The sequence below is a fragment of the Streptomyces sp. NPDC015532 genome, assembly GCF_043078065.1.
Taxonomy (GTDB): Bacteria; Actinomycetota; Actinomycetes; order Streptomycetales; family Streptomycetaceae; genus Streptomyces.
In genome coordinates this window covers 1426258-1483928 of record NZ_JBIBSY010000001.1, presented here as the reverse complement: position 1 = coordinate 1483928, position 57671 = coordinate 1426258, and the positions used below count along the sequence as shown (strand labels likewise).

50 protein-coding genes and 1 riboswitch (1 of these 51 running past the window's edge) are annotated in these 57671 nt (G+C 72.9%); of the genes, 28 read left to right on the top strand and 22 right to left on the bottom strand.

What is annotated here, in order from left to right:
* From ACF07B_RS06345 to ACF07B_RS06325, 5 genes are all read right to left on the bottom strand, one after another.
* On the bottom strand, positions 1–841 hold the 5' portion of the coding sequence (locus ACF07B_RS06345) for a sterol desaturase family protein (protein ID WP_392177906.1). It extends 62 nt beyond the left edge of the window; only the first 841 of its 903 coding nucleotides appear in the window; the start codon lies at positions 839–841; the stop codon falls past the left edge of the window.
* 224 nt (positions 842–1065) lie between these two features.
* A complete protein-coding gene (locus ACF07B_RS06340; protein WP_392177979.1) occupies positions 1066–2271 on the bottom strand; it encodes an amidohydrolase family protein in 1206 nt (401 codons plus the stop codon).
* A gap of 89 nt (positions 2272–2360) precedes the next feature.
* Positions 2361–3644 carry an amidohydrolase family protein gene (locus ACF07B_RS06335; RefSeq protein WP_369484073.1) on the bottom strand — a complete coding sequence of 428 codons (1284 nt, stop codon included), beginning with the start codon at positions 3642–3644 and terminating at the stop codon, positions 2361–2363.
* A gap of 9 nt (positions 3645–3653) precedes the next feature.
* A complete protein-coding gene (locus ACF07B_RS06330; protein ID WP_392177905.1) occupies positions 3654–4538 on the bottom strand; it encodes an SDR family NAD(P)-dependent oxidoreductase in 885 nt (294 codons plus the stop codon).
* 169 nt (positions 4539–4707) lie between these two features.
* A complete protein-coding gene (locus tag ACF07B_RS06325) occupies positions 4708–5508 on the bottom strand; it encodes an acetoacetate decarboxylase family protein (RefSeq protein WP_392177904.1) in 801 nt (266 codons plus the stop codon).
* Between the two features lie 296 nt (positions 5509–5804).
* Here ACF07B_RS06325 and ACF07B_RS06320 point away from each other — a divergent pair, with 296 nt between their 5' ends.
* The 6 genes from ACF07B_RS06320 (at position 5805) to ACF07B_RS06295 (ending at position 13438) form a co-directional block, all read left to right on the top strand.
* On the top strand, positions 5805–8384 hold the full coding sequence (locus ACF07B_RS06320) for an MXAN_6230/SCO0854 family RING domain-containing protein (RefSeq protein WP_392177903.1): 2580 nt from the start codon (positions 5805–5807) through the stop codon (positions 8382–8384).
* A 134-nt stretch (positions 8385–8518) separates the two neighbouring features.
* Positions 8519–9517: a DEDDh family exonuclease gene (locus tag ACF07B_RS06315; RefSeq protein ID WP_369484077.1), complete on the top strand. Its 999-nt coding sequence runs from the start codon at positions 8519–8521 to the stop codon at positions 9515–9517.
* A gap of 78 nt (positions 9518–9595) precedes the next feature.
* Entirely contained in the window at positions 9596–9829 is a 234-nt protein-coding gene (locus tag ACF07B_RS06310; protein ID WP_078943477.1) for a hypothetical protein, read from the top strand.
* Between the two features lie 90 nt (positions 9830–9919).
* Complete coding sequence (locus ACF07B_RS06305) at positions 9920–10711, top strand: SURF1 family protein (protein WP_369484079.1); 792 nt, start codon at positions 9920–9922, stop codon at positions 10709–10711.
* A 142-nt stretch (positions 10712–10853) separates the two neighbouring features.
* Positions 10854–12668, top strand: coding sequence for a glycoside hydrolase family 15 protein (locus ACF07B_RS06300; protein ID WP_392177902.1), 1815 nt, complete (start codon positions 10854–10856; stop codon positions 12666–12668).
* A 14-nt stretch (positions 12669–12682) separates the two neighbouring features.
* The gene (locus tag ACF07B_RS06295) at positions 12683–13438 is read left to right on the top strand and encodes an SDR family oxidoreductase (protein WP_369484081.1); all 756 of its coding nucleotides are present in this window, start codon (positions 12683–12685) and stop codon (positions 13436–13438) included.
* A 461-nt stretch (positions 13439–13899) separates the two neighbouring features.
* Here ACF07B_RS06295 and amaP read toward each other — a convergent pair whose 3' ends face one another.
* From amaP to ACF07B_RS06270, 5 genes are all read right to left on the bottom strand, one after another.
* Complete coding sequence (amaP, locus tag ACF07B_RS06290; protein WP_384234259.1) at positions 13900–14487, bottom strand: alkaline shock response membrane anchor protein AmaP; 588 nt, start codon at positions 14485–14487, stop codon at positions 13900–13902.
* Positions 14484–15179 carry a DUF6286 domain-containing protein gene (locus ACF07B_RS06285; RefSeq protein WP_392177901.1) on the bottom strand — a complete coding sequence of 232 codons (696 nt, stop codon included), beginning with the start codon at positions 15177–15179 and terminating at the stop codon, positions 14484–14486. Before ACF07B_RS06285 ends, amaP begins: the two co-directional genes overlap by 4 nt.
* The gene (locus ACF07B_RS06280) at positions 15176–15598 is read right to left on the bottom strand and encodes an Asp23/Gls24 family envelope stress response protein (RefSeq protein WP_392177900.1); all 423 of its coding nucleotides are present in this window, start codon (positions 15596–15598) and stop codon (positions 15176–15178) included. The genes ACF07B_RS06285 and ACF07B_RS06280 overlap by 4 nt, the downstream gene beginning before the upstream one ends.
* Before the next feature lie 3 nt (positions 15599–15601).
* Positions 15602–15787, bottom strand: coding sequence for a hypothetical protein (locus ACF07B_RS06275; RefSeq protein ID WP_266757222.1), 186 nt, complete (start codon positions 15785–15787; stop codon positions 15602–15604).
* Positions 15788–15875: 88 nt separating this feature from the next.
* On the bottom strand, positions 15876–16361 hold the full coding sequence (locus ACF07B_RS06270; protein WP_369484086.1) for an Asp23/Gls24 family envelope stress response protein: 486 nt from the start codon (positions 16359–16361) through the stop codon (positions 15876–15878).
* A gap of 87 nt (positions 16362–16448) precedes the next feature.
* Here ACF07B_RS06270 and ACF07B_RS06265 point away from each other — a divergent pair, with 87 nt between their 5' ends.
* The gene (locus tag ACF07B_RS06265; RefSeq protein WP_392177899.1) at positions 16449–17354 is read left to right on the top strand and encodes a nucleopolyhedrovirus P10 family protein; all 906 of its coding nucleotides are present in this window, start codon (positions 16449–16451) and stop codon (positions 17352–17354) included.
* Positions 17355–17763: 409 nt separating this feature from the next.
* Here the strand turns inward: ACF07B_RS06265 and ACF07B_RS06260 are convergent, their stop codons facing one another.
* The 3 genes from ACF07B_RS06260 to ACF07B_RS06250 form a co-directional block, all read right to left on the bottom strand.
* Positions 17764–18567 carry an enoyl-CoA hydratase/isomerase family protein gene (locus ACF07B_RS06260; protein WP_384234266.1) on the bottom strand — a complete coding sequence of 268 codons (804 nt, stop codon included), beginning with the start codon at positions 18565–18567 and terminating at the stop codon, positions 17764–17766.
* 145 nt (positions 18568–18712) lie between these two features.
* A complete protein-coding gene (locus ACF07B_RS06255) occupies positions 18713–18934 on the bottom strand; it encodes a helix-turn-helix domain-containing protein (RefSeq protein WP_006123601.1) in 222 nt (73 codons plus the stop codon).
* Positions 18935–19307: 373 nt separating this feature from the next.
* Entirely contained in the window at positions 19308–20906 is a 1599-nt protein-coding gene (locus tag ACF07B_RS06250; RefSeq protein WP_369484089.1) for an ABC-F family ATP-binding cassette domain-containing protein, read from the bottom strand.
* Positions 20907–21267: 361 nt separating this feature from the next.
* Between ACF07B_RS06250 and ACF07B_RS06245 the strand changes: the two genes are divergently transcribed.
* Both ACF07B_RS06245 and ACF07B_RS06240 read left to right on the top strand, forming a co-directional pair.
* Positions 21268–22158 (top strand): neutral zinc metallopeptidase, encoded by an 891-nt coding sequence (locus tag ACF07B_RS06245; RefSeq protein WP_392177898.1) that lies wholly within the window; start codon positions 21268–21270, stop codon positions 22156–22158.
* A gap of 130 nt (positions 22159–22288) precedes the next feature.
* Entirely contained in the window at positions 22289–22702 is a 414-nt protein-coding gene (locus ACF07B_RS06240) for a VOC family protein (protein ID WP_369484092.1), read from the top strand.
* A gap of 87 nt (positions 22703–22789) precedes the next feature.
* Here ACF07B_RS06240 and ACF07B_RS06235 read toward each other — a convergent pair whose 3' ends face one another.
* The 3 genes from ACF07B_RS06235 to ACF07B_RS06225 form a co-directional block, all read right to left on the bottom strand.
* Positions 22790–24199, bottom strand: coding sequence for a hypothetical protein (locus ACF07B_RS06235; RefSeq protein ID WP_384240998.1), 1410 nt, complete (start codon positions 24197–24199; stop codon positions 22790–22792).
* 247 nt (positions 24200–24446) lie between these two features.
* Complete coding sequence (locus ACF07B_RS06230) at positions 24447–25574, bottom strand: alpha/beta hydrolase family protein (RefSeq protein ID WP_392177897.1); 1128 nt, start codon at positions 25572–25574, stop codon at positions 24447–24449.
* Positions 25575–25680: 106 nt separating this feature from the next.
* Entirely contained in the window at positions 25681–26412 is a 732-nt protein-coding gene (locus ACF07B_RS06225; protein ID WP_392177896.1) for a class II aldolase/adducin family protein, read from the bottom strand.
* A gap of 493 nt (positions 26413–26905) precedes the next feature.
* Here ACF07B_RS06225 and ACF07B_RS06220 point away from each other — a divergent pair, with 493 nt between their 5' ends.
* The 9 genes from ACF07B_RS06220 (at position 26906) to cobI (ending at position 39851) form a co-directional block, all read left to right on the top strand.
* Complete coding sequence (locus ACF07B_RS06220; RefSeq protein WP_392177895.1) at positions 26906–28147, top strand: anion permease; 1242 nt, start codon at positions 26906–26908, stop codon at positions 28145–28147.
* Positions 28148–28167: 20 nt separating this feature from the next.
* On the top strand, positions 28168–28386 hold the full coding sequence (locus ACF07B_RS06215) for a hypothetical protein (RefSeq protein WP_326788553.1): 219 nt from the start codon (positions 28168–28170) through the stop codon (positions 28384–28386).
* 158 nt (positions 28387–28544) lie between these two features.
* A riboswitch (cobalamin riboswitch) is annotated at positions 28545–28688 on the top strand.
* 105 nt (positions 28689–28793) lie between these two features.
* Positions 28794–29765, top strand: a complete 972-nt coding sequence (locus ACF07B_RS06210; protein WP_392177894.1) for a cobalamin biosynthesis protein — start codon at positions 28794–28796, stop codon at positions 29763–29765.
* Positions 29762–31375, top strand: a complete 1614-nt coding sequence (locus ACF07B_RS06205) for a cobyric acid synthase (RefSeq protein ID WP_392177893.1) — start codon at positions 29762–29764, stop codon at positions 31373–31375. Before ACF07B_RS06210 ends, ACF07B_RS06205 begins: the two co-directional genes overlap by 4 nt.
* Entirely contained in the window at positions 31372–35025 is a 3654-nt protein-coding gene (cobN, locus tag ACF07B_RS06200; protein WP_392177892.1) for a cobaltochelatase subunit CobN, read from the top strand. Before ACF07B_RS06205 ends, cobN begins: the two co-directional genes overlap by 4 nt.
* Positions 35022–37061 carry a putative cobaltochelatase gene (locus tag ACF07B_RS06195; RefSeq protein WP_392177891.1) on the top strand — a complete coding sequence of 680 codons (2040 nt, stop codon included), beginning with the start codon at positions 35022–35024 and terminating at the stop codon, positions 37059–37061. The genes cobN and ACF07B_RS06195 overlap by 4 nt, the downstream gene beginning before the upstream one ends.
* Entirely contained in the window at positions 37061–37660 is a 600-nt protein-coding gene (gene cobO / locus ACF07B_RS06190; RefSeq protein ID WP_326788548.1) for a cob(I)yrinic acid a,c-diamide adenosyltransferase, read from the top strand. The genes ACF07B_RS06195 and cobO overlap by 1 nt, the downstream gene beginning before the upstream one ends.
* Complete coding sequence (locus ACF07B_RS06185) at positions 37657–39105, top strand: cobyrinate a,c-diamide synthase (protein ID WP_392177890.1); 1449 nt, start codon at positions 37657–37659, stop codon at positions 39103–39105. The genes cobO and ACF07B_RS06185 overlap by 4 nt, the downstream gene beginning before the upstream one ends.
* Positions 39102–39851, top strand: coding sequence for a precorrin-2 C(20)-methyltransferase (gene cobI, locus ACF07B_RS06180; protein ID WP_369484001.1), 750 nt, complete (start codon positions 39102–39104; stop codon positions 39849–39851). Before ACF07B_RS06185 ends, cobI begins: the two co-directional genes overlap by 4 nt.
* 50 nt (positions 39852–39901) lie before the next feature.
* On the opposite strand, the gene ACF07B_RS06175 is transcribed toward cobI, so the two are convergent.
* Positions 39902–40630, bottom strand: a complete 729-nt coding sequence (locus ACF07B_RS06175) for a ZIP family metal transporter (RefSeq protein WP_369484002.1) — start codon at positions 40628–40630, stop codon at positions 39902–39904.
* Positions 40631–40740: 110 nt separating this feature from the next.
* On the opposite strand from ACF07B_RS06175, the gene cobM reads away from it, so the two are divergent.
* The 5 genes from cobM to cobC all read left to right on the top strand — a co-directional run bounded on the left by cobM (position 40741) and on the right by cobC (position 46968).
* Positions 40741–41586, top strand: a complete 846-nt coding sequence (gene cobM / locus ACF07B_RS06170) for a precorrin-4 C(11)-methyltransferase (protein WP_362405381.1) — start codon at positions 40741–40743, stop codon at positions 41584–41586.
* A gap of 80 nt (positions 41587–41666) precedes the next feature.
* Positions 41667–42935 carry a precorrin-6y C5,15-methyltransferase (decarboxylating) subunit CbiE gene (gene cbiE / locus ACF07B_RS06165; protein WP_392177978.1) on the top strand — a complete coding sequence of 423 codons (1269 nt, stop codon included), beginning with the start codon at positions 41667–41669 and terminating at the stop codon, positions 42933–42935.
* Positions 42932–44638, top strand: a complete 1707-nt coding sequence (cobJ, locus tag ACF07B_RS06160) for a precorrin-3B C(17)-methyltransferase (protein WP_392177889.1) — start codon at positions 42932–42934, stop codon at positions 44636–44638. The genes cbiE and cobJ overlap by 4 nt, the downstream gene beginning before the upstream one ends.
* A gap of 220 nt (positions 44639–44858) precedes the next feature.
* Complete coding sequence (locus tag ACF07B_RS06155; RefSeq protein ID WP_392177888.1) at positions 44859–45794, top strand: sirohydrochlorin chelatase; 936 nt, start codon at positions 44859–44861, stop codon at positions 45792–45794.
* Positions 45784–46968, top strand: coding sequence for an Rv2231c family pyridoxal phosphate-dependent protein CobC (gene cobC / locus ACF07B_RS06150; RefSeq protein WP_392177887.1), 1185 nt, complete (start codon positions 45784–45786; stop codon positions 46966–46968). The genes ACF07B_RS06155 and cobC overlap by 11 nt, the downstream gene beginning before the upstream one ends.
* 325 nt (positions 46969–47293) lie before the next feature.
* On the opposite strand, the gene ACF07B_RS06145 is transcribed toward cobC, so the two are convergent.
* The 5 genes from ACF07B_RS06145 to ACF07B_RS06125 all read right to left on the bottom strand — a co-directional run bounded on the left by ACF07B_RS06145 (position 47294) and on the right by ACF07B_RS06125 (position 52444).
* Entirely contained in the window at positions 47294–48232 is a 939-nt protein-coding gene (locus tag ACF07B_RS06145) for an SCO1860 family LAETG-anchored protein (protein ID WP_392177886.1), read from the bottom strand.
* Between the two features lie 277 nt (positions 48233–48509).
* Positions 48510–49601 (bottom strand): amidohydrolase family protein, encoded by a 1092-nt coding sequence (locus ACF07B_RS06140; protein ID WP_392177885.1) that lies wholly within the window; start codon positions 49599–49601, stop codon positions 48510–48512.
* Between the two features lie 376 nt (positions 49602–49977).
* Entirely contained in the window at positions 49978–50766 is a 789-nt protein-coding gene (locus tag ACF07B_RS06135) for an amino acid ABC transporter ATP-binding protein (protein WP_392177884.1), read from the bottom strand.
* On the bottom strand, positions 50763–51596 hold the full coding sequence (locus ACF07B_RS06130; RefSeq protein WP_392177883.1) for an amino acid ABC transporter permease: 834 nt from the start codon (positions 51594–51596) through the stop codon (positions 50763–50765). Before ACF07B_RS06130 ends, ACF07B_RS06135 begins: the two co-directional genes overlap by 4 nt.
* Positions 51593–52444 carry a transporter substrate-binding domain-containing protein gene (locus ACF07B_RS06125; protein WP_392177882.1) on the bottom strand — a complete coding sequence of 284 codons (852 nt, stop codon included), beginning with the start codon at positions 52442–52444 and terminating at the stop codon, positions 51593–51595. Before ACF07B_RS06125 ends, ACF07B_RS06130 begins: the two co-directional genes overlap by 4 nt.
* A gap of 177 nt (positions 52445–52621) precedes the next feature.
* On the opposite strand from ACF07B_RS06125, the gene ACF07B_RS06120 reads away from it, so the two are divergent.
* From ACF07B_RS06120 to thpD, 5 genes are all read left to right on the top strand, one after another.
* The gene (locus tag ACF07B_RS06120; RefSeq protein WP_392177977.1) at positions 52622–53722 is read left to right on the top strand and encodes a pyridoxal-phosphate-dependent aminotransferase family protein; all 1101 of its coding nucleotides are present in this window, start codon (positions 52622–52624) and stop codon (positions 53720–53722) included.
* 562 nt (positions 53723–54284) lie between these two features.
* Positions 54285–54824, top strand: coding sequence for a diaminobutyrate acetyltransferase (gene ectA / locus ACF07B_RS06115; protein WP_362405409.1), 540 nt, complete (start codon positions 54285–54287; stop codon positions 54822–54824).
* A 46-nt stretch (positions 54825–54870) separates the two neighbouring features.
* Positions 54871–56142, top strand: a complete 1272-nt coding sequence (ectB, locus tag ACF07B_RS06110) for a diaminobutyrate--2-oxoglutarate transaminase (protein ID WP_369484012.1) — start codon at positions 54871–54873, stop codon at positions 56140–56142.
* A gap of 86 nt (positions 56143–56228) precedes the next feature.
* Positions 56229–56633: an ectoine synthase gene (locus ACF07B_RS06105; RefSeq protein ID WP_362405415.1), complete on the top strand. Its 405-nt coding sequence runs from the start codon at positions 56229–56231 to the stop codon at positions 56631–56633.
* A gap of 7 nt (positions 56634–56640) precedes the next feature.
* Positions 56641–57528, top strand: a complete 888-nt coding sequence (thpD, locus tag ACF07B_RS06100) for an ectoine hydroxylase (RefSeq protein WP_369484013.1) — start codon at positions 56641–56643, stop codon at positions 57526–57528.
* Positions 57529–57671: the final 143 nt, after the last annotated feature.

Here is a 57671-nt window from a genome sequence, read left to right as displayed (position 1 = left end):
CGCCGGCCGGCGGCGCGGGCTGCCAGCCGGGGCCGCCGAGGAGCCGTCCGGCGCGCTCGCGCCAGTTCGCCGCCGCCCGCACGTCACGGGCGATGGCCGTGTACTCGTGGGTGGCCACGCGCAGCGGGTTGTACGTGGAGATGTTCTTGGTGAGCCCGTAGACGGGCCGTTCGGTCTCCGCGACGAACGATCCGAACAGCCGGTCCCAGACGATCAGGATGCCGCCGAAGTTGCGGTCCAGGTAGCCGCCCTGGGAGGCGTGGTGGACCCGGTGGTGGGAGGGCGTGTTGAGGGCGAACTCGAACCAGCGGGGCATCTTGTCGATGCGCTCGGTGTGGATCCAGAACTGGTAGACGAGACTCACCGACGAGCAGAACGCGAGCGCGGCCGGGTGCACCCCGAGGACGACCATCGGGAGGTAGAAGGGCCACGACGTCCAGCCCGTCCAGGGCTGGCGCAGCGCGGTGGTGAGGTTGAACTTCCTGCTGGAGTGGTGCACGACGTGGCAGGCCCACAGGAGGCGGATCACGTGGTGGCCGCGGTGGGACCAGTAGTAGAAGAAGTCCTGGGCGAGCAGCGTCAGCGGGATCGTCCACCACAGGACGGGCACCCGCAGCGGCGTCAGCGTGTAGACCGCGCTGTAGACGGCGACGATCGGGAACTTCCACAGGAAGTCGAAGAGGAGACTGCCGAGTCCCATGCCGAGGCTCGTCGCGGCGTCCTTCGTCTCGTACCCCGCGGCGTCGTCGTCCGGATGGATGCGAACGCTGACCATCTCGATCACGGCGAGGAGGACGAAGGCCGGTATCGACCAGAACACGACATCGGGCAGGTTCGGCATGGGTGAACCGTAGATGCGCTGGTCGGCCGCGTACAGAGGCTGTTACCAACAAGTATTACCGACGGTACGCGCTTACTTCTCGGCCATCTCCGCCAAAGAACCGTTCCGTGACGGCCGCGGTGAAGCGCCGCGCTCGGGACGGCGGCGCGCGGCGAGCCGGCCGCGCTCGGGACGGCGGCCCGAGGCCGGTCCGGCCGCGGGCCCTGCCGCCGCGGGCCCCGTGGTCACCACACCCGCACCGAGCCTCCTCTCGCGAACACCGGGCTCGTCGCGTCGGCGGGCGGGGTGTCCAGGGGTTCGGCGATCTCGGCCACCGTGGGACCGGCCTTGGCGGCGATCGCGTCGAGGTACGCCAGGTCGAAGCCGTAGACACGGGCCGCGTTGCCGCCGACCATGGCGGCGATCTCGGCGCGCGGCAGGCCCGCGTAGGCGATGCGCAGGCCTTCGCGGGTGTAGGGATGGGTGCCTTCGTCGTGCGGGTAGTCGCTGCCCCACATGATCTTGTCGAGGCCGATGCGGTCGCGCAGCGGCACCTCGTGGGGGCGCATGAAGCTGGCGCCGACGAAGCAGTTCTCGCGCCAGACCTCGGAGGGGCGCTCGCCCATCGTCGCGGCCAGCCCCGCGCCGAACTTCGACTCGGCCGTCGACGCCCTGCCCGCCGCCGCGACCAGCCGCCCGTGGTAGTAGTCCAGCATGTCGAGCACCCCGGGGATCCAGCCCGACCCCTGCTCGGTCAGCACCAGTCTCAGGCCGGGGTGCCGGCGGAACGCGCCGCCGAACACCAGGTGCCACAGCGCCCGGTGCGAGAACCAGGTCGTCTCCACCATGAAGACCGCGCGGGCAGCCGGTTCGTCCCCGAGCGGCGGCGAGGCGGAGCCCGCGTGGTGGTTCACCGGGACACCCAGCTCGGCGCAGGCCGCCCAGATCGGGTCGTACGCCCCCGAGTACAGCTCCGGCAGACCCGAACCCGGGGGTGTACCGGGCAGCAGCAGCCCGCCCCGCAGGCCCGCGCCCGCCGACCGGTGGATCTCCTCGACCGCCGCGTCGACGTCGTTCAGGAGGATCTGGAAGACGCCCGCGCGCCGGCCGGGCGCCGCCGCGCAGAAGTCGGCGAGCCAGCGGTTGTGGGCCCGCAGCCCCGCCCAGCGCCGCTCGAACTCCGCCGCCGTCGGGGCCGGTGCCATGAGGGAGGCCGACGGGAAGAACGGCGGGATGGTGTTCGGGAAGACCACCTCCGCGACGATGCCGTCCTCCTCCAGCTCCGCGAGGCGCCGCCCGGAGTTCCAGTTCCGGTCGGCGGTGTCGGCGAGCAGGTCCTCGTAGGGGTTGACGTAGTCGGCCGCCCAGGCGTCGAAGTCGTCGTGGTACCGGCGCTCCAGGTACGGCCTGTAGTCGAGGAGATCGGCGCCGGCGTGGCAGTCGGCGGAGATGACGGTGTAGCGGTCCTCGGCACCGCCACCGGCACCGTCGCCGTCGGCGGCCGTCGGCCGGTCCCCGGCGGCCACTCGCTCCTCGGCGCTCACGGACTGACCCCCAGTACGGGGAAGTCGTGGTCCGTCAGCCAGTGGCGGCCCACCTCGCGCGAGCGCGCCCAGGACGCCTCGACCGCCGACTGGTCCTCCCCCTGGCCCAGTTCGGCCGGCGTCGGGCCGATCCGCCGGGCGATCGGGGCCAGTTCGGCGAGGTCGAAGCCGAACACCTCGGCCGCCGAGAGGCCGAGCATCCGGCGGGTCTCCGCGACCGGGATGTCGTGGAAGGTCTTCGCCAGCCACGCCCGGGTGTCGGGCCAGGTGCCCTCGGGGTGCGGGAAGTCGCTGCCCCAGAGGATGTTGTCGACGCCGATCTCGTAACGCTGGGCGAGTTCGCGGCGTTTGGTGTTGGTCGCGCAGACGAAGATCTGCCGGTCCAGGTACGCGTGCGGGGGCCGCTTCAGCTCCGCGAAGGGCGACAGCTTCTTGCCGCCGTGCGCGCCGAGGTACAGGCGGTCCATGAACCACAGCAGGTTGGGCAGCCACCAGCAGCCCGACTCGGCGACACCGAACCGGAGCCCGGGGTGCCGCTCGAAGACCCCCGACCAGAGCAGGAACCACAGGGGGCGCGCGGGCCACCAGGTCACCTCGGAGACGTAGATCCCCAGGTGGTCGCCGTACTCGTGGCGCGGCGCCGCGCCGGAGTGGGTGAGCACGGGCATCGAGCACTCGGCGGCCGCCGCCCACACGGGGTCGTAACGGCGGTCGTGGTAGGGCTCCTTGTCGACCCACATGGAGGGGATCATCAGCGCGCCGAGGCCCGACTCCTTGGCGCGGTACACCTCGGCGACGACTCTGCCCGTCTCTCCGGTGACCGGCAGCAGAGCGACCCCGCAGTGCCGTTCGGGGTGTTCGGAGACGAAGTCGGCGAGCCAGCGGTTGTGGGCCTGCGCGCCGGCCATGCCGAGTTCCGGGTCCTGGTCCCCGGAGAGACCGAGGCCCACGCCGAAGGGGGCCGCGGTGCGGCTGTCCACGGCGTCCGCGTCGGGGAAGACGACCTCGGCCGCCACCCCGTCGCCGTCCAGTTCCTTCAGGCGCTGCGCGGTGTCCCAACCGCCGCGCAGGCCTTCCTCGTTGTCCTGGAACCACTTGTCGGCGAACGCCTCGTTGCGGATGCCGAGACGGTTCATCTCCTCGCGGCGCCGGCCCTGGCCCGCGAGGAACTCGTCGAAGTCCCGGTGGAACCGGGAATCCAGATAGGGCCGGTACTCCTCGGTGGGAAGTCCGGCATGGCAGTCGGAGGAGATGATCAGATACGGGTCCTGTTCGCTCACCGCGCCCCCTCAGTCGAGGATGAAATTTTCCAGGTACGTCGGATCGGCCCGTTCGAGCATCGACCGCGACCGCGCCCGGATCTGCCGGTCGCTGTGCTCGCTCTCGGGCAGCAGCCAGAAGCGGTCCTCGCGGATCCCGTCGGCGACGAGGTCGGCGACCTCCTCGACAGGGGTGAACCGCACCTCGTGACCCGCCTCGTTCATCGCCGCCTCCCACTGGGCGAGGCTGCGGTACGGGGTCCTGCGGGGCCGCTCCTTCGCGTACCGCGCGGGCCGGTTGCGGTGCGACTCCCACAGACCCGTGCGCAGCATGTGCGGCCCGGGGAACAGCACGGAGGCGCCCACGCCCGCGTGCTCCGCCTTCAGGTGCGCGTACAGCGACTCCGTCATGGTCACCACGGCCGCCTTGGTGACGGCGTACACGGAGGCGGTGGGCAGCGGGGCGATCCCGCCGTCGCCGGACGAGGTGTTGACGACATGGCCGGGCTCGCCCCCGGCCAGCATCCGGGGCACGAACGCCTGGACGCCGTGGAAGACGCCCCACACGTTGACGGCGAAGGCCCACTTCCAGTCGTTCGGGTCGTGCTCCCACATGCGGCCCTCGGCGCCGGAGCCGACACCGGCGTTGTTGCACAGGACGTGCACCGCGCCGAACGTGGCGTACACGTCCTCGGCGAGCGCGAGGACCTCGGAGCGCTCCGCGACGTCCACCACGCGCGCCTGGACGTCGGCGCCGTCCTCGCGCAGCTCCCCGGCGGCCTTCTCCAGCGCGCCCTCCTCGACGTCGGCGAGGACCACCTTCAGTCCGTCCGCCGCGAACCGCCGGGCCATGGCGAGCCCGATACCGCTCGCCGCGCCGGTGACCACGGCGACCTGCCCCGCGCGCAGTTCCATTTCTCTCCTTGTTTGGGAATCCCGGCCTTCCGGCCGGACGGGAAACGCATCCTGAGTGCCGGAGCCGCGTAGTACGCTTGGCATCTGCTTCCAGCAGCGGTCAGGGCTTGGCCGTCATGAAGCTCCTTGGAGTCGACTGAGAAGCCCCCTCATTCACGAGGGGGAGGAGTCACCAGACGCTCCCCTCGGGCGGCCCGTCGAGAATCTGCCGCGGATCGTCATAGCGCTGGTGGATATAGGGCAGCAGGGCCTGGCCGCTGACGCGTTCGGCGACCCGGCCCCGCTGGCCGGAGGTCTTCTCGCCGAGGGTGATCTCCAGCAGCCGGCGCACGGGCAGGTCGGCGACCGGGTCGTACATCGACTCGCGCAGGACGACGTCCCCGGTGACGCGTTCCAGCCTGCGGACCTTCTCGTCGCGCACGCAGTGCACGAGGACCGGGTCGGCGTCGAAGCCCGAACCGTCCACGGCGGGAAGGAACTTGAAGTAGAAGTCGGTCTTCTGCGAGGGCTCGGGCAGCGGCAGGGCCCCGGTCACCGCGCCGCGCACCTCGACGAACTCGATGCCGTGCCGGGCGAGTACGGCCCGTACGACCAGCCCGTCGCGCTCGACGGTCACCTCGCCGAGCTTCTTGGGCTCCCCGAAGACCTCACGGCCGCCGGTCAGGGCCCGCTCGTGGGTCATCGGCATGACCAGCGGATACCAGCCCTCGACGTCCTCGTGCGCCGCCGCGACGGCGAACGAGCCCGCGCCCAGGGGGTATCCGGGCAGATCGACCTTGCTGACGCTGACCCGCACCAGGGGCCTCGCGGTGGGCTTCAGCGGAGGCGGCAGGACCGCCGCGACCGCGTCCGGGTCACTCTCCCAGAGGGCCACCACACCGGTGGACCAGATGTCGGGGAGTCTGGAGCTCGCGGTGCGCGAGGCGGTGATCTCCGCCTCGGTTCGTGCGCCGTACCTCACTCGTGCCATGTCCGTACCGCCCTTCGTAGGCGCTACCTGCTGGGGCGCGCAGCACGCTTGCACCGCACGGACGAAAGGTCCATAGCCATGCGCCGACCGGACACCCGGGTCCGGCACCGGAGCGGACGGACCGGCTTCCCGAACCCCAGAAATATTCGGTGGCCCCGCGGGCCGGCCTCTCCCTAGACTCGGCGATCGCGGGGGCGGCTCCGCAAGCGTGCTTCCTTCTCTCTTTCTCTGACACCCGTAGCGCGCTCACTCTCCGCCCCCGCCTCACACATTTCCGGATCCCGGGGGATTTCCGCTTGTCCGTACTGTCGTCCGTGCTGCTCCGCCGCCTGCGAACCGTCTACGTCGACCAGGCCGGGCCACGGCCGGGAGACCCGGCGACGACCGAGGGCCTCGTCGCTCTTGAAGCCGAGCTGCTGGACCGGGGATTCGCCCCGTCGGCACCGCTGCGCGCCGCGCTCGCCTGGCTCGGACCCGCGGGGCTCGGGGACGCCGGCAGCACCCTGATCCTGCAGATCGACGCGGAACTGGGCGCCGACCGCACCCATATGCCGCTGTTCCGCAGCTTCCCGGCCTCGGTGCCCGACGACACCCTCCAGCTCTACGTCGACCGGGTCTTCACGCTGCTGTTGCAGTGGCCCGCCCAGCCGTGCGTGCTGTGCGGCACGGTCGGCGGCGTGCATCCCGTCTCGCCGTGCGCCCATCTGGTGTGCCGCGCCTGCTGGGACGGCGCCGACTACGCCGGCTGCCCCCTGTGCCACCGCCGGATCGACCGAGCCGACCCGTTCCTGAAGCCCGCCGCGCCACGGCTTCGGCGCGAACTCCCCCTCGGACCGCTGAAGTCGCTGGCCCTCGGAACCGATCAGCGGGCGGACTCCGTGAGGGCGCTGCTTCAGCTGCTGGCCCGGCGGACGCCGCTGCCGCCGCAGGACCGGGACGATGTGAAGCTGCTGCTGGCGCACGCGCCCGCCGCCCTGGAATGGCTGCCCGCGGACATCCCCGTCCGCGAGACGAAGGCCCTGGTGCTCGGGAATCTCCTGCTGGACCGGCGCACGCGCGCGGCCGTGCGCCCGCTGCTCGCCGCGCACCTCACCACGGCGACCGACGTATTGCGGCTGCTGCAGGTCTGGTCGGGCGGCGAGGCCGATCTCGTCGAACTGCGCCGCTTCCGTTCGCTGCCCCGCCCGCTGCGCCGCCAACTCCTCGCCGTACTGGATGGGTTCGATGCGTCGTCGCTGGTCGAGGACGTGCTGCGGCATCCGGTCGGGTGGAAGCGCGCCGCCGAGATCCTGCACCCGTACGAGCGGCACGACCGGCATCCGAAGGCCGCCCTCGCCTTCGCCGTGCTGCGCGCCACCGACACCTCCGCCTCACCGCTCGGCGCGGCCCTGCTGCGCACCGCGGCCGCGCACCCGGAGGCGGTACGGATCGACGGCGCGCGCATCAAACCCGACTCCTGGGGCGCGCACACCGAACAGGCCCTGCGCGACAAGGATGTGCCCCGCGCGCTCGACCTGCTCGCGCGGCGGCCGGGCGAACTGCTGCGCAGGCTCGACCACGTGCTGCGCCTGCACGACCTGGAGGAGCTGCCGGACGGGTTCGCCGACACCATGCGGCGGGTCCTGCCCAAGGCCGGTCCCGGTCCGCTGCTCGCGGCGCTCGGACGGCTGCGCGTCCGCCATCTCCCCGGCGAGCGGCGGGTGTTCTTCCCTCGCGGCCAGGTCACCCACTCCTTCACGCTCGACGACACCCGGGCCCCGCTGGCCGAGGCGGTCACCGACGGCGTCTGCGCGCTTCTGGAGGCCGAGGCCGTACGCCGGCTGGCGTCCGCCCCGCGCTTCGACCTCGCCGTCCTCGACGCGGGCCTCGCGGGCCTGGCCGTCCCCTCCGCCGAGCGCGCGTCCGCGAAGGCGCTGGTCTCGGTGCCGCGCGGCAGCAGCCAGCCGCTCCCCGAGGGGGAGGTCCTGCGCCTCTTCCTGCACTGGACGCAGCCCGCGAAGATCCGCGTCGACCTCGACCTGTCGGTCGCGCTGTACGACGAGGACTGGACGTTCGTGGGCGTGTGCGACTACACGAACCTGGTCCACGGGGAGCGGGCCGCCGTCCACTCCGGGGACCTGACCTCGGCCCCGGCGCCCGACGGCGCCACCGAGTACGTGGACCTGGACCTCACGGCACTCGCCGACGGCACGGTGCGCTTCGCCGTGCCCATCGTCTTCAGCTTCAACAACATCGCCTTCGAGCATCTCCTCGACGCCTTCGCCGGCTTCATGGCACTCCCTTCGAAGGACGGACGGGACGCCTCGTACGACCCCCGCACGGTGCGTCAGCGCTACGACCTGGAGGGCGACTCACGCATCCACGTCCCCCTGCTGGTCGACCTGGAGCGCCGCACGTTCCTGTGGACCGACCTCCATCTGCCGTCGTCCGACGGCTTCCACAGCGTGTACCGGCACAGCGCCGACCTCGGCCGCGTCGGCAAGGACCTGTTCCAGTACTTCACCACCGGCCGGACGACCCTGTGGGACCTGGCGGCGTGGCACGCGGCGGCCCGTACGGACGAGGTCGCGGTGGTCCGGCGGGCGCCTTCGGGCGACGAGCTGTGGAACTACACGCGCGCGGAGGGCGAGACGGACCTGGCCTTCGCCGCCCGCGTACGCGCTCTGGGGCCCCCGGAGCGTCGGCGCCCGGCCGAGGACCCGGAGGGGCTCGCCGCCGAAGCGGCCGCGAAGAGGCACGTCCTGCTCGCCCTGGTGCACGGTGGCGTCGCCCCGCAGGGCGCGAGCGGATCCGTGTACCGGCTGCTGCCCGGCCCCGTCGACGGCTGCGGTCTGACCGCTCTGACGGCGGGGGACCTGGTGGCTGCGCTGGGCTGAGCGCGTCAACACAGGGCCCGCCGGACCCGGTTGCGGGGCTCGCGCGCGGGCGGCCCGGTGGCGGGTCCGCGGGGGCGCCGGTTCCGGGAAGGCGGGGGCGGGACTGTCAGTCACTGCCCGTATCCTCATTGACCATGCTCGAAGACCTCACGACCGCAGCGTCCCCTGCCTCCTGGCCGGCCGCGTATCCGCAGGGATACGCGGTCGTCGACGTGGAGACCACCGGGCTGGCCCGCGACGACCGGATAATCTCCGCCGCCGTCTACCGGCTGGACGCGCGCGGCGAGGTCGAGGACCACTGGTACACGATGGTCAATCCGGAGCGGGACCCGGGCCCGGTGTGGATCCACGGCCTGACGAGCGAGATGCTCGACGGAGCGCCGCTCTTCCCGGAGGTCGCCGAGGAGTTCGCCGCCCGGCTCGCCGGCCGTGTGCTGGTCGCGCACAACGCGGTCTTCGACTGGTCGATGATCGCGCGGGAGTACGCCCGCGCGGACCGTGAGGCGCCGGTGCGCCAGCGTCTGTGCACCATCGCGCTCTCCAAGGAACTGGGCCTGCCGCTGCCCAACCACAAGCTGGAGTCGCTGGCCGCGCACTTCGGTGTCGTCCAGCAGCGGGCGCACCACGCGCTGGACGACGCGCGCGTGCTGGCCGAGGCGTTCCGGCCGAGCCTGCGGGCCGCCGCGCACGGCGGGGTACGGCTGCCGCTCCTCGAATGCCTGCCGCTCAAGGAGTGGTCCGACAGCGCCGCGGCTCCGCGGATCGGACGGCAGTCCGGGGGCTACGCGTCCGGCGGTTATCCGTCGGGGAGTTGGCGCCCCTCCCGCAAGCGCCCCGCGTGCCCCCATCCGAACCCCGGACGCTATACGGCGGACAAACCGCTCAAGCAGGGCATGCGCGTCGCGTTCTCCGGGGACACGTCCGTCGATCGCGAGCTGCTGGAGGACCGGGCCGTGGAGGCCGGGCTGCACGTCGCGACGAGCCTGTCCCGGCTCACCAGCCTGCTGGTGACCAACGACCCGGACTCCGGCACCTCGAAGGTGGCCAAAGCGCGACAGTTCGGGACACCGGTGGTCGACGAGGCCGCGTTCGGACAGCTGCTGCGAGACGTCGAACCCGCGTCGGAAGGGTGACGGACGTACGGGTGATTGACGCGCGACTCGCCCCGCGCCCGCTCGCCCGCACCGCCCCGGCAGCCCACCCTGTGGCGCATGGCGAGATGCGAAGTATGCGGCAATGACTACGGAATGACCTTCGAAGTGCACGCCCAGGGCGCTGTGCACGTATTCGACTGCTTCTCCTGCGCGATCCACCGGATGGCCCCGATCTGCGAGCACTGTCGCGTGCAGGTGATCGGCCAGGGCGTCGAGGTCGAGGGCCACTGGTACTGCGGCGCGCACTGTGCCCGCGCGGAGGGGAAGGCGGGGATCGTCGACAAGGTCTGAGCACCGGACCGTCCCCCGGACGGGGTATCGCGCGGCCCTCGGCGGGACCCTCCCGTCGGGGGCCGAATCATGCCGAGTACCGTCAATGGGGTGTACCGCTTCCTGTTGACCCGCCAGTGGGTGATCCTCACTCTCGTGGCCCTCGTGCTCATCCCGACGATGATCAAGCTGGGCTTCTGGCAGCTCCACCGGCACGAGCACAAGGTCGCCCTGAACACGGTGATCTCCGACTCGCTCGCCGCGAAGCCGGTACCCGTGGAGACGGTCACCACGCCCGGCCGGCAGATCCGGGACGACGACCTGTACCGCCGGGTCACCGCTAAGGGGCGCTTCGACACCGCGCACGAAGAGGTCGTCCGCCGCCGCACCAACGCCGACGGCGCGGTCGGCTACCACGTCCTGACCCCGTTCGTCCTGGACGACGGCCGTGTCCTCATGGTCAACCGGGGCTGGGTCCCGGCGGACGGCGCGCAGACCGCCTTCCCGAAGATCCCGGCCCCCGCCTCCGGCGAGATCACCGTCACCGGCCGGCTGATGGCCGACCAGACGACCGCCGACAGCGGCATCAAGAACGTCCGGGGCCTGCCCGACCGTCAGGTCATGCTGATCGGCAGCGGGCAGGAGGCACGGCGGCTCGGCAAGGAAGTCCTCGGCGGCTACGTCGAGCAGACCGCCCCGGCGCCGCGGGGCGGCTCCCCCGAGCTGATCCCGGACCCCGAGCACAGCGACATCGGTCCGCACATGGCGTACGCGATCCAGTGGTGGCTCTTCTCCGCGGGCGTCCCCTTCGGCTGGGTGGTCCTCGTCCGCCGTGAGCGCCGTGACCGGGCGGAGGCCGCCGCCGCGCGGACGGCTCCGCAGGCGGAACCGGCGGGCGTGTAGCGCGGCGGCGGAAGCCCCGGCTTCCCGGTCCCGCCCGTCGCCGCGAAGCCGGAACTCCTGGTCCCTGTCCCGCCCGGCCACGGGCGCGCACGCCACTCCGGCGGCCCGATTGGCCGTCGCCCCGGTCGGGAACCCGTCCACCGTGCACCGACGCATCGAGGACTACGCCCTCATCGGGGACGAGCAGACCGCCGCTCTGGTGGGCCGCGACGGCTCCGTCGACTGGCTGTGCCTGCCCCGCTTCGACTCCGCGGCCTGCTTCGCGGCCCTGCTGGGCGACGAGGACAACGGCCACTGGCGGATCGCCCCCGAGGGCGCGAACGCGTGCACCCGGCGCTCCTACCGCCCGGACACCCTGGTGCTCGACACCGAGTGGGACACCGCCGAGGGCTCGGTCCGGGTGACCGACCTGATGCCGCAGCGCGAGCACGCCCCCGATCTCGTACGCGTCGTCGAGGGCACCGGCGGCCGCGTCCGGATGCGCAGTCTGCTGCGACTGCGGTTCGACTACGGCTCGGTCGTGCCGTGGATGCGCCGCTCGGACGGCCACCGGGTCGCGGTCGCGGGACCGGACTCGGTGTGGCTGCGCAGCGAACCGCCCGTGCACACCTGGGGCCAGGACTTCCGTACGCACTCGGAGTTCACCGTCGAAGCGGGCGAGAAGGTCGCCTTCGTCCTGACCTGGCACCCCTCGCACCGGCCCCGGCCGCCCCTGTGCGACCCCTTCGAGGCGCTGGAGACGAGCGTCCAGGACTGGAGGGCGTGGGCGGCGCGCTGCCGCTACGACGGGCCGTACCGGGATGCCGTCGTACGCTCCCTGATCACCCTCAAGGCCCTCACGTACGCGCCGACCGGCGGCATCGTGGCCGCCCCCACCACCTCGCTGCCCGAGGAGATCGGCGGCGTCCGCAACTGGGACTACCGCTACTGCTGGCTGCGCGACTCCACCCTCACCCTCGGCGCGCTCCTGTCGGCCGGCTACCACGAGGAGGCCGAGGCCTGGCGCGACTGGCTGCTGCGCGCGGTCGCCGGAGACCCGTCGGCCCTTCAGATCATGTACGGCCTCTCGGGGGAACGCCGGCTGCCGGAGTACGAGATCCCGTGGCTGTCCGGCTTCTCCGGCTCCTCGCCCGTCCGGGTCGGCAACAGCGCGGTCGAGCAGCTTCAGCTCGACGTGTACGGCGAGGTCATCGACTCGCTGTCGCTCGCCCGGCGCTCGGGCCTGCCGTCCCGGCCCCACATGTGGCGGGTGGAGTGCGCCATGATGGAGTTCCTGCGGGTGGCCTGGCGGCAGCCGGACGAGGGGATCTGGGAGGTGCGCGGCCCGCGCCGGCACTTCGTGTACTCGAAGGTGATGGCCTGGGTGGCCGCCGACCGCGCCGTACGCACCCTGGAGGACGACCCGGCGCTCGACGGCGATCTGGAGGGCTGGCGGGCGATGCGCGACGAGGTGCACCGAGAGGTGTGCGAACGCGGCTTCGACCCCGTCCGGAACACCTTCACGCAGTCCTACGGCTCACCCGGACTGGACGCCGCCCTGCTGCTCATCCCCCGCGTCGGTTTCCTGCCCCCCGACGATCCCCGGGTGGTCGGCACGATCGACGCGGTCCGCGCGGAACTCGCCCCGGACGGCTTCCTGGTACGCCGCTACAGCGCCGCGACGACCGGCGTCGACGGTCTCGCGGGCAGCGAGGGCGCCTTCGTCGTCTGCTCGTTCTGGCTCGTGGACGCTCTGCACATGACGGGCCGTACGCGGGAGGCGCGCGAGCTGTTCGAGCGGCTGGCCGGCCTCACCAACGACCTGGGGCTGCTGTCCGAGGAGTACGACCCGGTCGCCGGCCGCCAGCTCGGCAACTTCCCGCAGGCCTTCAGCCACATCGGTCTGGTGGTCTCCGCCCTCAGCCTGTTCGGGGTCGACGGGGCGGGGGAAGCACCGGGGGCCGCGCCACCGGGATAGGGAAGGATGGGGCCATGGATCTTGGACTGAAGGATCGTGTGTACGTCGTCACGGGAGCCACCCGGGGCCTGGGCAACGCGGCCGCGCGCGAACTCGTCGCCGACGGCGCGAAAGTGGTCGTCACCGGACGCGACGAGGTGACCGCGGCAGGCGCCGCCTCCGCGCTCGGCCCGAACGCCGTCGGCGTCGCGGCCGACAACGGCGCCGCCGAGACCCCGGCCCGGCTGATCGCCGGTGCCCGTGAGCACTTCGGCGGCTTCGACGGCATCCTGATCAGCGTCGGCGGACCGCCGCCCGGGTTCGCCGCGGACAACACCGACGAACAGTGGATGGTGGCGTTCGAGTCGGTCTTCCTCGGTGCGGTGCGGCTGGCCCGCGCGGCCGCCGGGGAACTCGGTGAGGGCGGGGTCATCGGCTTCGTGCTCTCCGGCTCGGTGCACGAGCCGATCCCCGGGCTCACCATCTCCAACGGTCTGCGTCCGGGCCTCGCCGGTTTCGCCAAGTCCCTCGCCAACGAGCTGGGCCCGCGCGGGATCCGCGTCGTCGGGCTGCTGCCGTCCCGCATCGACACGGACCGCGTGCGTCAGCTCGACGGCCTGTCCGCCGACCCCGAGGCGACCCGCGCGGCCAACGAGTCCCGCATCCCGTTGCGCCGCTACGGCGCCCCGGAGGAGTTCGGCCGTGCGGCCGCGTTCCTGCTCTCCCCCGCCGCGTCGTACCTCACGGGCATCATGCTTCCGGTGGACGGCGGGATGCGGAGCGGATTCTAGACCCGGACGGCCACCGGCCCCGGCGACCGGTGGTCCCGTCGACCCGTCCGCCCGGCACCCGGTCGTCGGTCGCCGGTCGCCGGTCGCCGGTCGCCCGTATGCTCGTCCGCCGTCCGCCGTCCGCCGTCCGCCGTCCGCCGTCCGCCTGTCGCCCGTCGTCAAGTCCACCCGTCCGCCGGTCACCCGGATGGCAAGTCCCCCCTCTGCTGGGCGCCCGGACGGCCCGACCGCACGCCGGCCCGTGCCGCACGCCGGGCAGCCAGTGCCGGGCGCCAGGCAGCCGGTGCCGCACGTCGGGCAGTTCGTGCCGGGCGCCGGGCAGTCCGTGCCGAGCGCCGGGCAGCCGGTGCCGCACGTCGGGCAGCCGGTGCCGGGCGCGGGCAGTTCGTGCCGGGCGTCGGGATCCGCCCCTGCGGATGTGCTGCCCGGGGCTTCGCCGAGCGGGTGGGGCGGGTGCCCGGTCAGGTCACGCGCTCGGCGCGGTGCTTGACCCCGCGCAGCCGCACCTCCGCCGGAAGGGCGGCGAGACCGGCCGAGTCGCGTGCGTGCGCGAGCGCCTCCACGGTGAGCAGACGCAGTGCCTGCCCCGGGTCCACATGCGGTTCCAGCAGGAGCCGCACCCGCGCCTCGGGCAGGCTGCGTCGGCCGGTCAGGTGGACGTCGGCACGGTCGACTCCGCCCAGCCGGGCCGATTCGGCGGCCAGCACCCCCTCCAGGGCCCGTCCGCGCAGCAACGCGCCCGCGCCGTCGCCGGTGTCGACGAGCACGTCGGCGAGCCGCCGGCGCCGCACGACGGCGACCAGCCACCACAGGGCGAGCAGCAGAAGCACCGCGAGCGCGGCGATGACGGCGGGCCACCACCAGCCCTGCTCCCGCCACTTGGTCCGTTCGGCGGTACTGAGCAGCACGTCGTGCCGCCCGTCGTGGATCCACCAGGACGGCGGCCGTACGCCGAGTCCGACGGCGAGCACGGAGCCGCCGAGGATGATCAGTGCGAGCCCGATGAAGCCGATCAGTACACGGTTGACGATCCGCAGCACGGACCTCACCCCTTCCGTCCGGGCCGCGCGACATGCACCGACAGGGCGGGCGAACGGGCCAGTCCCAGTCCCTTGATGCCGTCGGCGAGGGTGATGTCGAGGTCGGCGCGCACGTCGTCGAGTTCCCGGAAGTGCGACATCGCGCGGACGTCGACCTTCCGGCGCTTCACCCGCACGCGCACCGACTGCACACCGGCGACCTCCATGGCCCGGTCGCGGAGCGCCATCGCGGCGGCGCCCCGGTGCAGTCCGGCGCGGACGTCGGCGTGGGTGCGCCGCATCGGCAGCACGTCCCGCAGTCCCGGTGTGGCCGCGAGCACGACCAGCCAGAGTCCCACCGCGGCGGCGATTCCGGCGCCGACGAGGACCGCCGTGTCGTCGAGCGGCCGTTCGGCGAGCTGCCGGGCCAGCCAGGTCCGCCACTCCAGCGCCGACCGTCCGGCGCGCACGGCCACGACGTCGTACAGGAAGGCGCCCGCCGCGACGAGGAGCACGAGCGCGAGGACGCCCGCGGGGACCCGGCGCGCCGACCAGAAGCGACCCTGCCGGCCGTCCTCGTCGGCGGCGGTGCCCAGCGGTTCGTAGGCTGCCGCGGAGGCGGACTGCCCGAGGGCGCCCGCGCCGTCCCCCTCCTCCGGATGCTCCGGTTTCTCCAGTACGGGCATCTTCCGGGTGTCCTCGGAGCCCTGGGGCTCGCTCATTGCGTCCTCCCCTGTGCCGCGCCGGGCCCGTGGGTCAGATGCAGCCGTTCCACGTGGACGGCCACCTCGGGCACTTCCATCCCCGCCAACGCCTCTACCCGCTCGGCGACATGACGACGCACTTCGCCGCACTGGGCACCGATGTCGGCGGGGTAGCCGAGTTCGAGGCTGAGCCTGACCCGGGCACTGTGCGTCGGGGTGCCGGCCGTGCCCCCGGAGCCCGACGCCTGGCGTCGCACGACGACCGTCGCGTGCGGGGGGACGGCGTCGGCGGGCAGCGGGGGCAGCGCCTCGCGCGCCGCCCGCGACGCGATCTTCGCGACGACCCGGTCGGCGATACGGGTGGCGCCCCGCTCGGGTGGCGGGACGGTCGTGAGGCCCGGCCTGGTCTCACCGAGCCGGTCGGTCTGACCTGGCACGCGTCACCGCCGCCGGTCGTCACGGGCGCGGAAGAAGTCGCCGATGTCCAGGTCCCCCTCCAGGAGCCGTCCGACGACGAACCCGACGGCCCCCAGCGCGGCCACCAGGAGGAAGGCGCCGAAGCCGCCGAAATATCCGGCGAAGCCCAGCGCCATTCCGGCGATCATGCCGATCACGGCCAAGCTCATGGTGCGCTCCTCAGCAGTCGGTGGCCGCGGTGATCACTCATGGTGCGGTGGCCGGAGCGTCCCGGCGTTCCGGTGACCCGCACTGGGGTCACTGGAGCCGTGACTCCGGCTCCTCGTCCTCTTCCTCGGGAAGCTTCACATCACTCACCGCGATGTTGACCTCCACGACTTCGAGCCCTGTCATGCGCTCGACGGCGGCGATGACGTTCTCGCGCACGGCTCGGGCCACTTCGGTGATCGACACGCCGTAGTCGACGACGATCTCCAGGTCGAGCGCCGTCTGTACCTCGCCGACCTCGGCCTTCACACCCCGCGTCACGGATTTGGTGGAACCGCCCGGCACCCGGTCGCGTACGGCTCCGAAGGTCCGGCTCAGCCCGCTGCCCATCGTGTGGACACCGACCACGTCACGGGCGGCGAGCCCGGCGATCTTCTCCACGACCCCGTCGGCGATCGTGGTCCGTCCCCGCGAGGCGGGATCGCCACCGCCACGTCTGGTGGGCTTACGGGTCTGCTGGCCCTCCTTCTCCATGTCGGGGCTGTCCGTCCGGTTCCGCTCGGTCATGTCGGTCATCGCCGTACGTCCCTTTCGGTCGTCCTCCTCTGCTCACATTAGGTCGGGTCGCGCTGTCCCGCGCCGTGGATGGGGCACGCTGGAGCGATGACCGCGGATCGGTGGACGCAAGTGGTACGGCATCAGCTCGGGCTCGGCAGACTCCTGCCGCTGGGTCTCGCGCTCGACGGCGCGTGGATCACGGAGGAGGCGGCCGAGTCGGTGCTGCGGCGGGAGACGGTGGCCGTCGAGGGGGTACGGCTCGGCGCGTTGCGGATCGCTCTCGCCGACCCCGACCGGGTCGGGACGCCGGCCGTGCCTCCCCCGCCCAGTGCGCTGCCGCCCGGTCCGCTGCGGGTCACCGCGGAGTTCCGCGCCTCGGCGGATCCCACGTCCCCGGGCGCCGAACCGCTTCCGGCCGTCGCGGCCCGGCTGCGCCTGGCCGTGGTGTCCGCGGCGACACGGCTCCTGGGCCTCGACGTCACGGAGGTGGACCTGCGGGTGACGGGCCTGCTGGAGGACGAGGACGAGGCGCCCGTGGCACACCCGGCGGGCGGTGAACGGAGTGCGGCCGGGGCGGTTCCGGCAGACGGCGTACAGGAGCGGGCCACGGTGCCGGCCGACGGCCCACGGGAGCACTCGCCGGGCAGGTCGGCCGCCGGGTCGCGGGACGCGGGCGACGGCGTGCGGACGGCGTCCGTGCCGAAGGACCCCGAGGAGGTGCGGATCGCGGCGGCCGCCCTGGCCGTCCCGGGCGTCACCCGTCTGACGGACGTCCTGGGCCGACCGGTCCACGTGGAGAGCGCGCCCGCCACCGAGGCGGCCCTGCCGCGCCGCCACATCCGCGTCGAGCTGGAGGTCTCCGGGGGCGAGCGGGCGGTGGACGTGGCACGGGCGGTCAGAGCCGCGATCACTCAGTCCGCACAGGACACCCCCTCAGTGGCGGTCCTGGTGACCGCCATGAGCCGGCACACCCCACACCCCGCCCCAGGAGGCCAGCCCGCCACGAGGTGACCGCCACAGGCCGGGCCACCCCCTCCCGGAAAACATGACCGCCACGGGGCGACCACCGCAAGCCGGACCGCCCCGTCCCGGGAGGCCTGACCACCACGGGGCGAGCGTCGTAGGCCGGGGTGCCTCTTCTCGGAAAGCATCACTCGCCAGAGGGCGACCGCCGCAGGCGGGGCGCCCCCTCCCGGAAAACATGACCGCCGTGGGGCAACCGCCGCGAGCCAGGCCACCCCTTCACAGAAAACATGACCCACCACGGGGCGACCGCCGCACGCACCCGAGCGCCCCCTCCTGGAAAGCGTGACCGCCGTGAGGGGGAGCGCCTGGCCCGAGGAACGTGACCCCGTGCGGCGGGCGGCCCGGGCTCAACGGGGTCCACCACAGCGGGGTGTCTGGTTCAGCGGCCGGAGGCCTAGTCGCCGACGCCCGCCAGGTCACGGAGCCTGCGGGCCTGGGACGCGCGCTCGGCGGAGCGCTGCTCCTCGTACGACCGTTCCTGGGCCCCGCGCAGCAGCGCCTTCGTCTCGATCACGGCGTCCCGCGGCGCGGCCAGCAGCGCCGCGGCGAGGTCGCCGACCGCGGCGTCGAGCTGCTCGCCGGGCACGGCGAGGTTGGCGAGCCCGGTGCGCTCGGCCTCCTCGGCCAGGACGAAGCGGCCCGTGGCACAGATCTCCAGCGCACGGGCGTAACCCACGAGGCCGACCAGCGGATGCGTCCCCGTGAGGTCGGGCACCAGGCCGAGACTGGTCTCGCGCATGGCGAACTGCACGTCGTCGGCGACGACGCGCAGGTCACAGGCGAGCGCGAGCTGGAACCCCGCGCCGATGGCGTGCCCCCGCACGGCGGCGATGGACACGATGTCACTGCGCCGCCACCAGGTGAACGCCTCCTGGTACTCGGCGATGGTCGCGTCGAGCTCGGCGTCGGAACCGCGCGCGAGGTCGATGAACGACGGTTCCCCGTCGAACCCCTCGGGCGTGAACGCCTGCCGGTCGAGCCCCGCGGAGAAGGACTGGCCCTCGGCACGCAGGACGACCACCCGGACGGAGCCCGGCAGTGACCGCCCGGCCTGCGTCAAGGCCCGCCAGAGAGCAGGACTCTGGGCATTGCGCTTGGCCGGGTTGGTCAGCGTCACCGTGGCGATCGCGCCGTCGACGGTGAGCCGTACGCCGTCCTGGTCGAGTACCGGGTCGAGATCCTTGTCGAGCGAAGCCATGGGGTGCCTCCGATGGGTGCGGTCGGATCAGACGCGCACCTCGCGAAGACACGAGGAACGCACCTAAGTGACTGCACAGTAACCACCCGGTCGGTCACCCGACCGACCGGGTGGTCACCACCGAAGCCGATGGGGACGCCCGGCCTCAGGCCGAGGCGGCCTTCTTGCCCCGCGTCGCGCCGCCACGCCCTCGGAGCGTGACGCCCGACTCGCTGAGCATCCGGTGCACGAAGCCATACGAGCGGCCGGTCTCTTCGGCCAGCGCTCGGATACTCGCACCGGAGTCGTACTTCTTCTTCAGGTCTGCCGCGAGCTTGTCGCGCGCGGCGCCGGTAACCCGGCTGCCCTTCTTCAGAGTCTCGGCCACCCGGTCCTCCTCATGGGAAGTGCGCTCTGGACTCTCATGATCACCCCTTTCGGGCGTCATGGCCACCCATTCGGCAAGGTCCGTAAGACAAGGTTTTGACGACAGGAGCCCGTCCCCACGAGTGGAATCAAATATTCCGGGCGGTGCGGCCCCTGCGGCCGAACGGGTTCCCGCACGAAGTACCTGGTCAGCGACGCAAGACGGCCGAGCCCTTGGGAACAAAGGACTCGGCCGTGAAATCGGTGTACGACACACCCCGGTACGAGGAGATCTCACACAGATGATGGATCACGGATCGGCCGAATGATCCATACGCAGTGGATCAGTCAATCGATCAAGCGGCGCGTGCCCCCTCCGGGAGGCCGCGCGGGACTCAGGCGAGGGCCACCAGGTCGGCGTAGTCGGCGCCCCACAGGTCCTCGACACCGTCCGGCAGCAGGATGATCCGCTCCGGCTGGAGCGCCTCCACGGCGCCCTCGTCGTGGGTGACGAGAACGACGGCGCCCTTGTACGTGCGCAGCGCGCCGAGGATCTCCTCGCGGCTGGCCGGGTCGAGGTTGTTCGTCGGCTCGTCGAGGAGCAGGACGTTCGCGGACGAGACGACGAGGGTCGCGAGCGCGAGCCGGGTCTTCTCACCGCCGGAGAGCACACCGGCCGGCTTGTCGACGTCGTCGCCGGAGAACAGGAACGAGCCGAGCGTCTTGCGGACCTCGACCAGATCCAGGTCGGGGGCGGCGGAGCGCATGTTCTCCAGGACCGTGCGCTCGGGGTCGAGGGTCTCGTGCTCCTGCGCGTAGTAGCCGAGCTTCAGGCCGTGCCCCTCTATGACCTCGCCGGTGTCGGGCTTCTCGGCACCGCCGAGCAGCCGCAGGAGGGTCGTCTTGCCGGCACCGTTCAGACCGAGGATGACGACGCGGGAGCCCTTGTCGATGGCAAGGTCGACGTCCGTGAAGATCTCCAGGGAGCCGTACGACTTCGACAGGCCCTCGGCCATGAGCGGGGTCTTGCCGCAGGGCGCGGGCTCCGGGAAGCGCAGCTTGGCGACCTTGTCGGAGACACGGACGGCGTCCAGGCCGGCGAGCAGCCGGTCGGCACGCTTGGCCATGTTCTGCGCGGCGACCGTCTTGGTGGCCTTGGCGCGCATCTTGTCGGCCTGCGCGTTCAGCGCGGCGGCCTTCTTCTCGGCGTTCTGGCGCTCGCGCTTGCGGCGCTTCTCGTCGGCCTCACGCTGCTGCTGGTAGAGCTTCCAGCCCATGTTGTAGACGTCGATCTGGGCGCGGTTGGCGTCCAGGTAGAACACCTTGTTGACGACCGTCTCGACGAGGTCGACATCGTGGGAGATCACGATGAAGCCGCCGCGGTAGGTCTTCAGGTAGTCGCGCAGCCAGACGATCGAGTCGGCGTCGAGGTGGTTCGTCGGCTCGTCGAGCAGCAGGGTGTCGGCGTCCGAGAAGAGGATGCGGGCCAGCTCGATACGACGGCGCTGACCACCGGAGAGCGTGTGCAGGGGCTGGCCGAGCACGCGGTCGGGCAGGTTGAGCGCGGCGGCGATGGTCGCGGCCTCGGCCTCGGCGGAGTACCCGCCCTTGGTCAGGAACTCCGTCTCCTGGCGCTCGTACTGCCGCATCGCCTTCTCGCGGGTGGCGCCCGCGCCGTTGGCGATGCGCTGTTCGTTCTCGCGCATCTTGCGGATCAGCACGTCCAGGCCACGGGCGGACAGGACGCGGTCGCGGGCGAGGACGTCGAGGTCGCCGGTGCGCGGGTCCTGCGGAAGATAGCCGACCTCGCCGGAGCGGGCGACGGTTCCGGCGGCGGGCTGGCCCTCACCCGCGAGAACCTTGGTGAGGGTCGTCTTGCCCGCACCGTTGCGGCCGACCAGACCGATGCGGTCGCCCTTCGTGATGCGGAAGGTCGCGGACTCGATGAGGATGCGGGCGCCGGCGCGCAGCTCGATACCGGAGGCGGAGATCACGGACAGACTCCAGAGCGATGGGTTGGCGGGGTGGGCGGCTGAGGACGTTCCCGCCGTCTAGTGCGCGAGGAGAATGGCCATGGGCCAAGTCTAACGGGACGGTGCAACCACTTTTCCGGCCCGCGGCCGTCCGGGACTGTGACGCTCGCCCCCTTGCGGGGTGCGCCGGAGGTGCGGAACTCGCCGGTCCGGGGGCCTGGACCGGCCGGGGTCCGGGGTCCGGCGGGCGGCGGCCCGGCGGACGGATCCGCCCGGGGCGCGGTGGCCGGGGCCGGGCGTCGCCCGTTCGGACCGCGGGCCGGGGCCCGGGGTCCGGGAGCGTACGAGGATGGCGCCACGGAGCGACGAAAGTGGTGTGCTCATGCAGTTCGACGACGACGCCGACCTGGACACCTCCGAGGTCCAGGACGTACGCGGCGGTCGCATCCCCGGCGGCAGGGCGACCATCGGCGGCGGGCTCGCCGGTCTGGTCGCCCTGGTCCTCGGACTGCTCTTCGGGGTGGGTCCCGACCAGCTCGGGCTCACTTCGGGCGGCGACGAGCCCGGGGCCACCGCCTCCTCCCTCGCCCAGGTGCAGCAGACCTGCCTGAAGGGGCGGGACGCCAACGCCCAGGCGGACTGCCGGACCGTGGCGGTGGTCAACAGCGTCCAGGCCTACTGGGCCCGGGAGTTCGCGCGCAGGGGCGGCACCTACACCCGCGCCCCGACGGTGGTCTTCGGCGGCCGGGTGAACACCGGGTGCGGCACGGCCACGTCGTCGGGCGGGCCCTTCTACTGTCCTGTGGACCGCAAGGTCTATCTGGACCTCGGCTTCTTCGACGATCTCCGGACGAAGTTCGGCTCCGGCGACGGACCGTTCGCACAGGCCTACGTGGTGGCGCACGAGTACGGGCATCACGTCCAGAACCTGATGGGCACGCTGACCCGGTCGCAGGACGGCGTGACCGGCGCGAACAGCAACTCGGTGAAGGTGGAGCTCCAGGCCGACTGCTACGCGGGGGTGTGGGCGCGGAACGCGACCACCACGCCGTCCCCGTCGACGGGCAGACCGTTGCTGACCGCGCTGACGGACACCGACATCCGCGACGGCCTGGACGCGGCGGCGGCCGTCGGCGACGACCGGATCCAGGCGAGGTATCAGGGCCGGGTGACCCCGGAAACCTGGACGCACGGGTCGGCCGGGCAGCGGCAGCGGTGGTTCTACCAGGGCTTCACCAGCGGCGACATGGCGCAGTGCAACACGTTCCGGTGAGCCGGGCGGCACGGTGGTCCCGGCCGCCGGGGATGGCCCGGTCCCGGGGCACGGGGCGTTGTCAGTGGCCGGTGCCAGACTGGGCAGCGGATCGGAATCCGGCAGTTCGTGACGAGATGGAGTGATCGGTATGGCTGGCATGAGCGGCGGACGCCCGAGCATCTACCCCTCGATGCTGTACGCCGACGCGAAGGCGGCGATCAGGCAGCTCACCGAGGCCTTCGGCTTCACCGAGCTGGCGGTCTACGAGGGTGAGGACGGCTCGGTGATGCACGCCGAGCTGGTGCAGGGCAACGGCGCGGTGATGCTCGGCTCCAAGGGCCGCGGCGGCCGTTTCGCCGAGGCGATGAAGAGCGCGGGCCCGTGCGGGGTGTACATCGTCGTGGACGACGTCGACGCACACCACCAGCGGGCCGTGGACCACGGCGCCGAGATCCTGATGGCCCCGACCGACCAGGACTACGGCTCGCGGGACTACATGGCCCGCGATCTGGAGGGCAACATCTGGAGCTTCGGCACCTACGCCCCGGAGATAGGCGCGTAGGACGGCGCGACGGACCGCTCGGGGATCCGGCCGGCGGCGGTTCCCGGCCGGCCCGGCCGGCTCCCCCGGCCGGCTCCCCCGGTCAGCTCAGCTCCCCCCGGTGTGCACCTGGAAGGCGGCCCTGCGTACGGCCTTGGCGAGCGCCGGGTCCGGGTGGGCGGCGGCGAGCGCGACCAGCACCTGCACCGTGCGCGGGTGCCCGACGGCCCGCACCTCGTCGAGGAGCGCGGGCACGGTGGGCTGCACCGCGGACTCCAGGTGGCGGACCAGGAGCGGGGCGTCACCGTGGTCGGCGACGGCTGCCGCGGTGTCGACCCACAGCCAGGTGGACTCGGCGCGGGTGAGGACCTCGTGGGCGTCCTCGGGGTCGTAGCCGTCGTGCTCGGCGAGCCACAGCAGGGCGTAGGGGCGCAGCGGGGTCTCCTCGACCACGGCGCGCACGTCCGGCTCGGCGGGGGCGCCGACGACGCGCAGTGCCTCGAAGGCGAGGCCGCGGGTCAGGGCGTCCTCACCGCGGGCCGCGGCGATGAGTTCGGTGACGGCGCCGCCGACCGGGCGGGCGGCGAGCCAGGCGCGGTACTCGGCGCGGGCGGCGTTGGGGCGGAGCTGGGCGCAGCCGCGGAGCATGTCCTCGGCGGACTGCTCGATGTTGCCCGCGGGGCTCTGCGCGGCGACGCAGATCTGCTCCAGCTTGACCCAGACCGCCCAGCTGCCGAGCGCGGTGAGGGTGGCCTGTCCTTCGCCGTAGGTCAGCGCGCCGACGGAGGCGAGGGCCTGGAGGGCCCATTCGAGGAGCGGGGCGAGGGGGGCGTCCGGGACCTCGGCGGCCTCCGGGGCGGGCTCGGTCCCGGGCTCGGGGCCGTAGGAGATCTCGCAGCGTTCGGTGCGCAGTTCCGTGACGCGCTGCCCGAGAAGGTCGAGGAGCTGGTCCACGGGGACGGGCCCGGCGGAGAGCTGGAGGAAGGAGAGCACCTGGGGCATCGCGGAGACGACCTCGGCGACGGCCGCGGGCTCACGGTCCACCGGCTCGGGGTACGCGAGGGACCAGGCGTCGAAGAGGGCGACCCAGCCGCGCAGGACGGCGCTGTCGTCGCGGCTCCAGGCGCGCAGCCGCCAGCCCGGGCGGGCGTCTTCGCCGTGCACCTCGATGAGGCCGGCCAGGCGTGCGGTGTCCCAGTCGGCGCGGACCTGGAGCGGCGTCAGTCCGAGATCCGTGGCGGCCCGCTCGGCGGTGGCGTCGGAGAGGGTGCCCTTGCCATCGGGGTTGGCGGCGTCGCGCCCCGGGCGCAGGGCGGCGTCGGCCCAGCGCGCCACGCGGGCCGCGTCGGACAGGCCGGTGCGCGCCATGCGGGCGAGTTCCGCAGGCGGCGGGGTGCCTTCCGGCGGCCGCGGCGCGGGGCGGCGGGTGCGGCGCTGGGTCACCGCTCGGGGAGCGGTCGCGAGGGACCGGGGGCTGACGAGTCGGAGCCTGGAGTCGCGCGGGTTACGGGACGTCACGGGTGCAGTCTTGCGGTTGACAGTCCGAAAACCCAAACGGAATGCCGTCGCAGGCCACGGGGCGACGGCGGCGGGGCCCTCCCGGGGTGCCCGGCACGCGGGTGAGAACGCCGCGCGGAGTTGCCCGGTGCCGAACCGGAAGCACACCTTCGCGCCGGCCGCGCCGCCTCTTCCGGAGCCCGCCCGAGGCCCGGCCTCCCCCGCCGGACCGACCGGACCGACCGGGCCGGGTGCGGGGCACTGCGGGTCACATCAGGGGAGTGAGGAAGCGGCGCAGGGCTTCCTCGTAGCTCGCCGGGTCGGCGTTCCACATGGCGCCGTGCGGGGCGTTCGGGACGGTGTGCAGGGTGACCAGGTCGGGCCTGCTCGCGGCGAGGCGCCGGGAGGCGCCCCAGGGGGCGATGCGGTCGTCCGGGCCGTGCACGAGCAGGGTCGGCACCTTGACCTGGTCGGGATGCGCGGCGTGCGCGATGCGGTCTCCGCGTACACCGGTGCGCCCCTGTGCGGCGCGCACCGCGAGCGGCAGCAGGAAACGCGGGGTGTGGCGGGCGCCGGCGAGGGCGCGCAGTGTCGTCTCCCAGTCGAGGACCGGGGAGTCGAGGACGAGCCCGGAGATCCGCTCGCGCAGCGCGGAGTGGGCGGCCGCGCGCAGGGCCATCGTGGCGCCCGTGGACCAGCCGTACAGGACGACCCGCTCGGCACCGAACCGCACGGCGTACCGGATGGCCGCGTCGAGGTCGCGCCACTCTGTCTCGCCGAGGTGGTTCAGGCCGTCGGGCGGCCGGGGTGCCCCGAGGTCGCCCCGGTAGGCGAGGTCGAGGACGGGGAAGTGCCGGCTGTTCAGGAACCCCATCAGGTTCATGGGGTGTTCCCGGGTGGCGCCCAGGCCGTGGACGGTGATGATCCACGTGTCGCGGACCGCGGGTACGAACCAGGCGGGCAGGGCGCCGAGCTCACCGGGCACGTCGACGTCGGCGTGTTCGAGTCCGAGGGCGGACCCGGGGTCGCCGACGTACAGGTTCGGCGTGAGCCATACCTTGTCGCCGCGCTCCAGGGACCCGTGCGTGACGCGTTCCAGGCTGCGTACGACGGTGTCGGCGGTGTGGGGCACGGAGTTCTGGAGGGGGCCGACGACCGCGTGGGAGCCGTCGCCCGCGAGGCCGTAGGTTCCCGGGCGCCGGGACGCCAGGGCCCGGGTCAGGGTGATTCCGCCCGCCGTCGTGGCGTGCACGGTGAGCCGGGGCTCGGTGGGCAGAGGCTTGCCGGGCCTCGTCTTCAGCGCGGCGTCGCTGGCGAACCGGCCCGCCGCCACGGAGGCCGCGCCCGCGGCTATGGCTACGGTGACGGCCGCTGCCGTGGCTCTTAGGGTGCGCACCCGACCAGTTTCCCGGGGGACCCGGCCATCGGCCAGTGGGAGCGCCTGAAGGGGTGACGGCTGGCGCTCGCGGCGACCCCGGCTCCGGGCGGCGGTGCGGCGGGCCTCACTCCTGCTGGCCGTACCCCCGCAGCCGCTCCCCCGCCTCCGCGAGCTGGTCCGGTGAGAGCAGGGCGGGCGCGAGCCCGGGGACCGAGGAGGACAGGAGCCAGACCCGGCACATCCATTCCAGCTGGGCCGTGCGGTCGTACGCCTGGTCCAGCGAGGCTCCGTACGCGATGGTGCCGTGGTTCCGGAGGAGGCAGGCGGTGCGGCCGGCCAGGGCCCGGAGGGTGTTCTCCGCCAGTTCCGGTGTGCCGTAGGCCGCGTAGGGGGCGACGCGGACCGGACCGCCGAGGGCCGCCGCCATGTAGTGGATCAGCGGGAGTTCGGGGACGAGGACCGAGACGGCCGTCGCGTGCGCCGCGTGGGTGTGGACGAGGGCCCGGGCCTCGGTCGCGCGGTAGACCGCGAGATGCATCGGCAGTTCGCTGGTCGGGCGCAGCGAACCGAGCACCTGCCGGCCGTCGAGGCCGACACCGACGATGTCGTCGTCGGTCAGCCGGTCGTAGGGCACGCCCGTGGGCGTGACCAGGACGGTGTCTCCGACGCGGACGGAGACGTTGCCCGAGGTGCCGACGACCAGTCCGTCGGCGACCGTGCGCCGGGCCGTGGAGACCAGTTCGCCCCAGGCCCGCCGCAGGGTGCCCCGAGCGCCCGGCCCGTCGCGTTCGTGGGGCTCGTCCGTCGTCCGTGCGTGCTCGTGCCCGTCCCGTGCGTCCCGGTGCGGCTCAGTCATGACGCGATCCTGCCAGGCACCGCTTTCCGCGCACCTCGCGCGAGCGGGCTTCGGGGCGGGTGCCGACCGTCAACGGCCCTCGGTTGTATGTGATTTACATCACATCACATCGACGGAACGCCGACGGCGCCCCGATCGGACATTTACCGCGGATCACACCCCGTGGTCGGGCTGCTACGACCCGCTGACGCCCGGCCGCCATCCGCGGGGCGGCCCCTTCGGGCCTCCGGACGCCGTGACCACGGCCACAGCCTGCGGGTGACCGGGATCTCACGACTCAAACCCGCCTCGACCGGGACGGTCCACCCGGAGCTCCGACCCCAAGCGGAGTACGGAATTCCGCATCCGTTCGAACTCGGCGAACCACCCGCCGACACAAGCGGAATGACGATCCGCTGTTCGGGACACCATCAGGTCCGACCCAGTTCACCTTCCGTTCACCCAGGTTGCCTACGGTCCCCCTGCCACTGACGTCCAACAGAAGCCTGGGTAAATGGAACACATCACGCTCCTCCTCGGAATCGTGATCGTCACCGCTCTCGTGTTCGATTTCACGAACGGTTTCCACGACACCGCCAACGCGATGGCCACCACCATCTCGACCGGCGCACTCAAGCCCAAGGTCGCGGTGGCCATGTCCGCCGCCCTGAACCTTGTCGGCGCCTTCCTCTCGGTGGAGGTCGCCAACACGATCTCCAAAGGCCTCGTCGATGAATCCGGCATCCAGCCAGAAGTGATCTTCGCCGCCCTCGTCGGCGCGATCCTCTGGAACCTGGTGACGTGGCTCGTCGGACTCCCGTCCAGTTCCTCGCACGCCCTCATGGGCGGCCTGGTCGGCGCCACCATCGCCTCCGCCGGTACCGGCGCCGTGCACGGTGACGTCCTGGTCGGCAAGGTGCTTCTGCCCGCCGTCGCCGCCCCGATCGTCGCCGGTCTGGCCGCGATGCTCGCCACCCGGCTGTCGTACAAGCTCAGCGGCGGCAAGGACACCAAGGCGAGCAAGAAGGGTTACCGCGCCGGCCAGATAGCCTCCGCGGGCCTGGTCTCGCTGGCCCACGGCACCAACGACGCGCAGAAGACGATGGGCATCATCACCCTGGCCCTGGTCGCCGGTGGCGCCGTCGCTCCCGACTCCGACCCGCCGGTCTGGGTCATCCTCTCCGCCGGTCTGGCCATCGCGCTCGGCACCTACCTGGGTGGCTGGCGCATCATCCGCACGATGGGCAAGGGCCTGACCGACCTCCAGCCGCAGCAGGGCTTCGCCGCCCAGACCAGCGCGGCGACGGTCATCCTGGCCTCCTCGCACATCGGTTTCTCCCTCTCCACCACGCACTCGGTCTCCGGGTCCGTGATGGGCGCCGGTCTCGGCCGCAAGGGCGGTGTGGTCCGCTGGTCCACCGCCAAGCGCATGGTCGTCGCCTGGGTCCTCACGCTGCCCGCCGCCGCCCTGGTCGGCGCGCTCGCCGAATGGGTGACCGGTTTCGGCGCCTGGGGCACCACGCTGGTCGCCGTCTTCCTGGTCGGTTCGAGCTTCGCGATCTGGCGCCGCTCGCGCCGCGAGGTGATCGACCACAACAACGTGAACGACACCGAGGAGCCCGCCGGTGTGGTGACCCAGGCCATCGCCGCCGTCACCCCGCCCCCGGCCGGCACCGTGGCCGATGGCCTCACGGCCACCATCCCGGCTCCGGTCGAGCCCGCGGTGAACCCGCCGGCGCCGTCCCGAGTGGCCTGAGAACCGAAGGAAGAAACAGCATGAGCATCGACTGGTCCGCCCTCGGGTCCGTCTTCGGGGTCAGCCTCGGAGTGACCGTGGCCCTCGTCGCCCTCTTCACCCTCGGTGTCGCCGGCCTCTCCAAGAAGGAGTCCGCCCAGGGCGGTTCCGCGGTCGCGGCGGCCACCGGCGCGTACGTCTGCTTCGCGGCCTGCGCCGCGGCGGTGGCCTACGGCATCTCCCTGATCATCACCAAGTAGCCCGGCAGGCGCCGCCCGGAACCGGGCTGCGCCGAGCGGTACCGCGCGTGGGGTGCGGGACGGATCACCGTCCCGCACCCCACGCGTATGCCGTCCCGCCCCCGCGCGTATGTGGGCCTGCGCACACTGTCCCTCCGCAGGTCAACAGCCAGTTGACGGCCGTTCTCACCCCGTGGTGGACTGCCGGAGCCAAGTACGGCGGCATGAGAGGAAGCCGGTGCGAATCCGGCGCGGTCCCGCCACTGTCATCGGGGAAGAAACTCCCCGGGAGCCAGGAACTCTCACCGCCGGTCTCGTCGAACCAGGGCGTGGACACCCTGAGTGAGGACATATCGCCATGCGCGGCTGCCCGTTGCCCGTTCCGCTGAGTACAAGGGTTCCGCTCCACCCCACGGCCGGCTGACCCCGTGCGTGCCGATCGCGTCTTCGCGTACGGCGCCGCCGCCGGCCTTCTCGGCGACCTGCTGCTCGGCGATCCCCGCCGAGGGCATCCGGTCGCCGCGTTCGGGCGGGCCGCCGCGGCCGTGGAGCGGACACTGTGGCGGGACCACCGCGGGTGGGGCGCCCTGCACACCGCCGTCTGTGTCGGCGGGGCCACCGGACTCGCCGCGCTCGCGAGCCGTGGCGTACGCGGCTCACGTACCGCCTCCGTCGCCCTGACCGCCGCCGCCACCTGGGCCGTCGTCGGAGGAACCTCCCTCGGCCGCGAGGCGCGGGCGGTCGGCGGTGCCCTCGCGGCCGGTGACCTCGACGTGGCCAGGGAGCGGCTGCCGCATCTGTGCGGACGCGATCCGCAGGCGCTGGACGCCGACGGCGTCGCGCGCGCCGTCGTCGAGTCCGTCGCCGAGAACACCTCCGACGCCGTCGTGGGCGCTCTGGTCTGGGGTGCCGTCGCCGGTGTGCCGGGACTCGTCGCCTTCCGCGCCGTGAACACGCTCGACGCGATGGTCGGGCACAAATCCCCCCGCCACCGGCGCTACGGCTGGGCCTCCGCCCGGCTCGACGACCTCGCCGGCTGGCCCGGGGCCCGGCTGACCGCCGTCCTCGCGGCCGTGGCCGGATCCGACCCGCGCGGTGCCGTACGCGCCTGGCGGGCGGACGCCCGCAAGCATCCGAGCCCCAACGCCGGGCCCGTGGAGGCCTCGTTCGCGGGCGCGCTCGGCGTGCGGCTCGGCGGCACCCTCGCGTACGGCGGTCGGGTCGAGCACCGGCCCGTGCTCAACGGCGCGGGGCGCGCCGTGCACGTCCACGACATCGAACGGGCCGTACGGCTCTCCCGGCGCGTCGGCTGGCTCGCGCTCGGCGTGAGCGCCGCCGGACGGGTTCTGCTCACCGGAACCGGACGGGTTTCGTCCATCAGGAAGGGGCGCACCGCATGAGCGGCGGGCTGCTGATCGCCGGGACCACCTCGGACGCCGGCAAAAGTGTCGTGACCGCCGGGATCTGCCGGTGGCTGGCGCGCCAGGGGGTCAAGGTCGCGCCCTTCAAGGCGCAGAACATGTCCCTGAACTCGTTCGTGACGCGCGAGGGCGCCGAGATCGGGCGGGCGCAGGCCATGCAGGCGCAGGCCGCCCGCGTGGAGCCGACCGCGCTGATGAATCCCGTGCTCCTCAAGCCGGGCGGCGACCGCACCAGTCAGGTCGTCCTGATGGGCAGGCCGGTGGGCGAGATGAGCGCGCGCGGGTTCTTCGGAACGGCCGGGCCCGCGGAGCGGCCGCCGTCGGCCGAAGCGTCCGCCGGGTCCGCCGCGTCCCCCGGGGACAGGCTGCGCGGGGGGCGTCAGGAAGCACTCCTGGCGACCGTCCTCGACTGTCTGGCCCAGTTGCGGGGCACGTATGACGCGGTGATCTGTGAAGGAGCCGGCAGCCCGGCCGAGATCAATCTGCGGCGCACCGACATCGTGAACATGGGGGTGGCGCGGAACGCGGGGCTTCCCGTGCTGGTCGTCGGGGACATCGACCGGGGCGGGGTGTTCGCCTCGTTCTTCGGGACGGTCGCGCTGCTGTCGCCCGAGGACCAGGCGCTCGTCGCCGGCTTCCTCGTCAACAAGTTCCGGGGCGACGTCAGTCTGCTGGAGCCCGGTCTCGACATGCTGCACGGCCTGACCGGACGGCGCTCCTACGGCGTCCTGCCCTTCCGGCACGGACTCGGCATCGACGAGGAGGACGGCCTGCGCGTCTCGTTGCGCGGGGCCGTCCGCGAGTCGGCCGTCTCCTCCCCCGTCGGCGAGGACATCCTGCGGGTCGCCGTCTGCGCGGTCCCGCTGATGTCCAACTTCACCGACGTGGACGCGCTGGCCGCCGAACCGGGCGTCGTCGTGCGGTTCGTGGACCGGGCCGAGGAGCTGGCCGACGCGGATCTCGTCATCGTGCCCGGGACCCGGGGCACGGTGAAGGCACTCGCGTGGCTGCGCGAGCGCGGTCTCGCGGAGGCGATCACGCGCCGGGCCGCCGAAGGGCGTCCCGTGCTCGGCATCTGCGGTGGCTACCAGATCCTCGGACAGCACATCGAGGACGAGGTCGAGTCGCGCGCCGGTCATGTCGACGGGCTCGGACTCCTGCCCGTACGCGTGCGGTTCGCGCGGGAGAAGACCCTGGCGCGGCCGGCCGGGGAGGCCTTCGGCGAGCGCGTCGAGGGGTACGAGATCCATCACGGGGTCGCCGAGGTGACCGGTGGCGACCCGTTCATGTGCGACGACGAGGGAAACAGCCTGGACGGGTGCCGGGTCGGCGCCGTCTGGGGCACGCACTGGCACGGGTCACTGGAGTCGGACGGCTTCCGGCGGGCCTTCCTGCGCGAGGTGGCCGCCGCCGCGGGCCGCCGCTTCGTACCGGCCCCCGGCACGTCGTTCGCGGCGCTGCGCGAGGAGCAGCTCGACCTGCTCGGCGACCTGATCGAGGAACACGCGGACACGGACGCGCTGTGGCGGCTCATCGAGTCCGGCGCGCCGCAAGGACTGCCCTTCATTCCACCGGGAGCACCCGCATGAGCACAGTGTTGTTGTTGTCGACCGCCGACACGGATCTGCTGGCGGCCCGCGCCAGTGGCGCCGGTTACCGGATCGGCAATCCGACCCGGGTGGACGTCGCGGGCGAACTCCCCGCGCTCGTCGAGGGCGCGGACCTGGCCGTCGTGCGGCTGCTCGGGGGCAAGCGCGCCTGGGAGGACGGGCTGGCCTTCCTGAAGGCGTCCGGGATCCCGACCGTGCTGCTGGGCGGTGAGTCCGTCCCGGACGCCGAGCTGATGGCCGAGTCGTCGGTGCCCGCGGGTGTCGTCGCGGAGGCGCTGCGCTATCTCGTCGAGGGCGGCCCCGCCAACCTGGCCGAGCTGGCCCGTTTCCTCTCGGACACCGTGCTGCTCACCGGCGAGGGCTTCGAGGGGCCGCACAGGACGGCGGAGTTCGGCGTCCACGGCGAGCGCGCCTTCGTCGAGGGCCGCCCGACCGTCGGCGTGCTGTTCTACCGGGCCCACGAGCTGTCCGGGAACGCCGCCTTCGTCGACACCCTGTGCGACGCGATCGAGGCACGCGGCGCCAACGCCCTCGCGGTGTACTGCGGTTCGCTGCGCGGAGCCGACCCGGGGCTGTACGAGATCCTCGGCCGGGCGGACGCGCTCGTCGCCACCGTCCTCGCGGCGGGTGGCACCCACGCCTCCGAGGCGTCCGCGGGCGGCGACGAGGAGGCGTGGGACATCGGGGCGCTCGCCGACCTCGACATCCCGGTGCTCCAGGGTCTCTGCCTGACCTCGTCGAAGGCCGCCTGGGAAGCCTCCGACGCGGCCCTCTCCCCCATGGACGCGGCGATGCAGGTCGCCATCCCGGAGTTCGACGGCCGTCTGATCACCGTGCCGTTCTCCTTCAAGGAGCAGGGTCCGGACGACGTCCCGGTGTACGCCGCCGACCCCGAGCGGGCCGCGCGGGTCGCCGGAATCGCCCTGCGGCACGCCCAGTTGAAGCACAAGCCGAACGCGGAGAAAAAGCTCGGGATCGTCTTCACCGCCTACCCGACCAAGCACTCGCGGGTCGGCAACGCGGTCGGTCTCGACACGCCCGCCTCCGCCGTACGGGTCCTCGACGCGCTCCGGGACGCGGGCTATGCCCTCACCGAATACCCGGACAACGGCGACGAGTTGATCCACCGGCTGATCGCGGCCGGCGGCCACGACGTGGAGTGGCTGACCGAGGACCAGCTCGCCGCCGCCCCCGCGCGGGTGCCGCTCGCGGACTACCGGGCCTGGTTCGAGACCCTCGACCCGGCGCTGCGCGAGGGCATGCGGGAGGCCTGGGGCGAGCCGCCGGGCTCCCTCTACGTCGACGGCGACGACATCGTGCTGGCCTGCCTGGAGTTCGGGAACGTCGTCGTGATGATCCAGCCTCCGCGCGGCTTCGGCGAGAACCCGATCGCGATCTACCACGACCCCGACATGCCGCCGTCGCATCACTACATGGCCGCCTACCGCTGGCTGGAGAACAGTTTCGGCGCCGACGCGGTCGTGCACATGGGCAAGCACGGCACGATGGAGTGGCTGCCGGGCAAGGGGCTCGGGCTCAGCGGCGGCTGCGCGCCCGACGCCGTTCTCGGCGAACTCCCCCTCGTCTACCCGTTCATCGTCAACGACCCCGGTGAGGGCACGCAGGCCAAGCGGCGCGGGCACGCCACCGTGGTCGACCACCTCGTGCCGCCGATGGCCCGCGCCGACACCTACGGCGACCTCGCGAAGCTGGAGCAGCTCCTCGACGAGTACGCCCTCGTGTCCGACCTGGACCCGACGAAGGCCCCCGCGGTCCGCGCGCAGATCTGGACCCTCGTCAAGACCGCCGAGCTCCATCACGACCTGCACGTGGACGAGCAGCCGGACGACGGCGACTTCGACGAGTTCGTGATGCACATCGACGGCTATCTGTGCGAGATCAAGGACGTGCAGATCCGCGACGGTCTGCACATCCTGGGCGGGGGTCCGGAGGCCGAGCCGCGGGTGAACCTCGTGCTCGCCGTGCTGCGCGCCTCGCAGGTGTGGGGCGGCACGGCGAACGCGCTGCCGGGTCTGCGGGCCTGTCTCGCCGAGCACTTCGGCCTGGTGGAGAAGGAACTTCTCGCCGAGCCGGGCGCTCCGGTGAAGGCACCCGTCGAGCTGACGGACCTGGTCGAGGGCCCGGCCCGTACGGCGGCCGACGCGATCGACCTGCTGGAGCAGCTGTGCCGCCGGGCGGCGCTGGGCATGGAGGAGCGCGGCTGGGACGCGGCCGCCGTCCCGGCGCTCGTGCGCGAGGTGCTGGGCACCGAACTCCCCGACGCCGTCGCGGTGCTGGAGTTCGCCTGCCGCGAGGTGGTGCCGCGGCTCGCCCGGACGACGGACGAGATCGGGCACATCCTCAAGGCCCTGAACGGCGGTTACGTCCCGGCGGGACCGTCGGGCTCACCGACCCGCGGGCTCGTCAACGTCCTGCCGACCGGTCGCAACTTCTACTCGGTCGATCCCAAGGCCATTCCGTCCCGGCTGAGTTGGGAGGTCGGCCAGTCCCTCGCGGACTCGCTCGTGCAGCGCTACCTCCAGGACACGGGTGACTACCCGACGTCCGTCGGACTGACGGTCTGGGGCACGTCCGCCATGCGGACCCAGGGCGACGACATCGCGGAGATCCTCGCGCTGCTCGGCTGCCGCCCGGTGTGGGACGACGCCTCGCGCCGGGTCACCGGCTTCGAGGTCGTCCCGCTCGACGAGCTGGGCCGCCCGCGCATCGACGTCACGGTCCGTATCTCGGGCTTCTTCCGGGACGCGTTCCCGCACGTGGTCGGGCTGATCGACGACGCGGTGCGCGCGGTCGCCGAGCTGGACGAGCCCGCCGACCGGAACCACGTGCGCAAGCACGCCGACGAGGACACCGCCGAACACGGTGACCGGCGGCGCGCGACGGCTCGTATCTTCGGCTCCAAGCCGGGCGCGTACGGCGCGGGTCTGCTGCCGCTGATCGACGCCCGCAACTGGCGCTCGGACGCCGACCTCGCCGAGGTGTACGCCGTCTGGGGCGGCTACGCCTACGGGCGCGGGCTCGACGGGCGGGCCGCCCGCGGGGACATGGAGACGGCGTTCAAGCGCATCGCGGTGGCGGCGAAGAACGTCGACACCCGCGAGCACGACCTCGTCGACGCCGACGACTACTTCCAGTACCACGGCGGCATGGTCGCGATGGTCCGCCACCTCACCGGGTCCTCCCCCGAGGCGTACGTCGGCGACTCGGCCGTGCCCGACCAGGTCAAGACCCGCACGCTCGGCGAGGAGACGCACCGCGTCTTCCGCGCCCGGGTGGTCAACCCGCGCTGGATGGCCGCGATGCGCCGGCACGGCTACAAGGGCGCCTTCGAGATGGCGGCGACCGTCGACTACCTCTTCGGCTACGACGCCACGGCCGGGGTCGTGGACGACTGGATGTACGAGAAGCTCAGCGCGGAGTACGTCTTCGACGCGGAGAACCGGGACTTCATGAAGAAGTCCAACCCCTGGGCGCTGCGCGGCATCACGGAGCGGCTGCTGGAAGCGGGCGATCGCGGGCTGTGGGCGGAGCCGGACGCGGACACGCTGGATCGGCTGCGCGCCACCTATCTGGAGCTCGAAGGCGACTTGGAGGGCGACGACCAGTGAGTACCCCGTTCCCGTTCACGGCTGTTGTCGGCCAGGACGACCTGCGGCTCGCGCTGCTGCTGAACGCCGTCAGTCCGGCGGTCGGCGGAGTTCTCGTGCGCGGCGAGAAGGGCACCGCCAAGAGCACCGCCGTGCGCGCCCTTTCGGCGCTGCTGCCGGAGGTCGCCGTCGTACCCGGGTGCCGGTTCTCGTGCGACCCGGCCGCTCCCGACCCGGCGTGCCCGGACGGGCCGCACGAGGCGGCGGCCGGCGCGCAACGCCCTTCCCGCATGGTCGAGTTGCCCGTCGGAGCGTCCGAGGACCGGCTGGTGGGAGCCCTCGACATCGAGCGGGCGCTCGCGGAGGGCGTGAAGGCCTTCGAGCCGGGCCTGCTGGCCGACGCGCACCGCGGGATCCTGTACGTCGACGAAGTGAACCTGCTGCACGACCACTTGGTCGACCTGCTGCTGGACGCCGCCGCGATGGGCGCCTCGTACGTGGAACGCGAGGGTGTCTCCGTACGGCATGCCGCGCGGTTCCTGCTCGTCGGGACCATGAACCCCGAAGAGGGTGAGCTGCGGCCGCAGTTGCTCGACCGGTTCGGGCTGACCGTCGAGGTGTCCGCCTCACGGGAACCCGACCAGCGGGTCGAGGTCGTGCGGCGCAGGCTCGCCTACGACGACGACCCGGCCGGCTTCGCCGCGCGCTGGGCCGGCGAGGAGGCCGCCGTGCGGGCCCGGATCGTGGCGGCCCGCGCGCTGCTGCCCTCCGTGCGCCTCGGCGACGGGCCGCTGCGGCAGATCGCGGCGACCTGCGCGGCCTTCGAGGTGGACGGCATGCGCGCCGACATCGTGATGGCCAGGACCGCGACCGCGCTCGCCGCGTGGGCGGGACGCACCGAGGTGATCGCCGAGGACGTGCGGCAGGCGGCGCTGCTCGCGCTGCCGCACCGGCGGCGGCGCAACCCCTTCGACGCGCCCGGACTCGACGAGGGCAAGCTCGACGAGACGATGGAGGAGTTCGCGGGCTCGGACGACACCTCCGGCGAGGGTCCCTCCGACGACGATCCGGACCCGGATCCGGACGGGCCCGGCGGGGGCGGGCAGCCGCCCCAGGACGGGCCGGACGACGGCTCCCCCGCCGGTGACGTCCCGGCGCAGGGCGAGCCGTCGGACGACGGGCGGGCGCCGGCCGGGCAGGGCGCCGGCGAGCAGTCCCCCGTACGGGCCGCCGAGCCCTTCCGTACGAAGGTGCTGAGCGTGCCCGGTCTCGGCGAGGGAGCGGCCGGGCGGCGTTCGCGCGCGCGGACCGAGCACGGCCGCACGACCGGTTCGCGACGGCCCCGGGGGACGCTCACCAAGCTGCATCTGGCGGCGACCGTGCAGGCCGCCGCCCCGCACCAGCTGGCGCGCGGCCGGTCGGGCCGCGGTCTGGTCGTACGGCGGGACGATCTGCGCCAGGCGACGCGCGAGGGCCGTGAGGGCAACCTCGTGCTGTTCGTCGTGGACGCTTCCGGTTCCATGGCGGCGCGGCAGCGCATGGGCGCGGTCAAGGGGGCCGTGCTGTCGCTGCTGCGCGACGCCTACCAGCGGCGGGACAAGGTGGGCCTGGTGACCTTCCGCGGGTCGGCCGCCGAGGTCGCGCTGCCGCCCACCTCCTCGGTGGACGCCGCCGCGTCCCGGCTGGAGTCGCTGCCTACGGGCGGCCGGACGCCGCTCGCGGCCGGGCTGCTGCGGGCGCACGAGGTGCTGCGCGTCGAGCGGCTGCGGGACTCCGCGCGGCGGCCACTGGTCGTCGTGGTGACCGACGGACGGGCCACGGGCGGGCCGGAGCCGGTCGCGACGGCCGGGCGCGCGGCACGGCTGTTCGCGGCGAACGGGGTCGCGTCGGTGGTCGTCGACTGCGAGACGGGGCCGGTGCGGCTCGGGCTCGCGGGGCAGCTCGCGGCAGAACTGGGCGGCACGCCGGTGACCCTGGACGAGCTGCGGGCCGATTCCATCGCCGGGCTCGTCCGGGACGTGCAGGGTGTGCAGGGGACTTCGAGGAGGGCCGCGTAGTGCCGCAGGGGCAGCCGAGTGTCGTACCGGACGACGGACTGACGACCCGTCAGCGTCGTAACCGGCCGCTGGTCGTCGTGCACACGGGGATCGGCAAGGGCAAGTCCACCGCCGCGTTCGGGCTCGCGCTGCGCGCCTGGAACCAGGGGTGGCCCATCGGGGTGTTCCAGTTCGTCAAGTCGGCGAAGTGGAAGGTCGGCGAGGAGAACGCGCTGCGCGTGCTCGGGGCCTCCGGCGAGGGCGGGACCGTCGACTGGCACAAGATGGGCGAGGGCTGGTCCTGGGTCCAGCGCGACGCGCAGATGGACAACGAGGAGAAGGCCCGCGAGGGCTGGGAGCAGGTCAAGCGCGACCTCGCCGCCGAGACGTACAAGCTGTACGTGCTCGACGAGTTCGCGTACCCGATGCACTGGGGCTGGATCGACACCGACGAGGTCGTCGCGGTGCTGCGGGACCGGCCGGGCACCCAGCATGTCGTGATCACCGGCCGCAACGCCCCGGAGAAGCTGGTCGACCTCGCCGATCTCGTGACCGACATGTCCAAGGTCAAGCATCCGATGGACGCCGGCCAGAAGGGCCAGAGGGGCATCGAGTGGTGACGTCCTCCGTTCCCCGGCTGGTCGTCGCCGCGCCCTGTTCGGGCAGCGGCAAGACCACCGTCGCCACGGGGCTGATGGCGGCCTTCGCCGCGCGGGGGCTCGCCGTGTCCCCGCACAAGGTGGGGCCGGACTACATCGACCCCGGGTATCACGCGCTCGCCACCGGACGCGCGGGACGCAATCTCGACGCGTACCTGTGCGGCGCGGAGCTGATCGGCCCGCTGTTCGCGCACGGGGCGCGCGGATGTGATCTCGCGGTCGTCGAAGGCGTGATGGGGCTGTACGACGGGGCCGCCGGCGAGGGGGAGCTCGCGTCCACGGCGCATGTGGCGAAGCTGCTGCGGGCGCCGGTGGTGCTGGTCGTCGACGCGTCCTCGCAGTCCCGGTCCGTGGCCGCGCTGGTGCACGGGTTCGCCTCCTGGGACCCCGAGGTGCGGGTCGCGGGGGTGATCCTCAACAAGGTGGGGTCCGAGCGGCACGAGGCCATGCTCCGGGAGGCGCTGGACGCGTCCGGGGTGCCGGTGCTCGGGGTGCTCCGGCGGGCGCCACAGGTGGACACGCCGTCGCGGCACCTCGGGCTGGTGCCGGTCGCCGAGCGGCGGGCCGATGCGGTCGCGGCCGTCGCGGCGATGGCCGCGCAGGTCGCCGACGGATGTGACCTGGACGCGCTCGTGGCGCTGGCGCGGAGTGCCGGTGCGTTGCCGGGTCCGGCCTGGGACGCGGCCGAGGCCGTCGGGTCGCCCACCCACGACGACCGCTCGGCCGGGAAGGTGGGGCCGCTGGTGGCCGTCGCGGGCCGGGAGGCGTTCGCCGGCCACCCGACGCGCTCGGCCGGGCGGCGGACGCCCGTCGTGGCGGTCGCCGGTGGGGAGGCGTTCACCTTCTCCTACGTCGAGCACGCCGAACTGCTCACCGCCGCCGGGGCCGAGGTCGTCACGTTCGATCCGCTCCGGGACGACCGACTGCCCGAGGGGACGGGCGGGTTGGTCATCGGCGGCGGGTTCCCCGAGGTGTACGCGCCCGAGCTGTCCGCCAACGAACCGCTGCGCAAGGCGGTGGCGGAGCTGGCGTCGGCCGGGGCGCCGGTCGCGGCCGAGTGCGCCGGACTGCTGTACCTGGCGCGGGAACTCGACGGGCGGCCCATGTGCGGGGTCATCGACGCGAAGGCCCGGATGGACGAGCGGCTCACCCTCGGCTACCGGGACGCGGTGGCGGTCAGCGACAGCGTGCTCGCCGTGGCCGGCACCCGGATGCGCGGGCACGAGTTCCACCGGACGGTCGTGGAGCCCGGCGCCGGGGCCTCTCCCGCCTGGGGGGTGCGCGCCCCCGAGCGGCGCGTCGAAGGTTTCGTGCAGCACGGCGTGCACGCGAGTTATCTGCACACGCACTGGGCGTCCGAGCCCGGTGTCGCCCGTCGGTTCGTCGAGAGGTGCCTGACGTCATGAGCAGCAAGCTGATCGGGGTCGGGGTCGGCCCCGGCGACCCGGAGCTGGTGACCGTCAAGGGTGTCAACGCCCTGCGCGCCGCGGACGTCGTCGTCGTCCCCGTGATGGCCGCGCCGGATGGCAAGGACGGCGGCGAGCGGGGGCGGGCCGAGGCGACCGTCCTGCACTACGTGCCCGTCGAGAAGGTCGTCCGGGTGGTGTTCGCGCTCAACGAGCGCAGCGACCGGGGCCGGCGCGAGGCCGCCTGGGACGCCGCCGGTGAGCGGGTCGCGGACCTGCTCCGCGGGCACGGCACGGTCGCCTTCGCCACCATCGGCGACCCCAACGTGTACTCGACGTTCACGTATCTCGCCCACACCATCGGGGAGCTGGTTCCCGGCACGGCCGTGGAGACGGTGCCCGGCATCACCGCGATGCAGGACCTCGCCGCACGGTCGGGGGCCGTTCTCACCGAGGGGACCGAGCCGCTCACGCTCGTCCCGGTGACCGCGGGGGCGGCTGTCCTCAAGGACGCGCTGAACGGGCCCGGCACGGTGGTCGCGTACAAGTTCGGGCGGCAGGCCGCCGAGGTCGCCGAGGCGCTGCGGGACAGCGGGCGGATCGACGACGCCGTCTGGGGGTCGGCGCTCGGTCTGGAGGACGAGTCGATCCGTCCGGCCGCCGAGCTCGGCGGGGAGCCGCTCCCGTACCTCTCGACGCTCATCGCGCCCGCGCGCCGTGACGGGACGCGCGGCGGCAAACTGTGACCCGCGCCCACCCGGCGGCACCCGCGCCGCGCCCGGCGGACCGTGCGCGCTCAGCCCGCGAGGCCCACCACCAGCCAGATGAAGGCCACTCCCGCGACCGTGCACAGCAGGGTCGAGCGGGCGGGGTGCTCGTGGTGTGCCTCCGGGAGGATCTCCGCGGCGGCGAGGTAGAGCAGTACGCCGCCGAAGAGCCCGAGGTAGCCGCCGAGCAGCGGCTCGGGAAGGGTGAAGAAGAGCGTCGAGGCGGCGCCGACCATGGGGGCCGCCGCGTCCGCGTACAGCATGAGCAGGGCCTTGCGCCGGGCGTTCCCGTACAGGCTCGCGATCGTGTACGTGTTGAAGCCGTCCGCGAAGTCGTGCGCGATCACCGCGAGGGACACCGCGAGGCCCATGCCCCCGCCGACCTGGAAGGCGGCGCCGATCGCGACGCCGTCCATCGCGCTGTGGCCGACCATGGCACCGGCCGCCGTGAGGCCCACCTCGGGCGCCCGTCCGTCGTGCTCCTCCCCGCCGTGCGCGGCCTGGCGGTGGGCGAGGAGGCGTTCGACCAGATGGGCCAGCAGGAAGCCGGCCACGAACAGGAGCAGCGCCGCCGGTACGCCGAACACCTCGGTGCCCGCCGCGGCCAGCGCCTCCGGCAGCAGGTCGAGGCCGACCACCCCGAGCATCAGGCCCCCGGCCAGGCCGAGCACCAGATGGCGGCGGTCGGTCACCCGCTGCGCCGTCCAGCCGCCGACCAGCGTCATCAGGAACGCGCCGAGCGCGACGAGGACCGCCATAGGCCCTTGCTATCCGATGCACCCCCGTTCGCGCACCCGGGGCGACGGCCCCGTGCCCACCGAAGCTGACCGCAGCACCCCTGATTTTCCGTAGGAGAGGACCGATTCCCATGGCCGATGCCCCCACCGGCAAAGTGACCTTCGTCGGTGCCGGCCCCGGCGCCGCCGACCTGCTGACGTTCCGCGCCGCGCGCGCCATCGCCGAGGCCGATGTCGTGATCTGGGCGGCCAGCCTGGTGCAGGCCGAGGTCCTCGGCCACGCGCGCGAGGGCGCCGAGATCCTCGACTCGGCGACGATGTCGCTGGAGGACGTCGTCGCCGTCTACGAGCGGGCCCGTGCCGAGGGTCTGCGGGTGGCGCGGATCCACTCCGGCGACCCGGCCCTGTGGGGCGGTACCCAGGAGCAGGTCGACCGGTGCGCCGAGATCGGTATCGAGACCGAGATCGTGCCGGGTGTCTCGTCCTTCTCCGCGGTGGCCGCGCTCGCGCAGCGCGAGCTGACGATCCCCGAGGTCGCCCAGTCCGTGATCCTCACCCGGCTCGGCGGCGGCAAGACGCCGATGCCGCCCGGCGAGGACGTACGGGAGTTCGCGCGGCACGGCACGACGATGGCGCTGTTCCTGTCGGCGGCGCGCAGCGGGCAGCTCGTGCGCGAGCTGCTGGAGGGCGGCTATCCGACGACGACACCGGTCGTGGTCGCCTACCAGGCGACCTGGCCGGAGGAGCTGATCGTGAAGTGCACGATCGGCACGCTGGAGGAGACCGTCAAGGAGCACAAGCTCTGGAAGCACACCCTCTTCCTGGTCGGGCCGGCCCTCGACGCGAGCGGCACCCGCTCGCACCTCTACCACCCCGGTCACTTCCACGGCTTCCGCAAGGCCGACCCGCGGGCGCGGGCCGAGCTGCGCGCCGCGCGCCGGGGCGGTGCGGGCGGCGCGCAGGGCCCCGCGTCGTGAACGTGGACGTGGACTTCACGGGCGCGGGGCGGCCGGTCGGCGCGGCGGGAGAAGTCGCCGGTCCGGTGGACCGCTCCGGCGTGATCACCGTCGTCGGTACGGGCACGGGGGCGCCGCTGTCCCCGGACACCTGGGATGTGCTCGCCGGGGCCGGGCTGGTCGTGGGTGCCCGGCGGCATCTGGCGGCGGCCCGGCTGCCGGCACGGGCGGAGCAGGTGGTGCTCGGGCCGCTGGCACCGGCCCTGGACCGCGTCGAGCGGTACACGGACGACGGGGCGCGCGGGGGCCCGGTCGTGGTGCTCGCGTCGGGCGACCCCGGGTTCTTCGGGATCGTGCGGGCGCTCGCGGAGCGGTTCGGGGCCGGGCGTCTCGACGTCCGCCCCGGTGTCTCGTCGGTGGCGACCGCGTTCGCCCGGCTCGGGCTGCCCTGGGACGACGCGGTGGTGGTCAGCGCGCACGGGCGTGATCCGCGGACGGCCGTCCAGGTGTGCCGGTCGCGGCCCAAGGTGGCCGTGCTGACCGCTCCCGGGTCCGGGCCGGCCGAGCTGGGCGCCGCCCTCGCCGAGGCGGGCGCTGAGCGCGTCCTGGTGGTGGCGAGCGCCCTCGGCGACCCGGAGCACGAACGCGTCGAGCGGGTCACACCCGCCGAGGCCGCCGCCCGCGACTGGGGTCCGGCCGTCAGTGTCGTGCTGTGTCTGGACGCGTCGCGGTCCCTGGCTCCCGCGCGGACCGTCGCCGGTCCATCGGCCGGTCCCGGCGGATGGGCCCTGGACGAGAGCGAGTTCGCCCACCGCGACTCGATGATCAGCAAGTTCGAGGTACGGGCGCTGGTGCTGGCCCGGATCGGGCCGCGGCTCGGCGACCTGGTCTGGGACATCGGCGCGGGCTCGGGGTCCGTCGCCGTGGAGTGCGCGCGGTTCGGCGCCGCGGTGACCGCGGTCGAGAGGACCCCGGACGGCTGCGACCGGGTCCGCGCCAACGCGGCGGCGCACGGCGTGGACGTGCGGGTCGTGCGCGGGGCCGCGCCCGCCGTGCTGTCCGGCCTGGACGCCCCGCACGATCCGGACGCGGTCTTCATCGGCGGCGGCGGGCGTGAACTGCCCGGGATCGTCGCGGTGTGCGCGCGCCGGGCCCGGCGGGCCGTCGTGATCGCGATGGCCTCGCTCGACCGGGTGCCGGCCGCCCGGGACGCGCTCACCGCCGCCGGATTCACCTGCGACGGCGTGCTGTTGCAGTCCTCGCGGCTGGCCCCGCTGCCGGGCGGGGTCTCCCGGCTCGCGGCGGCCAATCCCGTCTTTGTGCTGTGGGGCGTCCGGCCTCCGGCCCGTACCGAAGGAGTCTCCCAGTGATCGGCCTGATTTCCGCCACGGCGGCGGGCGCGGCGGCCCGTGACCGGCTCGCCGCGGCCTGGTCCACGCGTACCCGGGTGTACGACGGGCCCGTGGCGGACGCCGTGCGGCGGGCCTTCGCGGAGTGCGACCAGGTGGTGTGTTTCCTCGCCACGGGCGCGGTCGTACGGCTCGTCGCGCCGCTGCTCTCGGACAAGGGGTCGGACCCCGGGGTGGTGTGCGTCGACGAGGCGGGACGGTTCGCCGTGTCGCTGGTCGGCGGCCACGCGGGCGGGGCGAACGAACTCGCCCGTGAGGTCGGTGGGTTGCTGGGCGCGGAGCCGGTGGTGACGACGGCGACCGACGCGGTGGGGGTGCCCGGTCTCGACACCCTCGGTCTCCCGGTGGAGGGGGATCTCGCCGGGGTCTCGCGGGCCATGCTGGACGGCGAACCGGTGGTGCTGGAGCGGGAGTCGCCCTGGCCGCTGCCCGCGCTGCCGCCGAACGTGGGCAGTCCGGCGGCGCCGGGAGCCGCGGTCGTCCGGGTGAGCGACCGGGTCCGGGAGACGACCGCGGGCGAGGTCGTGCTGCGTCCGCCGTCGCTCGTCGTCGGTGTCGGCGCCTCCCGGGGCGCGCCCGTGGAGGAGGTCCTCGCGCTCGTCGAGGACACGCTGCGCGAGGCCGGTCTCTCCGCGCGGTCGGTGGCCGGACTCGCCACCGTGGACGCCAAGTCCGAGGAGCCCGGCATCGTCGGGGCCGCGGCCCGGCTCGGGGTTCCGGTCGTCACGTACACCGCGGAGGAGCTGGCGGCGGTGGCGGTCCCGAACCCTTCCGACGCGCCCCTCGCCGCCGTGGGGACCCCGTCCGTGGCGGAGGCCGCCGCGCTGCTGGGCGGGGGTGAACTCCTCGTACCCAAGCGGAAGTCGGTACGGGCGGACGGGCAGCCGGCGATGGCGACCTGCGCGGTGGCGCGCCGCCCGGCGCGCGGGCGGCTCGCGGTCGTCGGCCTCGGCCCCGGGGCCCGCGACCTGCTCACCCCGCGGGCGACGGCGGAGCTGCGGCGGGCCGCGGTGCTCGTCGGTCTCGACCAGTACGTCGACCAGATCCGCGACCTGCTGCGGCCCGGCACCCTGGTCCTGGAGTCGGGTCTCGGCGCCGAGGAGGAGCGGGCCCGCACCGCGGTGGCCGAGGCGCGCCGCGGACAGGCCGTCGCGCTGATCGGTAGCGGCGACGCGGGGGTGTACGCGATGGCGTCGCCCGCGCTCGCCGAGGCGTCCGACGACATCGACGTCGTCGGGGTGCCGGGGGTGACGGCGGCGCTCGCGGCCGGGGCGATCCTCGGCGCGCCGCTCGGCCACGACCATGTGTCGATCAGCCTGTCCGACCTGCACACGCCGTGGGAGGTCATCGAGCGCCGGGTGCGCGCGGCGGCCGAGGCCGACATCGTCGTGACCTTCTACAACCCGCGCAGCCGGGGCCGGGACTGGCAGCTCCCCCAGGCGCTCGCGATCCTCGCGGAGCACCGGGCGGCGGCCACGCCGGTGGGTGTGGTGCGCAACGCCTCCCGCCCGGACGAGTCGAGCCGGGTCACGACGCTGGGGTCCCTGGATCCGGGAATCGTGGACATGATGACCGTGGTGACCGTCGGCAACACGGCGACCCGCGAGATCGCCGGGCGCATGGTGACACCGCGCGGCTACCGCTGGCAGAAGGAGGCCGATTGAGCCGACTGAGCGAGGTGTTCCCCGGGACCCGGGGCGTGCGCCTCGTCGAGCAGGAGTCCGTCCGACGGCCGCTCACCCGGCCGGACACCTCCCGGCGTCCGCCTTCGGCGCACGCCCTGCCCCACCCCTTTGTTCCGCGGGCCCACCAGGCCTCGAAGACCGCTCGGGCCGAACCGGCCCCGACGACCACCGCGGCCCTTCCGGCCGCCAAGGAGACATCGTGACCACCCCGCCCCCCGCGCTGCTCGTCGCCGGACACGGCACCCGCGACGAGGCCGGAGCCGAGGCCTTCCGTTCCTTCGTACGGGAACTGGGCCGCCGCCACCCCGAACTGCCCGTCGCCGGCGGGTTCATCGAGCTGTCGCCGCCGCCCCTCGGCGAGGCCGTCGGCGAACTCGTCGGACAGGGCGTACGGCGTTTCGCCGCCGTGCCGCTGATGCTGGTGTCGGCCGGGCACGCCAAGGGCGACATCCCGGCGGCGCTGGCCCGTGAGAAGGAGCGGCACCCCGGGATCTCGTACACGTACGGGCGTCCGCTGGGCCCGCATCCGTCGCTGCTCGCCGTACTGGAGCGACGGCTGGACGAGGCCCTCGGCGACACGGCGGCGACCCCCGGGGAGCGGGCCGAGGTGACCGTGCTGCTCGTGGGCCGCGGCTCCACCGACCCGGACGCCAACGCCGAGGTGCACAAGGCCGCGAGGCTGTTGTGGGAGGGCCGCGGGTACGCGGGGGTCGAGACGGCGTTCGTGTCCCTGGCGGCGCCGGACGTGCCCTCCGGCCTCGACCGCTGTGTGAAGCTGGGCGCCCGCAGGATCGTGGTCCTGCCCTACTTCCTGTTCACCGGCATCCTCCCGGACCGGGTACGGCGGCAGACGGAGGACTGGGCCGCCGCGCACCCGGGGGTCGCGGTGGGCTCCGCCGACGTCATCGGTCCCGAGCCCGAGCTCCTCGACCTGGTCATGGAGCGCTACCGGGAGGCCGTCGCGGGCGATCTGCGGATGAACTGCGACTCGTGCGTGTACCGGATCGCGATGCCCGGCTTCGAGGACAAGGTGGGGCTCCCCCAGCAGCCGCACTTCCACCCGGACGACGACGGGCACCAGGACGGACACGGGCACCACCATCACGGGGGACACACGCATTCCCATGCCCACTGAAGAGGCCGCCGAGGGCGGGCACGATCTGCGGCACCACGGGGACGCCGAGGTGCGCGACGACGGTTCCAAGCTGACCGATCTGGCCGTGAACGTCCGGGCCGACACCCCTCCCGCGTGGCTGCTGGACCGGATCGCCGCGTCGCTGCCGTCGCTGGCGGCCTACCCGGACGGGCGGGCCGCGCGGGCGGCGGTGGCGGCGCGGCACGGGCTGCCGGTGGAGCGGGTGCTGCTCACGGCGGGCGCGGCCGAGGCCTTCGTGCTGATCGCGCGCGCCCTGGGGGTGCGCCGGCCGGTCGTGGTGCATCCGCAGTTCACGGAGCCCGAGGCCGCGCTGCGGGACGCCGGCCACACGGTGGGCCGGGTCCTGCTGCGTGAGGAGGACGGCTTCCGGCTCGATACGGCCGCCGTCCCCGAGGACGCCGACCTCGTCGTGATCGGCAATCCGACCAATCCGACCTCGGTGCTGCACCCGGCCGGGACCCTCGCCGAACTGGCCCGTCCCGGGCGGGTGCTGGTGGTCGACGAGGCGTTCATGGACGCGGTGCCGGGCGAACGCGAGACCCTGGCCGGGCGGACCGATGTCCCCGGTCTCGTCGTGCTGCGCAGTCTCACGAAGACGTGGGGGCTGGCCGGGCTGCGGATCGGCTACGTACTCGCCGGTCCCGAGACGATCGCCCGGCTGGAGCGCGCCCAGCCGCTGTGGCCGGTCTCCACGCCCGCGCTCGCGGCGGCGGAGGCGTGCGTGTCCTCGCAGGCGCTCGCGGAGGCGGCCCACGCGGCACGGCGGATCGCCAAGGACCGGGAGCATCTGGTCGCGGGGCTACGGGAGTTCGCCTGTACCGACGGGCTGCGGGTGGTGGAGCCGGCGGAGGGCTCCTTCGTCCTGGTCCGGCTGCCGCGGGCCGCCGGGGTGCGCCGCGTCCTGCGCGATCTCGGGTTCGCGGTACGGCGCGGGGACACGTTCCCCGGACTCGGGGACGAGTGGCTGCGCATCGCGGTGCGGGACCGGACGACGGTCAACCGGTTCCTTCAGGCCCTGGACCGGGCGATGACCGTGAGCGGGGACGGCGGCAAAGGCGGAGCGGGGATCGTTCCGCCCCGGCAGCCCCCGCCGCACGGGCCGCCCCCGCCCGGCCCCCGTCCGGAGCCGCCGCGGGCCTCCTCCCCGGCCTGACCGGCCCGTTCCCCGGGCCCCGGACGGGGTGCGGCCGTCGGCCTCTCCGGCGTCCGGGGAGCAAGGGGCCGGGGGCACCGGGGCGAGGCGCCGTCAGTCCCGCCGGTGCCAGGGCAGGGCGGCTCTCACCCCCGGCCGCGCCCGGCCGGGCGCCGCCGACCGCGGTGCAATCGGCGGGTCTTGACTCCTGCGAGCCGCACCTGGGGCGAGCGGTCCGGGGGGCGTCGGGCACGCCGACCGCAGCACAGTCGGCGGGCCTTCGCTCACCCGAGCCGCACCAGGGGCGAGGCGACGCTCAACCCCGGCGGCGTCGGGCACGGCGCCGTCAGCTACGGCGGCGACGGGAGAGGGCGACCGCTCCGCCGCCCGCGGCGAGCAGGGCCACCGCGCCGCCGGCCAGGTACGGCGTCATCGAGCTGCCCCCGGTCTCGGCGAGTCCGCCCTCCTCGCGAGCGCCCTGCGCGCTCGGTTCGGCCGACGGCTCGGCCGACGGCTCGTCGGACGCCGAGGGACTGGCCGCCGGCGCTGCCTCCCGGGCGGGCGCGGCCGGTGCCTCGCAGGTGGCCTTCGCCAGGGTCACCGTGCCCTCGACCTCGGCCACGTTCAGCTTCAACGGGTTGACGGAGACGTTCAGTTCGAGCGCCGACGCGGCGGCCGTCCGGGACGTCGTCTCGGTCCTGGAGAGATCGAGGCGCACCTCTCCGACCCCGGGGACCTTCACGTGTGTCGGGCCGCCTGTCGTCAGCGTGACCTTCTTGCCGAGCACGGTGACGGATCCCAGCAGATTCGCGGTGGCGACGGGCTTCTTGCCCGCCTCGCAGGTCGCCTTCGAGGTCACCTCCTCGACCTCGATGAGCGACAGCAGCCGCAGCCCGGGGACGTGGACGGCGGCGTGGGCGAGACGGGTCGAGCCCTCGGCCTTCTCCGCGGAGACGGTGGCCTCGGCGGTGGCGGCCTCGGCGCGCAGCACGCTGAACGGCCGTCCGTGGTCGACGCCGTCCAGCCGGGCGGTGAGCGCGGTCTTCTCGGCACTTCGGGGTGCCTGCACCTCGTTCAGGGAGACGTCGAGCGGGACGTTCACGGTCTTCCTGAGGAGGGACACGTCGAGTCCGGTACGGAGCACGACGGCGCTCGCGCGGCCGTGGTCGTCGCTCGCGTGCGCGGAGCCGGCACCGGCCAGCGCGGCGGGACCCGCGGCGAGGACGGTGGCGGCCGCGGTGACCGCGAAACGGCGCGCGGGCATGCGGTGGTTGGTGCTGTTCAAGGGTGGGACCCCCCTAGGAGAAAGCCTGGGACCCGGAAAGAATTACGCACTGAGAGTGAACAGTCAGACACCTGACGTGAGTTCACTCCATCGTGGGTTATCCGTACACGTCTTCGAATCCCGGGGCACGGTTGTTCTCCCCTGTCACTCGATCAACGCGTGAGGGCGAACGCGCTGGTTGACGCTCCGGCCGGTGCGCCGCCGGCATGCCGGAGCGCCCGACAGTGCCTAACGAGCGCGCCACCCCGGCCGTCACGCTCCGTCAACCGCTGCCGCCTCAGCCGACGATCCGCCCGTTCAGGACCACCCGTCGTGGATCCGCCAGGACCCGTACGTCGTCGCGTGGGTCACCTTCGTAGACCACGAGGTCCGCCGGCGCCCCCTCGTCGAGACCGGGCCGCCCGAGCCAGCGCCGGGCGCCCCAGGCGGTCGCCGAGAGCGCCTCGACGGGCGGGATGCCGGCGGTGACGAGCTCGGCGACCTCCGCGGCGACGAGGCCGTGCGCGAGGGAGCCCCCCGCGTCGGTGCCCACGTAGACGGGGATTCCGGCGTCGTACGCGGCCCGCACCGTGTCGTAGCGGCGCTCGTGGAGGCGTCGCATGTGCGCGGACCACTCGGGGAACCTGGCCTCGCCGCCGTCCGCGAGCCGCGGGAAGGTGGCGATGTTCACGAGCGTCGGGACGATGGCGACACCACGCTCGGCGAAGAGCGGAACGGTGTCCTCGGTGAGGCCGGTGGCGTGCTCGATGCAGTCGATGCCCGCCTCGACCAGGTCGCGGAGCGAGTCCTCGGCGAAGCAGTGCGCGGTGACCCGGGCGCCGAGCCGGTGCGCCTCGGCGATCGCCGCCTCCACGGCCTCGCGCGGCCAGCAGGCGCTCAGGTCGCCGGTGCCGCGGTCGATCCAGTCCCCGACGAGCTTGACCCAGCCGTCACCGCGCCGGGCCTCCCGGGCGACGTATGCGACCAGGTCCTCGGGCTCGATCTCGTGGGCGTAGTTGCGGATGTAGCGGCGGGTGCGGGCGATGTGCCGTCCCGCGCGGATGATCTTCGGGAGATCGTCGCGGTCGTCGGTCCAGCGGGTGTCGGAGGGCGATCCCGCGTCCCGGATCAGGAGGGTGCCGGCGTCGCGGTCGGTCAGCGCCTGCTTCTCGGAGACGTCCGCGGGGACCGGGCCGTGGGCGTCGAGCCCGACGTGGCAGTGCGCGTCGACCAGGCCGGGCAGCGCCCAGCCCTCGACGGTGCGGACGTCACGGGCGCCGCCGGGGCGCTCGTACGAGATCCGGCCGCCGACGACCCACAGCTCGTCGCGGACGTCGTCGGGTCCGACCAGGACCCGCCCCTTCACGTGCAGTACCGGGTGATCGCTCATGTCACGCACCTTATTGAATCCTCCCCTCTCCTGAACGGGAGGGGATTCCTGGCTCAGGCTGCCTCCGGGAGCGGCGCTCCCGGAGGTCTTACGCCCTCGGCACCAGCCGGGTTGAGACCAGCCCGGACCAGCATCACGCGGGCGGAGTTCTTGTTTCCCGCCCCGCTGCCGGACAAAGACGCACCGCATCCGGACCGCATGCGGCGACGCTCCGCGTCACTCATACGGAATGCGATTCCTCCTCGGCGTGAACGCCTGGGCATCCTCGCAAGAATGCAGGTGAGGCGGCCCGCTCTCCCCGCTCCCCCGGTCCGCTCCCGGCGGGCCTCACCCGGTCGGCACCCGCCAAGTCCCGCCGGGTCCCGCCCGGCCGGTCCTACGCCGGGTCCGCCGTGTCCGGTGCCTCCTCCTCGACGTCCGCCATCGCGGGGTCGAGCAGCCGGGACAGGAAGTGCCGTGTCCGTTCGTGGGCCGGAGCGCCGATGACCTGCGCCGGGACACCTTCCTCGACGATCACACCGCCGTCCATGAAGACGACCCGGTCGGCGACCTCGCGCGCGAAGGTCATCTCGTGGGTGACGACCATCATCGTCATGCCCTCGTCGGCGAGCATCCGCATGACGGCGAGGACGTCGCCGACGAGTTCGGGGTCGAGCGCCGAGGTCGGCTCGTCGAACAGCATCACGTCGGGTCCCATGGCGAGCGCGCGGGCGATCGCGACGCGCTGCTGCTGACCGCCGGAGAGCGAGGCCGGATAGGCGTCCGCCTTCTCCGCGAGGCCCACCCGGGCGAGGTTCCCGGCGGCGGTCCGGGCCGCCTCCGCCTTGTCCCGGCCGAGCACCCGGCGCTGCGGCAGCGTGAGGTTCCCGGTCACCGACAGATGGGGGAAGAGGTTGAACTGCTGGAAGACCATGCCGATACGGCGGCGTACGGCGTCGATGTCGACATCGGGGTCCGTGACCTCCGTGCCGCCCACGAACACCTGCCCCTTGGTGGGTTCCTCCAGGAGGTTCACACAGCGCAGCAGGGTCGACTTGCCGGAGCCGGACGGGCCGATGACACAGACGACCTCGCCCCGGGCGACCTCCAGATCGATGCCGCGCAGGACCTCGTTGTCGCCGAAGGACTTGTGCAGGTCCTTCACCTGGATCTCGGGTGTGCTCACTTCGAGACCTCCCCCGACTTCGCTTCGAGACGCCGTACGACGAAGCCGAGCGGAATCGTGACGAGCAGGTAGCACAGGCCCGCGACCAGGATCGGCGTGGAGTTGGCGGTCGTGCTGGCCAGGTCGCGGCCGTACTTGGACAGTTCCCGCTCCTCCAGGGTGACACCGAGGAACAGCACCAGCGAGGAGTCCTTGAACAGGGTCACGAGTTCGTTGGTGAGCGGCGGGAGAATGATCCGGAACGCCTGCGGGACGATGATCGAGACCATGGCCCGCGCGTGCGAGAAGCCCAGCGAACGGGCCGCCTCCATCTGTCCCTTGGGCACGGCCTGGATGCCCGCGCGGAAGGTCTCGGCCATGTACGCGGCCCCCACCAGACCGAGCGCGATGGCGACCTTTCCGTACGTTCCGCCCGGGATCTCCGTACCGGGGAACGCGAGCGGTACCGCGACGCCCACGAAGATGAAGATCACCAGGGCGGGCAGACCGCGGAAGACCTCGATGTAGATTCCGGCGAACCAGCGGTAGGGGCCCACCGACGACAGACGCATCAGGGCGACGACGATGCCCAGCACGAGCCCGACGACGAAGCCGAACGTCGTGTAGAGGACGGTGTTCTTCAGCGCCAGCGTGATGACTTCCGGGAACATCTGCTTGACCAGGTCCCACTGGAAGAACTGGTTCTGCAGACGGCCCCAGTCCGCCGTGACCGCGAAGGCGATCACGACGGCCGCGAAGACGACGTACTGCGCACCGCGCGAGACGGAGCGCTTCCGGCGCCGGCTCAGGCCGGACCTGCGGGGCTGGACGGGTGCACCGGCATCACTCATGAGGCGGACGGGGAGGCGGAGGCCGCGGCCGCGTCGTACGGGCCGATCCACTTCTCGTAGAGCTTCTTGTACGTGCCGTCGGCCTTGGCCTCCGCGATGGCCTTGTTGATGGCGGCGACGAGCTTGGTGTTGCCCTTCTTCACCGTGAAGCCGTACTGCTCACCGGTGTTGATGTTGTCGGCCACCTTGAAGGCGTCGGCGTTGGCCTTGTCCTTGAGCCAGCCCTGGACGACCGGGTAGTCGATGATCACGGCCTGCACCTGACCGCTGCGCAGCCCGCTGAGGACCGCGTCGGAGGACTCGAAGGAGACCGGGTCGAAGCCCTGCTGCTTCGCGTAGTCCTCGCCGGTGGTCTGCGCCTGGGCGCCGAGCTTCTTGCCCTTGGCCTTGACGTCGGCGAGGGAGGTGATGCCGCTGTTCTTGTCGACCAGGACGGCCTGGGTGGCGTCGAAGTACGGGTCGGAGAAGTCGACGTTCTTCTTGCGCTCTTCGGTGATCGTCATACCGGCGGCGGCGAGGTCGCACTGCTCGGAGTTGAGGAACGCGCCCGTCTTGAAGTTCTCGAAGGGCGTGTCGACGATGGACTGCTTCACTCCCAGGTCGTCGGCGACGAGGTCGATCAGCGACACGTCGAAGCCCTGCACCTTGCCGTCGATCTCCGACTGGAAGGGCGGGTACGGCAGGTGGGTGCAGGTGGTGAGCTGACCGCTCTTGACCAGCGGGACCCCGCTCGCGGTGGTGGTCTTGCCGCCTCCGCTGTCCGAGGAGCAGGCGGCCACGAGCAGCAGCCCGGCCGTGGCGGTGGTGGCGGCCAGAATACGGGTCCGGCGTCCGGGGACCGAGTACACGGGGACCTCCAGTGGGGGGAACAGAGGGTTCCGATTATAAGGAAAGGTTTGGGTCACTCAAATCAATCCGATGGCCGCTGGGCCGTCTGGCCTCAGAATTCGCCGGTCCGGGTGCGCCGTGGGCCGCCGGTTACGCTCTGATCGTCGATCCCACCCGTGAGCGAGGAGAGCACCGCCGTGACCCACCCCTTCCTTGACCTGGCGCCGCTGAGCGCTGCCCGCTTCGCGTCGATCGAGGACCGTGTGGCCCGGCTGCTCGGCACCCGGCAGGACGTCGTGATCATGCAGGGCGAGGCGCTGCTCCCCCTGGAAGGGGCCATCCGGGGCACGGCCGGCCCGGGCACCACCGCGCTGAACGTCGTCACCGGCCCCTACGGCCAGACGTTCGGGAACTGGCTGCGGGACTGCGGGGCCACCGTGATCGATCTGGCCGTGCCGTTCCACACCGCGGTCACCGCCGGACAGATCCGCGAGGCCTTCGCCGAGCACCCGTCGATCGACTTCGTGTCGCTCGTGCACGCCGAGGCCGCCACCGGGAACACCAACCCGGTGGCGGATATCGGCGAGGTCGTACGCGAGCACGGCGCCCTCTTCTACCTGGACGCCGTGGCGTCGATCGGCGCGGAGCCGGTGCTGCCGGACGCCTGGGGCGTGGACCTGTGCGTGATCGGGGCGCAGAAGGCGATGGGCGGTCCCGCCGGTGTGTCGGCGGTGTCGGTGAGCGAGCGGGCGTGGGCGCGGATGGCCGCGAACCCCGCCGCGCCGCGCCGTTCCTACCTCTCCCTGCTGGACTGGAAGGAGCGGTGGGTCGACGGCGGCCGCACGGCGCTGCTGCACGCGCCGGCGCAGCTGGAGATGCTGGCGCTGGAGGCGTGTGTCGAGCGGATCGAGGGCGAGGGCCTCGACGCGGTCATGGCCCGTCACGCCTCGGCCGCCGCGGCCACCCGGGCGGGAGCGGTGGCCCTCGGCGGCGGCCTGGCTCCGTACGTGGACGCCGCCGGTGACGCGGCGCCCGTCGCCACCACTCTGCGGGTGCCCGAGGACGTGGACGCGTCCGCGGTGGTCGCGAAGGCGCTGGCCGCGGATCCCGCGCTGCCGCTCGCCGCGGGCGGCGGCGCTCTCGCGCAGTCGATGATCCGCGTGAACCACTACGGCCCGGACGCCACCCTGGGTGCCGTCCAGTCCAGCCTCGCGGGGCTCGGCGCGGTGCTGGCCGAGTCCGGCCTCCCGGTGGACCCGGAGGGGGCGCGCCGGGCCGCGGCACTGGCCTGGGGCTGATCCGGAGCGGGCCGGCGGGGGCGTCCGCGCCTCCGCCGGGACACCGGGAGGGAACGCGCGGGCGTCAGGCGGGCCGGTGGACGGAAGCCCTTGGGCGTCAGGGGGCCCGGTGCGCGGAAGCGCGTGGGCGTCAGGGGGGCCGGTGGACGGAAGCGCGTGCGAGCGGGGCAGGTCCCTGGGCGGAGGCTCCCGCGCGTCGCGTCCGCGATGACGGGGGAATTCCATATCCACTCCCCCCGCCTATCCTGCCGTCAATTCCGAACCTGATATCCCGGGAATTCTTCCGGTGTAGCTTCCCGCATTCTTCTGCCCGCTTTCCTGGTGGCTAAACGCAAAGATTTCGCGAACACCGAATGGCGCGATCCGGCGGATCTCCCGCACATTTCGCCGCTGTGACACACTCCACAGCGCGCCCTTTTTCTGCGGTATTTTCCGGGCAAAAGCGTTCATACATCAGTGGCAGTCGCCGTCCCTTCACGGGCGCCTGATAACACACCGACCGTCCATTCGTAACCCCGTCCGACGATGCAATCTGAACTTTCCGTCGGTAAATTCAACCCGCATGACCGTCTCCCAAGCAGACCTGTCAGCGGAATTCCTGGAAATGCCGGAGGGCCTTCGGATCGACCGTCCGGAGGTGGCCGACGGGGCCGCCCTCTGGCGTATCGCCAAGGACTCCCGGACCCTCGACCTGAACTCCTCCTACAGCTACCTGCTGTGGTGCCGTGACTTCGCCGGTACCTCGGCGGTGGCGCGCGACGCCGACGGGCGGCCCGTCGGCTTCGTCACCGCGTACATCCGCCCCGAGCGCCCGGGGACCCTCCTCGTGTGGCAGGTGGCCGTCGACGCGGCGCACCGCGGCCGCGGACTGGCCGCGCGCCTGCTCGACGGGCTGACCGCGCGGGTGGCCGCCGAACGCGGGCTGTCCGTCCTGGAGACCACCATCACTCCGGGCAACACCGCCTCCGAGCGTCTGTTCACGTCGTACGCGAGGCGTCGTGGCGCGGCCGTCGAGCGCGAGGTGCTGTTCGAGACGGGTCAGTTCCCCGACGGGCCGCACGACCCCGAAGTGCTCTACCGCATCGGGCCGTTCTCCGTCTGAACCCCCTCCTTCCTCCCCTCCCCCCTGCATCGAGGAGCGAATCGCCTTGACCATCACCCAGCCGGACCTGAGTGTTTTCGAGACCCTGGAGTCGGAGGTGCGCAGCTACTGCCGCAACTGGCCCACCGTCTTCGACCGGGCCCGGGGCAGCCGGATGTACGACGAGGACGGCCACGAGTACCTCGACTTCTTCGCCGGCGCCGGGTCGCTGAACTACGGGCACAACAACCCCGTGCTCAAACGGGCCCTGCTCGACTACCTGGAACGCGACGGCGTCACCCACGGACTCGACATGTCGACCACCGCCAAGCGCGGCTTCCTGGAGACCTTCCAGAGCCTGGTGCTGCGGCCGCGCGACCTGCCGTACAAGGTGATGTTCCCCGGTCCGACCGGCACCAACGCGGTCGAGTCGGCGCTGAAGCTCGCGCGGAAGGTGAAGGGGCGCGAGGCGATCGTGTCGTTCACCAACGCCTTCCACGGGATGTCGCTCGGCTCACTCGCCGTGACCGGCAACGCCTTCAAGCGGGCGGGCGCCGGCGTCCCGCTGGTGCACGGCACCCCGATGCCGTTCGACAACTACTTCGACGGGCAGGTCCCGGACTTCCTGTGGTTCGAACGGCTCCTGGAGGACCAGGGATCGGGGCTCAACCAGCCCGCCGCGGTGATCGTCGAGACCGTGCAGGGCGAGGGCGGCATCAACGTCGCGCGGCCCGAATGGCTGCGCGCCCTCGCCGACCTGTGCAAGCGCCGCGACATGCTGCTGATCGTCGACGACATCCAGATGGGCTGCGGACGGACCGGCGCGTTCTTCTCCTTCGAGGAGGCGGGGATCGTGCCCGACATCGTGACCGTGTCCAAGTCCATCAGCGGCTACGGGCTGCCGATGTCGCTGTGCCTGTTCAAGCCCGAGCTGGACATCTGGGAGCCCGGCGAGCACAACGGCACCTTCCGCGGCAACAACCCGGCGTTCGTCACGGCCGCCGCCGCCCTGGAGGCCTACTGGGCCGACGGGTCCGCCATGGAGAAGCAGACCCGTGCCCGCGGCGAGCAGATCGAGCAGGCGCTGATCTCCATCACCGAGGAGAACCTCGCCGACATCAAGGAGTACCGGGGCCGCGGGCTCGTCTGGGGCCTCGAGTTCAAGGACAAGGCCCGCGCCGGACGGGTCGCCCAGCGCGCCTTCGAACTCGGGCTGCTCATCGAGACGTCCGGCCCGGAGAGCGAGGTCGTGAAACTGCTGCCCGCCCTGACCATCACCCCCGACGAACTCGACGAGGGCCTGCGCACCCTCGCCCGCGCCGTCAGCGAGACCGTCTGACAGGCCGCCAGGGCAACCCGGGCAGCGCGACAGCCCCGGACAGCCCGAGAAACACGAGGCACACGAGAGAGAGGCATCGCACCACCGTGATAGTCCGTTCGTTCAAGGATGTCGAAGGCACCGACCGGCACGTGAAAGCGGCGACCGGCACGTGGGAGAGCAAGCGCATCGTCCTCGCCAAGGAGAAGGTCGGCTTCTCCCTGCACGAGACGATCCTGTACGCGGGCACAGAGACGTCGATGTGGTACGCGAACCACATCGAGGCCGTGCTCTGCGTGGAGGGCGAGGCCGAACTCACCGACGAGGAGACCGGCGAGAAGCACTGGATCGCCCCCGGGACGATGTACCTGCTGAACGGCCACGAGCGCCACACCCTGCGTCCCCGGACCGACTTCCGGTGCGTCTGCGTCTTCAACCCGCCCGTCACCGGACGGGAGGACCACGACGAGAACGGCGTCTACCCGCTGCTCACCGAACCCGAGGAGGTGTGACACACCGATGACCACACTCACCGATGCGTACCCCAGCCGCGCCGCCACCGAAGTAGCCGTGCCCCGCCAGGACCCGGTCGTCTGGGGCGCGCCGGACGCGCCCGGCCCGATCTCGGTCCCCGAGCTCCACTCCTACGAGCGCGACGGCTTCCTCTCCGTCGAGCAGCTCATCGGCGAGGACGAGGCCGCCGTCTGCCGGCAGGAGCTGGAACGGCTCGTCACCGATCCGGCGGTCCGCGCCGACGAGCGCTCGATCGTCGAGCCGAGCACCCAGGAGATCCGGTCCGTCTTCGAGGTGCACCGGATCAGCGAGGTGTTCGCCCGTCTCGTGCGCGACGAGCGCGTCGTCGGCCGGGCGCGGCAGATCCTCGGTTCGGACGTGTACGTCCACCAGTCACGGATCAACGTCAAGCCGGGCTTCGGGGCCAGTGGCTTCTACTGGCACTCGGACTTCGAGACCTGGCACGCCGAGGACGGTCTGCCCCACATGCGGACGGTGTCCGTCTCGATCGCGCTGACCGAGAACCACGACACCAACGGCGGCCTCATGATCATGCCGGGGTCGCACAAGACGTTCCTCGGGTGCGCGGGGGCCACACCGAAGGACAACTACAAGAAGTCGCTCCAGATGCAGGACGCCGGTACTCCCTCGGACGAGGCGCTCACCGGCCTCGCGAGCCGGCACGGCATCAAGCTCTTCACGGGCAGGGCCGGTTCGGCGACCTGGTTCGACTGCAACTGCATGCACGGCTCGGGGGACAACATCACCCCGTTCCCGCGCAGCAACGTCTTCATCGTGTTCAACAGCGTGGACAACGCGGCGGTGGAGCCGTTCGCGGCACCCGTGCGCAGGCCGGAGTTCATCGGGGCGCGGGACTTCACGCCGGTACGGTGACGCCTCCGGCGGGATGAGCGGGATCCGGGCGGGCCCCGGGGGGGGGGGGGCCCCCCGGGGGGCCGGCCGGGGGGGCGGGCCCCCCCGCCCCGCCACCGGGGGCGGGGGGGGGGGGGGGGTTGTGGGGTGTACAACCCCCCCCG

Bases quoted from the DNA above. Each gene is read 5' to 3' on its own strand.
- ACF07B_RS06310 (WP_078943477.1), top strand. From the start codon at position 9,596: ATGGCGAGATGCGAAGTATGCGGCAATGACTACGGAATGACCTTCGAA.
- ACF07B_RS06175 (WP_369484002.1), bottom strand. From the start codon at position 40,630: ATGGCGGTCCTCGTCGCGCTCGGCGCGTTCCTGATGACGCTGGTCGGC.
- ACF07B_RS06295 (WP_369484081.1), top strand. From the start codon at position 12,683: ATGGATCTTGGACTGAAGGATCGTGTGTACGTCGTCACGGGAGCCACC.
- ACF07B_RS06205 (WP_392177893.1), top strand. From the start codon at position 29,762: ATGAGCGGCGGGCTGCTGATCGCCGGGACCACCTCGGACGCCGGCAAA.
- cobC (WP_392177887.1), top strand. From the start codon at position 45,784: ATGCCCACTGAAGAGGCCGCCGAGGGCGGGCACGATCTGCGGCACCAC.
- thpD (WP_369484013.1), top strand. From the start codon at position 56,641: ATGACCACACTCACCGATGCGTACCCCAGCCGCGCCGCCACCGAAGTA.
- ACF07B_RS06265 (WP_392177899.1), top strand. From the start codon at position 16,449: ATGACCGCGGATCGGTGGACGCAAGTGGTACGGCATCAGCTCGGGCTC.
- ACF07B_RS06325 (WP_392177904.1), bottom strand. From the start codon at position 5,508: ATGGCACGAGTGAGGTACGGCGCACGAACCGAGGCGGAGATCACCGCC.
- ACF07B_RS06225 (WP_392177896.1), bottom strand. From the start codon at position 26,412: ATGACTGAGCCGCACCGGGACGCACGGGACGGGCACGAGCACGCACGG.
- cobM (WP_362405381.1), top strand. From the start codon at position 40,741: ATGGCCGATGCCCCCACCGGCAAAGTGACCTTCGTCGGTGCCGGCCCC.
- ACF07B_RS06260 (WP_384234266.1), bottom strand. From the start codon at position 18,567: ATGGCTTCGCTCGACAAGGATCTCGACCCGGTACTCGACCAGGACGGC.
- ACF07B_RS06215 (WP_326788553.1), top strand. From the start codon at position 28,168: ATGAGCATCGACTGGTCCGCCCTCGGGTCCGTCTTCGGGGTCAGCCTC.
- ACF07B_RS06140 (WP_392177885.1), bottom strand. From the start codon at position 49,601: ATGAGCGATCACCCGGTACTGCACGTGAAGGGGCGGGTCCTGGTCGGA.
- cobN (WP_392177892.1), top strand. From the start codon at position 31,372: ATGAGCACAGTGTTGTTGTTGTCGACCGCCGACACGGATCTGCTGGCG.
- ACF07B_RS06240 (WP_369484092.1), top strand. From the start codon at position 22,289: ATGGCTGGCATGAGCGGCGGACGCCCGAGCATCTACCCCTCGATGCTG.
- ACF07B_RS06245 (WP_392177898.1), top strand. From the start codon at position 21,268: ATGCAGTTCGACGACGACGCCGACCTGGACACCTCCGAGGTCCAGGAC.
- ACF07B_RS06285 (WP_392177901.1), bottom strand. From the start codon at position 15,179: ATGAGCGAGCCCCAGGGCTCCGAGGACACCCGGAAGATGCCCGTACTG.
- ACF07B_RS06275 (WP_266757222.1), bottom strand. From the start codon at position 15,787: ATGAGCTTGGCCGTGATCGGCATGATCGCCGGAATGGCGCTGGGCTTC.
- ACF07B_RS06270 (WP_369484086.1), bottom strand. From the start codon at position 16,361: ATGACCGACATGACCGAGCGGAACCGGACGGACAGCCCCGACATGGAG.
- ACF07B_RS06330 (WP_392177905.1), bottom strand. From the start codon at position 4,538: ATGGAACTGCGCGCGGGGCAGGTCGCCGTGGTCACCGGCGCGGCGAGC.
- ACF07B_RS06220 (WP_392177895.1), top strand. From the start codon at position 26,906: ATGGAACACATCACGCTCCTCCTCGGAATCGTGATCGTCACCGCTCTC.
- ACF07B_RS06315 (WP_369484077.1), top strand. From the start codon at position 8,519: ATGCTCGAAGACCTCACGACCGCAGCGTCCCCTGCCTCCTGGCCGGCC.
- cobI (WP_369484001.1), top strand. From the start codon at position 39,102: ATGAGCAGCAAGCTGATCGGGGTCGGGGTCGGCCCCGGCGACCCGGAG.
- ectA (WP_362405409.1), top strand. From the start codon at position 54,285: ATGACCGTCTCCCAAGCAGACCTGTCAGCGGAATTCCTGGAAATGCCG.
- ACF07B_RS06130 (WP_392177883.1), bottom strand. From the start codon at position 51,596: ATGAGTGATGCCGGTGCACCCGTCCAGCCCCGCAGGTCCGGCCTGAGC.